47 protein-coding genes and 1 pseudogene (1 of these 48 running past the window's edge) are annotated in these 57671 nt (G+C 71.8%); 21 read left to right on the forward strand and 27 right to left on the reverse strand.

Annotation, left to right across the window (positions count from 1 at the left end; translation table 11 throughout):
- The 8 genes and pseudogenes from ACFTWP_RS22155 to dnaA all read right to left on the reverse strand — a co-directional run.
- Positions 1-293 (reverse strand): annotated as a pseudogene (locus tag ACFTWP_RS22155) (hypothetical protein); the annotation flags it as partial.
- A gap of 213 nt (positions 294-506) precedes the next feature.
- Positions 507-3053, reverse strand: a complete 2547-nt coding sequence (gene gyrA / locus ACFTWP_RS22160) for a DNA gyrase subunit A (RefSeq protein WP_380266472.1) — start codon at positions 3051-3053, stop codon at positions 507-509.
- Between the two features lie 119 nt (positions 3054-3172).
- The gene (gene gyrB, locus ACFTWP_RS22165; protein ID WP_380266378.1) at positions 3173-5197 is read right to left on the reverse strand and encodes a DNA topoisomerase (ATP-hydrolyzing) subunit B; all 2025 of its coding nucleotides are present in this window, start codon (positions 5195-5197) and stop codon (positions 3173-3175) included.
- A gap of 280 nt (positions 5198-5477) precedes the next feature.
- Positions 5478-6008, reverse strand: coding sequence for a DUF721 domain-containing protein (locus tag ACFTWP_RS22170; RefSeq protein ID WP_380266473.1), 531 nt, complete (start codon positions 6006-6008; stop codon positions 5478-5480).
- A gap of 116 nt (positions 6009-6124) precedes the next feature.
- Positions 6125-7258, reverse strand: coding sequence for a DNA replication/repair protein RecF (gene recF / locus ACFTWP_RS22175; RefSeq protein WP_380266379.1), 1134 nt, complete (start codon positions 7256-7258; stop codon positions 6125-6127).
- 103 nt (positions 7259-7361) lie between these two features.
- Entirely contained in the window at positions 7362-8237 is an 876-nt protein-coding gene (gene gnd, locus ACFTWP_RS22180; protein WP_380266380.1) for a phosphogluconate dehydrogenase (NAD(+)-dependent, decarboxylating), read from the reverse strand.
- A gap of 216 nt (positions 8238-8453) precedes the next feature.
- Entirely contained in the window at positions 8454-9584 is a 1131-nt protein-coding gene (gene dnaN, locus ACFTWP_RS22185; protein WP_073929216.1) for a DNA polymerase III subunit beta, read from the reverse strand.
- Positions 9585-10682: 1098 nt separating this feature from the next.
- A complete protein-coding gene (gene dnaA / locus ACFTWP_RS22190; protein WP_380266381.1) occupies positions 10683-12683 on the reverse strand; it encodes a chromosomal replication initiator protein DnaA in 2001 nt (666 codons plus the stop codon).
- Positions 12684-13119: 436 nt separating this feature from the next.
- Here dnaA and rpmH point away from each other — a divergent pair, with 436 nt between their 5' ends.
- The 9 genes from rpmH to ACFTWP_RS22235 all read left to right on the forward strand — a co-directional run bounded on the left by rpmH (position 13120) and on the right by ACFTWP_RS22235 (position 20067).
- Positions 13120-13257, forward strand: coding sequence for a 50S ribosomal protein L34 (gene rpmH, locus ACFTWP_RS22195; RefSeq protein ID WP_035799375.1), 138 nt, complete (start codon positions 13120-13122; stop codon positions 13255-13257).
- A gap of 18 nt (positions 13258-13275) precedes the next feature.
- Positions 13276-13704, forward strand: a complete 429-nt coding sequence (gene rnpA / locus ACFTWP_RS22200) for a ribonuclease P protein component (RefSeq protein WP_380266382.1) — start codon at positions 13276-13278, stop codon at positions 13702-13704.
- On the forward strand, positions 13701-14069 hold the full coding sequence (yidD, locus tag ACFTWP_RS22205) for a membrane protein insertion efficiency factor YidD (protein WP_380266383.1): 369 nt from the start codon (positions 13701-13703) through the stop codon (positions 14067-14069). The genes rnpA and yidD overlap by 4 nt, the downstream gene beginning before the upstream one ends.
- A gap of 36 nt (positions 14070-14105) precedes the next feature.
- Positions 14106-15230 (forward strand): membrane protein insertase YidC, encoded by a 1125-nt coding sequence (yidC, locus tag ACFTWP_RS22210; protein ID WP_380266474.1) that lies wholly within the window; start codon positions 14106-14108, stop codon positions 15228-15230.
- 67 nt (positions 15231-15297) lie between these two features.
- Positions 15298-15831, forward strand: a complete 534-nt coding sequence (locus tag ACFTWP_RS22215) for a protein jag (RefSeq protein ID WP_380266384.1) — start codon at positions 15298-15300, stop codon at positions 15829-15831.
- Positions 15832-16004: 173 nt separating this feature from the next.
- The gene (gene rsmG, locus ACFTWP_RS22220; RefSeq protein WP_380266385.1) at positions 16005-16796 is read left to right on the forward strand and encodes a 16S rRNA (guanine(527)-N(7))-methyltransferase RsmG; all 792 of its coding nucleotides are present in this window, start codon (positions 16005-16007) and stop codon (positions 16794-16796) included.
- A gap of 348 nt (positions 16797-17144) precedes the next feature.
- Positions 17145-18191: a ParA family protein gene (locus tag ACFTWP_RS22225; RefSeq protein WP_380266475.1), complete on the forward strand. Its 1047-nt coding sequence runs from the start codon at positions 17145-17147 to the stop codon at positions 18189-18191.
- On the forward strand, positions 18188-19309 hold the full coding sequence (locus ACFTWP_RS22230) for a ParB/RepB/Spo0J family partition protein (RefSeq protein ID WP_380266386.1): 1122 nt from the start codon (positions 18188-18190) through the stop codon (positions 19307-19309). The genes ACFTWP_RS22225 and ACFTWP_RS22230 overlap by 4 nt, the downstream gene beginning before the upstream one ends.
- Before the next feature lie 140 nt (positions 19310-19449).
- The gene (locus tag ACFTWP_RS22235) at positions 19450-20067 is read left to right on the forward strand and encodes a GNAT family N-acetyltransferase (protein WP_380266387.1); all 618 of its coding nucleotides are present in this window, start codon (positions 19450-19452) and stop codon (positions 20065-20067) included.
- A gap of 103 nt (positions 20068-20170) precedes the next feature.
- Here ACFTWP_RS22235 and trxA read toward each other — a convergent pair whose 3' ends face one another.
- From trxA to ACFTWP_RS22270, 7 genes are all read right to left on the reverse strand, one after another.
- Positions 20171-20497 carry a thioredoxin gene (gene trxA / locus ACFTWP_RS22240; RefSeq protein WP_073929206.1) on the reverse strand — a complete coding sequence of 109 codons (327 nt, stop codon included), beginning with the start codon at positions 20495-20497 and terminating at the stop codon, positions 20171-20173.
- 194 nt (positions 20498-20691) lie between these two features.
- Entirely contained in the window at positions 20692-21657 is a 966-nt protein-coding gene (gene trxB, locus ACFTWP_RS22245; RefSeq protein ID WP_380266388.1) for a thioredoxin-disulfide reductase, read from the reverse strand.
- Between the two features lie 238 nt (positions 21658-21895).
- On the reverse strand, positions 21896-22834 hold the full coding sequence (locus ACFTWP_RS22250) for a hypothetical protein (protein WP_380266389.1): 939 nt from the start codon (positions 22832-22834) through the stop codon (positions 21896-21898).
- Positions 22831-23583 (reverse strand): RNA polymerase sigma factor SigM, encoded by a 753-nt coding sequence (gene sigM, locus ACFTWP_RS22255; RefSeq protein WP_380266390.1) that lies wholly within the window; start codon positions 23581-23583, stop codon positions 22831-22833. Before sigM ends, ACFTWP_RS22250 begins: the two co-directional genes overlap by 4 nt.
- A 109-nt stretch (positions 23584-23692) precedes the next feature.
- On the reverse strand, positions 23693-25630 hold the full coding sequence (locus ACFTWP_RS22260) for a protein kinase family protein (protein ID WP_380266391.1): 1938 nt from the start codon (positions 25628-25630) through the stop codon (positions 23693-23695).
- Between the two features lie 286 nt (positions 25631-25916).
- Positions 25917-28526 (reverse strand): murein biosynthesis integral membrane protein MurJ, encoded by a 2610-nt coding sequence (gene murJ, locus ACFTWP_RS22265; RefSeq protein ID WP_380266392.1) that lies wholly within the window; start codon positions 28524-28526, stop codon positions 25917-25919.
- 47 nt (positions 28527-28573) lie between these two features.
- Positions 28574-31057: a DUF6049 family protein gene (locus tag ACFTWP_RS22270; RefSeq protein ID WP_380266393.1), complete on the reverse strand. Its 2484-nt coding sequence runs from the start codon at positions 31055-31057 to the stop codon at positions 28574-28576.
- Positions 31058-31386: 329 nt separating this feature from the next.
- On the opposite strand from ACFTWP_RS22270, the gene ACFTWP_RS22275 reads away from it, so the two are divergent.
- Positions 31387-32808, forward strand: a complete 1422-nt coding sequence (locus tag ACFTWP_RS22275; protein ID WP_380266477.1) for a CCA tRNA nucleotidyltransferase — start codon at positions 31387-31389, stop codon at positions 32806-32808.
- A gap of 120 nt (positions 32809-32928) precedes the next feature.
- On the opposite strand, the gene ACFTWP_RS22280 is transcribed toward ACFTWP_RS22275, so the two are convergent.
- The 4 genes from ACFTWP_RS22280 to ACFTWP_RS22295 form a co-directional block, all read right to left on the reverse strand.
- A complete protein-coding gene (locus ACFTWP_RS22280; protein ID WP_380266394.1) occupies positions 32929-33915 on the reverse strand; it encodes a hypothetical protein in 987 nt (328 codons plus the stop codon).
- Between the two features lie 89 nt (positions 33916-34004).
- Positions 34005-35351: an MFS transporter gene (locus ACFTWP_RS22285; RefSeq protein ID WP_380266395.1), complete on the reverse strand. Its 1347-nt coding sequence runs from the start codon at positions 35349-35351 to the stop codon at positions 34005-34007.
- 235 nt (positions 35352-35586) lie between these two features.
- The gene (locus tag ACFTWP_RS22290) at positions 35587-36669 is read right to left on the reverse strand and encodes an inositol-3-phosphate synthase (protein WP_329496464.1); all 1083 of its coding nucleotides are present in this window, start codon (positions 36667-36669) and stop codon (positions 35587-35589) included.
- A gap of 137 nt (positions 36670-36806) precedes the next feature.
- Positions 36807-37499 (reverse strand): helix-turn-helix transcriptional regulator, encoded by a 693-nt coding sequence (locus tag ACFTWP_RS22295; RefSeq protein WP_380266396.1) that lies wholly within the window; start codon positions 37497-37499, stop codon positions 36807-36809.
- A 332-nt stretch (positions 37500-37831) separates the two neighbouring features.
- On the opposite strand from ACFTWP_RS22295, the gene ACFTWP_RS22300 reads away from it, so the two are divergent.
- On the forward strand, positions 37832-40456 hold the full coding sequence (locus ACFTWP_RS22300) for a transglycosylase domain-containing protein (protein WP_380266397.1): 2625 nt from the start codon (positions 37832-37834) through the stop codon (positions 40454-40456).
- 222 nt (positions 40457-40678) lie between these two features.
- The gene (locus ACFTWP_RS22305) at positions 40679-42310 is read left to right on the forward strand and encodes a glycosyltransferase family 87 protein (RefSeq protein WP_380266398.1); all 1632 of its coding nucleotides are present in this window, start codon (positions 40679-40681) and stop codon (positions 42308-42310) included.
- Between the two features lie 91 nt (positions 42311-42401).
- Here ACFTWP_RS22305 and ACFTWP_RS22310 read toward each other — a convergent pair whose 3' ends face one another.
- From ACFTWP_RS22310 to ACFTWP_RS22320, 3 genes are all read right to left on the reverse strand, one after another.
- On the reverse strand, positions 42402-43436 hold the full coding sequence (locus ACFTWP_RS22310; protein ID WP_380266399.1) for an alanine racemase: 1035 nt from the start codon (positions 43434-43436) through the stop codon (positions 42402-42404).
- Between the two features lie 57 nt (positions 43437-43493).
- Positions 43494-44612 (reverse strand): lipid II:glycine glycyltransferase FemX, encoded by a 1119-nt coding sequence (locus ACFTWP_RS22315; protein WP_380266400.1) that lies wholly within the window; start codon positions 44610-44612, stop codon positions 43494-43496.
- Between the two features lie 194 nt (positions 44613-44806).
- The gene (locus ACFTWP_RS22320; protein ID WP_380266401.1) at positions 44807-45103 is read right to left on the reverse strand and encodes a hypothetical protein; all 297 of its coding nucleotides are present in this window, start codon (positions 45101-45103) and stop codon (positions 44807-44809) included.
- Between the two features lie 312 nt (positions 45104-45415).
- Between ACFTWP_RS22320 and rpsF the strand changes: the two genes are divergently transcribed.
- From rpsF to rplI, 4 genes are all read left to right on the forward strand, one after another.
- Complete coding sequence (gene rpsF / locus ACFTWP_RS22325; RefSeq protein WP_380266402.1) at positions 45416-45706, forward strand: 30S ribosomal protein S6; 291 nt, start codon at positions 45416-45418, stop codon at positions 45704-45706.
- Between the two features lie 105 nt (positions 45707-45811).
- A complete protein-coding gene (locus ACFTWP_RS22330) occupies positions 45812-46426 on the forward strand; it encodes a single-stranded DNA-binding protein (protein ID WP_380266403.1) in 615 nt (204 codons plus the stop codon).
- 77 nt (positions 46427-46503) lie between these two features.
- Positions 46504-46740 (forward strand): 30S ribosomal protein S18, encoded by a 237-nt coding sequence (gene rpsR / locus ACFTWP_RS22335; protein WP_030304537.1) that lies wholly within the window; start codon positions 46504-46506, stop codon positions 46738-46740.
- A 17-nt stretch (positions 46741-46757) separates the two neighbouring features.
- The gene (gene rplI, locus ACFTWP_RS22340; protein ID WP_073929191.1) at positions 46758-47204 is read left to right on the forward strand and encodes a 50S ribosomal protein L9; all 447 of its coding nucleotides are present in this window, start codon (positions 46758-46760) and stop codon (positions 47202-47204) included.
- A 141-nt stretch (positions 47205-47345) separates the two neighbouring features.
- Here rplI and ACFTWP_RS22345 read toward each other — a convergent pair whose 3' ends face one another.
- Complete coding sequence (locus tag ACFTWP_RS22345) at positions 47346-48746, reverse strand: MATE family efflux transporter (protein WP_380266404.1); 1401 nt, start codon at positions 48744-48746, stop codon at positions 47346-47348.
- A 587-nt stretch (positions 48747-49333) separates the two neighbouring features.
- Here ACFTWP_RS22345 and dnaB point away from each other — a divergent pair.
- Both dnaB and ACFTWP_RS22355 read left to right on the forward strand, forming a co-directional pair.
- A complete protein-coding gene (gene dnaB / locus ACFTWP_RS22350) occupies positions 49334-50806 on the forward strand; it encodes a replicative DNA helicase (protein ID WP_380266478.1) in 1473 nt (490 codons plus the stop codon).
- A gap of 125 nt (positions 50807-50931) precedes the next feature.
- Entirely contained in the window at positions 50932-51744 is an 813-nt protein-coding gene (locus tag ACFTWP_RS22355) for a tetratricopeptide repeat protein (protein ID WP_380266405.1), read from the forward strand.
- Positions 51745-51983: 239 nt separating this feature from the next.
- On the opposite strand, the gene ACFTWP_RS22360 is transcribed toward ACFTWP_RS22355, so the two are convergent.
- Positions 51984-52901: a LysR family transcriptional regulator gene (locus ACFTWP_RS22360; protein ID WP_380266406.1), complete on the reverse strand. Its 918-nt coding sequence runs from the start codon at positions 52899-52901 to the stop codon at positions 51984-51986.
- 92 nt (positions 52902-52993) lie between these two features.
- On the opposite strand from ACFTWP_RS22360, the gene ACFTWP_RS22365 reads away from it, so the two are divergent.
- Positions 52994-53731, forward strand: a complete 738-nt coding sequence (locus ACFTWP_RS22365) for an SDR family oxidoreductase (protein ID WP_380266407.1) — start codon at positions 52994-52996, stop codon at positions 53729-53731.
- A gap of 99 nt (positions 53732-53830) precedes the next feature.
- Here the strand turns inward: ACFTWP_RS22365 and ACFTWP_RS22370 are convergent, their stop codons facing one another.
- Both ACFTWP_RS22370 and manA read right to left on the reverse strand, forming a co-directional pair.
- Complete coding sequence (locus ACFTWP_RS22370; RefSeq protein ID WP_380266409.1) at positions 53831-54394, reverse strand: dihydrofolate reductase family protein; 564 nt, start codon at positions 54392-54394, stop codon at positions 53831-53833.
- 174 nt (positions 54395-54568) lie between these two features.
- Positions 54569-55768 (reverse strand): mannose-6-phosphate isomerase, class I, encoded by a 1200-nt coding sequence (gene manA / locus ACFTWP_RS22375; protein WP_380266410.1) that lies wholly within the window; start codon positions 55766-55768, stop codon positions 54569-54571.
- A 316-nt stretch (positions 55769-56084) separates the two neighbouring features.
- Between manA and ACFTWP_RS22380 the strand changes: the two genes are divergently transcribed.
- On the forward strand, positions 56085-56864 hold the full coding sequence (locus ACFTWP_RS22380) for a polyprenol monophosphomannose synthase (RefSeq protein WP_380266411.1): 780 nt from the start codon (positions 56085-56087) through the stop codon (positions 56862-56864).
- Between the two features lie 90 nt (positions 56865-56954).
- On the opposite strand, the gene ACFTWP_RS22385 is transcribed toward ACFTWP_RS22380, so the two are convergent.
- On the reverse strand, positions 56955-57338 hold the full coding sequence (locus ACFTWP_RS22385; protein WP_380266412.1) for a winged helix-turn-helix transcriptional regulator: 384 nt from the start codon (positions 57336-57338) through the stop codon (positions 56955-56957).
- A gap of 104 nt (positions 57339-57442) precedes the next feature.
- Here ACFTWP_RS22385 and ACFTWP_RS22390 point away from each other — a divergent pair, with 104 nt between their 5' ends.
- On the forward strand, positions 57443-57671 hold the start of the coding sequence (locus ACFTWP_RS22390; RefSeq protein ID WP_380266413.1) for an FMN-dependent NADH-azoreductase. It continues 407 nt past the right edge of the window; only the first 229 of its 636 coding nucleotides appear in the window; it begins with the start codon at positions 57443-57445; its stop codon lies off the right edge, out of view.

Genomic DNA, 57671 nt, shown 5'->3' on the forward strand with positions numbered 1-57671 from the left:
GCGCCGCCCGCCGGGGCGGCCGGACCGGGCGCGCCGCCCGCCGCCGCCGGGGCACCCGCGTTCACCCGCGTGCCGCGGGCCGGCGTCGGCTGGCCCTTGGCGTAGGTGGTCGGCTGCGAGAACCCGCTGCCGCCGCCGGCCGGCGCCGGCGCGGCCGGCGGGGCCGCCGGCGGTGGCGGCGTGCCGTAGCCACCGGCCGCACCCGGCTGACCGCCCGAACCGACCGGGGGCATCAGCGAGGTGGACGCAGCCGGGTGCTCGGCCGGAGTCTGCGGAACACCGCCGTACGGCATGCCGCCCTGTGCTGCGCCCGGACGGCCGCCTGCGGCGCCTCCCGCAGCACCCGTGGCTCCACTCACCCTGGTCCTCCCGCACTCACCGCCGGGCCGGCGGTTCCCGGCCCGGTTCGTCACTCGTCATCCAGCGCCCGGCGGGATTGCCCGGTACTGGTCGGCGTCCGCACCGCCGCGCGCTGGGCGCGGCGGTGCGAACGCCGTGGCAGGGGGTCAGGCCTGGGCTTCCTCGCCGGTGGCCGTCTCCGTGCCCTCCACAGCCTCGGTGGCGTCCGTCTCGGCCGTACCGGCCTCGTCCTCCGCCGCCTCCTCGTCCTCCGCCTCCGCGTTGCGGGCCATGCCCACCACCGCGTCGCGCTTTCCGAGGTTGATCAGTTGGACGCCCATCGTGTCACGTCCGGTTTCACGTACTCCCGAAACCCTTGTGCGGATTACACCACCCGAGAGGGTGATCGCCATGATCTCGTCCGTGGAGTCGACCACCAGCGCGCCCACCAGGGAGCCGCGGCCCTCGACGATCTTGGCAGCCTTGGTGCCGTAGCCGCCGCGCCCCTGGACACGGTACTCGTCCACGCCCGTCCGCTTGGCATAGCCACCGTCCGTCGCGGTGAACACGTAGGTGCCCTCCCGGACGACGTTCATCGACAGCAGCTCGTCGTCCTCGCGGAAGGACATGCCCTTCACGCCGGAGGTGGCCCGGCTCATCGGGCGCAGCGCCTCGTCGGTGGCGGTGAAGCGGATGGACTGGGCCTTGCGCGACACCAGCAGCAGGTCGTCGTCGGCGGAGACCAGCTCCGCCCCGATCAGCTCGTCGTCCCGGCCGCTCTCGTCCGTCCGCAGGTTGATCGCGATCAGACCGCCGGAGCGCGGGGAGTCGTAGTCCTTCAGGGGGGTCTTCTTGACCAGGCCCGCCCGGGTGGCCAGCACCAGGTACGGCTTGTCCTCGTAGGTGCGCACCGCCATCACCTGGGTGATGTGCTCGTCCGGCTGGAAGGCCAGCAGGTTGGCGACGTGCTGGCCGCGGGCGTCGCGCCCGGCGTCCGGCAGCTCGTAGCCCTTGGCGCGGTAGACCCGGCCCTTGTTGGTGAAGAAGAGGATCCAGTTGTGCGTGGTGGTGACGAAGAAGTGGTCGACGAGGTCGTCCTGCTTCAGCTGCGCGCCGCGCACGCCCTTGCCGCCGCGCTTCTGCGAGCGGTAGAGGTCGCTGCGGGTGCGCTTGACGTAGCCGCCACGGGTGATCGTGACGACGATGTCCTCCTCGGCGATCAGGTCCTCGACGGACATGTCGCCGTCGAAGGGGATCAGTGTGGAGCGCCGCTCGTCGCCGTACTTCTCGACGATCGCGGTCAGCTCCTCGGAGATGATCTCGCGCTGGCGCGGCGGCGAGGCGAGGATCGCGTTGTACTCGTCGATCTTGCGCTGGAGCTCGTCGTGCTCCTCCATGATCCGGCGGCGCTCCAGGGCGGCCAGCCGGCGCAGCTGCATCTCCAGGATCGCGTTGGCCTGGAGCTCGTCGATCGACAGCAGGCCCATCAGGCCGGTGCGGGCGGCGTCGGCGCTGTCCGAGGCCCGGATCAGCGCGATGACCTCGTCGATCAGGTCGAGCGCCTTGAGCAGCGCGCGCAGGATGTGCGCCCGCTCCTCGGCCTTGCGCAGCCGGAAGGTGGTGCGCCGGACGATGACCTCGACCTGGTGGCTCACCCAGTGCCGGATGAAGGCGTCGAGCGAGAGCGTGCGCGGCACGCCGTCGACCAGGGCCAGCATGTTGGCGCCGAAGTTGGTCTGCAGGTCGGTGTGCTTGTACAGGTTGTTCAGCACGACCTTGGCGACGGCGTCGCGCTTGAGCACGACCACCAGGCGCTGGCCGGTGCGCGAGGACGACTCGTCGCGGACGTCGGCGATGCCGGCGACCTTGCCGTCCTTCACCAGGTCGGCGATCTTCAGCGCGAGGTTGTCCGGGTTGACCTGGTACGGCAGCTCGGTGATCACCAGGCACTGGCGGCCCTGGATCTCCTCGACCTCCACCACCGCGCGCATGGTGATCGAGCCGCGGCCGGTGCGGTACGCGTCCTCGATGCCGCGGCGGCCGACGATCAGCGCACCGGTCGGGAAGTCCGGGGCCTTGATCCGCTCGATCAGGGCCTCCAGCAGCTCCTCGTTGGAGGCCTCCGGGTGCTCCAGCGCCCAGAGCGCGCCGGAGGCGACCTCGCGCAGGTTGTGCGGCGGGATGTTGGTGGCCATGCCGACCGCGATGCCGGTGGCGCCGTTGATCAGCAGGTTGGGGATGCGGGCCGGCAGGACGGTGGGCTCCTGCGAGCGGCCGTCGTAGTTGGCGGCGAAGTCGACGGTCTCCTCGTCGATGTCGCGCATCATCTCCATGGCCAGCGGCATCATCTTGCACTCGGTGTAGCGCATGGCCGCCGCCGGGTCGTTGCCCGGGGAGCCGAAGTTGCCGTTGCCGTCCACCAGCGGCATCCGCAGCGACCACGGCTGGGCCAGCCGGACCACCGTGTCGTAGATCGAGGTGTCGCCGTGCGGGTGGTAGTTGCCCATGACGTCGCCGACGACGCGGGCGCACTTGTAGTAGCCCTTCTCGGGGCGGTACCCGCCGTCGTACATCGCGTAGAGGACGCGGCGGTGCACCGGCTTGAGGCCGTCGCGGACCTCGGGCAGCGCCCGGCTGACGATCACGCTCATCGCGTAGTCGAGGTAGGAGCGCTGCATCTCGGTCTCGAGCTCGATCGGCTCGACCCGGGACACGAAGACGTCGGTGGCGGTGGTGCTGTCCGGCTGCTCGCCGTCGGGACGGTTGTCGTCGACCACTGGTGGTCAGTTTCCTTTCACGCGTGACTGGTACGTGGGGGCGGGCGCGGGGCCCGTCACACGTCCAGGAAGCGGACGTCCTTGGCGTTGCGCTGGATGAAGGAGCGGCGGGCCTCGACGTCCTCGCCCATCAGGACGGAGAACAGGTCGTCGGCGCGGGCCGCGTCCTCCAGGGTGATCCGCTGCAGCAGCCGGTGCGCCTGGTCCATGGTCGTGATCCGCAGCTCCTCGGCGTTCATCTCGCCGAGACCCTTGAAGCGCTGGATCGCGTCGTCCTTGGGCAGCCGGCGGCCGGCCGCGGTGCCGGCGGCGATCACCGAGTCCTTCTCGCGGTCCGAGTAGACGTAGTCGAAGTCGTCCCGACCCCACTTGATCTTGTACAGCGGGGGCATCGCCAGGTAGACGTAGCCGGCCTCGACCAGCGGCCGCATGAAGCGGAACAGCAGGGTCAGCAGCAGGGTGCGGATGTGCTGCCCGTCGACGTCGGCGTCCGCCATCAGGACGATCTTGTGATAGCGGAGCTTGGACTCGTCGTAGTCCTCCTGGATGCCGCAGCCGAAGGCCGAGATCAGCGCCTGGACCTCGGTGTTCTGCAGCACCTTGTCAATCCGGGCCTTCTCGACGTTAAGGATCTTGCCGCGGATCGGGAGGATCGCCTGGGTGCGCGGGTCGCGGCCCTGCTTGGCGGAGCCGCCGGCGGAGTCACCCTCGACGATGAAGATCTCGCACTCGGCCGGGTCCTTGGACTGGCAGTCGCTCAGCTTGCCCGGCAGCGAGGCGCTCTCCAGCAGCCCCTTGCGACGGGTCAGGTCGCGCGCCTTGCGCGCGGCCACGCGGGCGGTGGCGGCCTGGATCGACTTGCGGATGATGTCGCCGGCCTCGACCGGGTGACGGTCCAGCCAGTCGTTCAGCTGCTCGTGCACCACCTTCTGGACGAAGGTCTTCGCCTCGGTGTTGCCCAGCTTGTCCTTGGTCTGGCCCTCGAACTGCGGCTCGCCGAGCTTGACCGAGATGATCGCGGTCAGACCCTCGCGGATGTCCTCGCCGGAGAGGTTGTCGTCCTTCTCCCGGAGCAGCTTCTTGTCCCGCGCGTAGCGGTTGACCAGGCCGGTCAGCGCCGCACGGAAGCCCTCCTCGTGCGTGCCGCCGCCGTGCGTGTGGATGGTGTTCGCGAAGCTGTAGACGCCCTCGGTGTACGAGGTGTTCCACTGCATCGCGACCTCCACCGAGATCGCCTTGTCCTTGTCCTCCGACTCGAAGTCGATCACGGAGGGGTGGATCACCTCGCCCTTGCGGGAGTTGAGGTGCGTCACGAAGTCGGCGATGCCGCCGTCGTACTTGTACGTGACGGAGAGCGGCTTGCCCTCCTCGTCCAGGTGCTCCGCGCGCTCGTCCGTCAGCGAGATGGCCAGGCCCTTGTTCAGGAAGGCCATCTCCTGGAAGCGCCGCGACAGCGTCTCGAAGGAGTAGACGGTGGTCTCGAAGATGTCCGGGTCGGCCCAGAAGGTGACGCTGGTGCCGGTCCGGTCGGTCGGCTCGTGCTTGGCCAGCGGGGCGGTCGGCTCGCCCAGCTTGTACTCCTGCGTCCAGCGGTGGCCGTCGGTGTGGATCTCCACCGCGAGGCGGGTGGAGAGCGCGTTGACGACCGAGACGCCCACGCCGTGCAGACCGCCGGAGACCGCGTAGCCGCCGCCGCCGAACTTGCCGCCCGCGTGCAGGACCGTCAGCACGACCTCGACGGCCGGCTTCCCCTGGCTCGCGACCATGCCCACCGGGATGCCGCGGCCGTTGTCGACCACCCGCACCGCGCCGTCGGCCAGGATCGTGACGTCGATGGTGTCCGCGTGCCCGGCCATGGCCTCGTCGACGGAGTTGTCCACGACCTCCTGGACCAGGTGGTGCAGGCCGCGCTCGCCGGTCGAGCCGATGTACATGCCGGGGCGCTTGCGGACGGCGTCGAGACCCTCCAACACCTGGATGGCGTCGGCGTCGTAGGCCTTTCCGGTCGTCGGGTCGATGGATTCTTGGTTCTGGCTGGGGTTGCCGGAATCGGCCACGAAGCGCCCTCTCTGGCACAGCACGGGCCGCATCCCCTCCCACTGGACGGGAGGGCGTGCGACCACGGCGGTTCGACTCGGTTGCTACAAGCAACAGTGTTTGGCTTTCAGTCTACCGGTACGACTGACAGAGATGGGCGTTTGGCAGCCCCTGAGGGCAGATATGCCGCCCGAAATCCCCTCTGGACATGTCCCGATACTCGCCCCGGGGGCCCAGAGCGCTCAAAAGGGCCGTCAGCGGTTCCGGAGGGCGCCGATCCGCGAGCCGATCCGGCCGCCCCCGGCGGGAGCGGCCGAGGCCGCCTCACCCCCAGGTGTCGCCGGGGCCCTTGCTGCCGGGTGCGCGCAGCCGTCCGTAGCCCCTGACCGGCGCCGCCGGCCCCAGGACCTTGATCACCTTCACCGTGCCGTGGCCCAGCTCGTGGTTCAGCCTGGCCACCAGCTGGCGCGCCAGCAGGCGCAGCTGGGTCGCCCACGCGGTCGAGTCGCACTGCACGGTCAGGACGGCAGTCGCCTCCTCGTAGTGCTTGGGCTCGCAGTGCGCCGAGATGTTCGGCCCGACGATCTGCGGCCAGCGCCCCATCACCCCGCCCACCGCCGCCGGCGCCTCCCAGCCCCGCTCGGTGATCAGCCGGTTCAGCGCCGCCCCCAGCGGCACCGGGTCGCGGCCGTCGGCCCGGGCCCCGCTGCGCAGGCCGTGCCGCTTGGCCTCGCGCTTCTCCCGGACCTGCTCGCCGCGCTTGCGGGCCTGCTCCTTCGCGGCCCGCAGCGCCACGCGCGCCAGGTCCACGCCCGAGGGCTCGGGGGACAGCTGCGCCGGATCACTCACGACGATCTCCTTCCCCAGGCTGTGGACAGGCCGTCCAGCTTACGAGGTACGGGGGACATCCGGGCCATGACGCGGAACACAGGCCGCCGCCCGTTCGGGACCCGGTCAGGGGTCGGGCCCGGTCAGGGGTCGAGGCGCCGCACCGCACCGTCGGCCACCGCGTACCGCGCGCCGGCCAGCGCCTTGGGCACGTCGTCGGCGACCGCCGCCGTCACCAGCACCTGTTCACCGCCCGCGACCAGTTCCGCCAGCCGGTCCCGCCGCCGGGCGTCCAGCTCCGCGAAGACGTCGTCCAGGATCAGCACCGGCTCACCGCCGTCCGCCCGCAGCAGCTCGTACGAGGCCAGGCGCAGCGCCAGCGCGAACGACCAGGACTCGCCGTGGCTCGCGTACCCCTTGGCCGGCAGCGGGCCCAGCCGCAGCAGCAGCTCGTCGCGGTGCGGCCCGACCAGGGTCAGGCCGCGCTCGATCTCCTGCTTGCGGGCCGCCACCATCGCCGCCAGCAGCTGTTCCTCGGCCTGCTCGCGGCTGGCCGGCAGCTCGCCCTCGAAGGAGCTGCGGTACTCCAGCACGGTCTCCCCGCCACCGGGGGCCAGCTGGTCGTACGCCTGCCGTACCAGCGGCTGCAGCGCGGCCACCAGCTGCAGCCGGAAGGCGGTCAACTCGGCGCCGGCGCGGGCCAGGTGACCGTCCCAGACCTCCAGGGTGGAGAGGTCGGCGGCCTTGCCGCCGCCGGCCCGCCGGGCCATCGCCGCGGTCTTCAGCAGGGCGTTGCGCTGCTTCAGCACCCGTTCGTAGTCCTGGCGGACGCCGGCCAGCCGGGGGGCGCGGGCGGTCAGCAGCTCGTCCAGGAAGCGCCGCCGCTCCCCCGGGTCGCCCTTGACCAGCGAGAGGTCCTCCGGGGCGAACAGCACGGTGCGCAGCAGGCCGAGCACGTCCCGCGGGCGGACGTTGTCCGAGCGGTTGATCCGGGCCCGGTTGGCCTTGCCCGGGGTGATCTCCAGTTCGACCAGGGTGCTGCGGGTGCCCGCGGTGATCGAGGTCCGGACCACGGCCCGCTCGGCGCCGAGCCGGATCAGCGGGGCGTCGGTGGCCACCCGGTGGCTGCCGAGGGTGGCCACGTAGCCGATGGCCTCGACCAGGTTGGTCTTGCCCTGGCCGTTGGGGCCGACGAACGCCGTCACCCCGGGGTCGAGGGGGACCTCCGCGCGGGGGTAGGAGCGGAAGTCGGCGAGCGACAGGTGCGCTACGTGCATGGCTGTGGACTGCGCTCGCCTTCTGGTCCCGCTGGTGGTCCCGCTGACAAAGGGGCCGGGTGCGGACCGCGCGGCGGGCGCCGCGCGGTCCACACCCTGTGGACTACTTGTTCTCGACCGCGTGGCCGCCGAACTGGTTGCGCAGCGCGGCGATCATCTTCATCTGCGGGGAGTCGTCCTGGCGGGACGCGAAGCGGGCGAACAGCGAGGCCGTGATGGCCGGCAGCGGCACCGCGTGGTCGATGGCGGCCTCGACCGTCCAGCGGCCCTCGCCCGAGTCGGCGGCCCAGCCCTTGAGCTTGGCCAGGTGCTCGTCGTCGTCCAGCGCGCGGACGGCCAGGTCGAGCAGCCAGGAGCGGATGACCGTGCCCTCCTGCCAGCTGCGGAAGACCTCGCGCACGTCGGTGACCTCGGGGGCCGCCTCCAGCAGCTCCCAGCCCTCGGCGAAGGCCTGCATCATGGCGTACTCGATGCCGTTGTGGACCATCTTGGCGAAGTGGCCGGCGCCCACCGCGCCCGCGTGCACCGCGCCGAACTCGCCCTCGGGCTTGAGGGCGTCGAAGACCGGCTGGGCCTTGGCCACGTGCTCGGCGTCGCCGCCGTACATCAGGGCGTAGCCGTTCTCCAGGCCCCAGACGCCGCCGGAGACGCCGCAGTCGACGAAGCCGATGCCCTTGGCGGACAGCGCCTCGGCGTGCTTGACGTCGTCGGTCCAGCGGGAGTTGCCGCCGTCGACGACCACGTCACCGGGGGAGAGCAGCTCGGCGAGCTCGTCGACGGTGGCCTGGGTGGCGGCGCCGGCCGGGACCATCACCCACACCACGCGCGGGCCCTGGAGCTTGTTGACGAGCTCCTGCAGGCTGTCGACGTCGGAGACGTCCGGGTTGCGGTCGTAGCCGATGACGGTGTGGCCGGCGCGGCGGATCCGCTCGCGCATGTTGCCGCCCATCTTGCCGAGACCGATGAGGCCGAGCTCCATGACCAAGTCCTTACCTGTGGTGACGTGCCTGACGGCGGCGCCGTTGCCGCATTGCCTGAGCCTACGCCGGAAGGGGTCGCACCCTCGGCGGGCGAGCCGCCGACACAACGGGCGCGGCCTCCGCCGGTCGTCCTGACCGGCGGAGGCCGTCCACAGGTCGTGCACAGCCTGTGGGTACAGCTGAGGGTTTAGCCCCGGCCGGAGCCGGGAGCCGGATCAGCCGGAGAGGCGGACCGGCATGATCAGGTACTGGTAGGCCTCGTCCGCCTCGGCGTCGACCGCGGGCTTGCCGCTGAGCAGCGCCGGCTTCGTCGAGGTGGTGAAGCTGAGCTGGGCGTACGCGGAGTCGATGGCCTTGAGGCCCTCCTCCAGGTAGCCGGGGTTGAAGGCGATCGAGATGTCGTCGCCCTCCAGGTCGGCGTCGATCCGCTCGGTGGCCTGGGCGTCGTCGCCGGAGCCGGCCTCCAGCGTGAGCACGCCCTGCTCGAAGTTGAGCCGGACGGGCGTGTTGCGCTCGGCGACCAGGGAGACGCGCTTGAGCGCCTCCAGGAAGGGCTGGGTCTGGATCGCGGCGACCGCGTTGAACTCGGTCGGGAAGAGGCTGCGGAACTTCGGGAACTCGCCCTCCAGCAGGCGGGTGGTCGTCCGGCGACCGGCGCCCTCGAAGCCGATCAGGCCCTCGCCCGCGCCGCCCGAGGCCAGCGCGATGGAGACGGTGTCGCCGCTGCCCAGGGACTTGGCGATGTCCTGCAGGGTCTTGGCCGGGACCAGCGCGACCGCGGAGATGTCCGCCTGCTCCGGCTTCCACATCAGCTCGCGGACCGCGAAGCGGTAGCGGTCGGTGGCCGCCAGGGTGATCCGGTCGCCCTCGATCTCGACCCGCACACCGGTGAGCACCGGGAGGGTGTCGTCACGGCCGGCGGCCACCGCGGCCTGGCTGACCGCCGAGGCGAACACGTCGCCCGGGACGGTGCCGGTGGCGGTGGGCATCTGCGGCAGCGCCGGGTACTCGTCCACCGGCAGGGTCGGCAGGGTGAAGCGCGAACTGCCGCAGACCACGCTGACCCGCTGGCCGTCGGTGGAGATCTCCACAGGCCTGTTGGGGAGGTTGCGCGAGATGTCGTTGAGCAGCCGGCCGGAGACCAGGACGGTGCCGGCCTCCTCGACGTCCGCCTCCAGCTCGACCCGGGCCGAGACCTCGTAGTCGAACCCGGACAGCGCCAGGCTGCCCTCCTGCGCCGTCAGCAGCAGGCCGGCCAGCACCGGCACCGGCGGCCGCGCCGGGAGGCTGCGAGCAGCCCAGGCCACCGCCTCCGCGAGGACGTCACGCTCCACCCGGAACTTCACCGGTAACCGCCTCCTGGATCGAGCTCTCGCTCGCAGTCTCTGATCGTCTTGGTCTGTCTTGATCGTCCGGTGGCACCTGCCCGCCGAGCTCTGCCACTCCGCGTCCGGTTGCCGAAGGACAGTCTGACGTACTCCACCGACAGACGGGGCAGACGGGCGGAAGCAACCCGAACAGGTGTCGGAGCTCGACTGTCCACAGATTTCGGCCCACCCCCTGTTAACCGAGTCTCAGGGGTCTATAGGTGTAGTGGTAGTAGTAGGGCCTGTGGATACCGTGGATAACCTTGTTTTCGCAGGTCAGGCCACGTTTTTTGTCCACAGAGCCTGTGGACGCCGCCGGTGGATAACCAGGGCCCGCTGTGGACAGCGGAGCGTTACCCACAGGGCACGCTGAGTATCCACAGGTTATCCCCAGGTCTGTCCCCAGATCATGGCCGGGTTATCCACGGGCCCCGGTCAACATTACGTGACGCCTTTCACACCTGGGCATGAACGCCGGGTCAATGTTGTCGAACTGTGGATGCGGCTGTGGAGAACCTGGGGATAACCGGCCTCCGCCTGGGGACAAGCGGTGGACAACCCGGACGGCCCAGTGACGGGCCGGCAGATTTCCACAGGCTGTGGATAACGGTTGTGCACAAGTCCACAGGCACCTGACCTGCGCTGAAGAGAGTAGCGTCGCCACCCCTGTGGAGGAATTCTGGATAACTTCCGGCTCCCCAGCCTGTGGACGGGGAGAAAGCACCCGTCCCTGTGGACAACGGCCCTGGGGGTCCGACCCGTTCGAATACCTGGTCAGATGTTCGGCAGGGCCCCCGGCCTGTCGTTCCGTCCGTTGCGGTGATCCTGCCCCGGTTCCGCGGGGCCTACACACCCCGGATCCGATGGAAGAGCCCCGCGCGACACCGTGGCCGGGAGTGCCCGGACCGCCGGCCGAAGGCGTCCGGGCGGGCCGGCGGGGCGCTGCGACGGCGAACGGCACGACGGCCGGGACTGCGGGCCGTGGGACGCGGCGTGTGCCGCCCCCGGACATGCCGAAGGGGCGCCGGGACACCCTGCCCCGACACCCCTGGAGATGCCCCAACCGCCCTCGCGCGGCTAGCTCTTGATGCGGTTCGTCAGCTCGGTGACCTGGTTGTAGATGGAGCGCCGCTCGGCCATCAGCGAGCGGATCTTGCGGTCCGCGTGCATCACCGTGGTGTGGTCGCGCCCGCCGAACTGGGCGCCGATCTTCGGCAGCGAGAGGTCGGTCAGCTCGCGACAGAGGTACATCGCGATCTGACGCGCCGTCACCAGGACGCGGCTGCGCGAGGATCCGCAGAGGTCGTCGACGCCCAGGCCGAAGTACGCGGCGGTCTGCTGCATGATGACCTGCGCGGTGATCTCCGGACCGGCGTCCTCGTCGCCGCCGGGGATCAGGTCCTTGAGGACGATCCCCGCCAACTCCAGGTCCACCGGCGCCCGGTTGAGGTTGGCGAAGGCGGTGACCCGGATCAGCGCGCCCTCCAACTCCCGGATGTTGCGGGTGATCCGCGAGGCGATGAACTCCAACACGTCCGCAGGGGCGTTCAGTTGCTCCTGGATCGCCTTCTTGCGCAGGATCGCGATCCGGGTCTCCAGCTCGGGCGGGGTGACGTCGGTGATCAGCCCCCACTCGAAGCGGTTGCGGAGCCGGTCCTCCAGCGTGATCAGCTGCTTGGGCGGCCGGTCGGAGGAGAGCACGATCTGCTTGTTGGCGTTGTGCAGGGTGTTGAAGGTGTGGAAGAACTCCTCCTGGGTGGACTCCTTGCTCGCCAGGAACTGGACGTCGTCCACCAGCAGGATGTCCATGTCCCGGTAACGCTTGCGGAACGCGTCCGCCTTGCCGTCCCGGATCGAGTTGATGAACTCGTTGGTGAACTCCTCGGAGCTCACGTACCGCACCCGGGTACCGGGGAAGAGGCTGCGCGAGTAGTGCCCGATGGCGTGCAGCAGGTGGGTCTTGCCGAGCCCGGACTCGCCGTAGATGAACAGCGGGTTGTAGGCCTTGGCCGGAGCCTCGGCGACCGCCACCGCCGCCGCGTGGGCGAAGCGGTTGCTCGCGCCGATGACGAAGGTGTCGAAGAGGTACTTGGGATTCAGCCGGGCGGCCGGCTCGTCCTTGCGGGAGCCGCCGGCCGGGGGAGCACCGGGCGGTGCGGGCACACCGGGGCTCGGTGTGCGGTCCGGCAGTCCCGGGCGGGCGGACCGCTCCGCGGCCTCCGCCGGCGGGCGCGGGGCGACCGAGGGCCGGGACCTGACGTCGGGCGGCAGCGCGCCGCCGGGGGCGTCCTGGGGCGGCCGGGCGCCGGCGCGGCGGACCGGCCGACCCTCGCCCGGCGCGGGGCTGTACGCCCCGCCGAAGAGGTCCCCCTGGCCGTCGCCCTGGGCACCCGGGTGCTCCTGCGGCGTGCGGTAGCCCTGGCGCGGCGGCTGGTCCTGGTCCTGGTAGCCCCCCTGGGGGTCCCAGGACGGCTCGGGCGCGTCCGTCGGCGGCCACGGCTGCTGCGGCTGCGGAGGGCCGTAGGGGGCCGGGCGCTGCTCGTAGCCGGCCGTGTCGTAGCGGCCGCGCTCGTAGCCCTGGTCGTAGGAGCGGTCGTACGGACGCCCGTACTCCTCGCCGGCCGGCGGGTAGGGCTCGGGCCGGGGGGAGCGGTAGTCCGCGTCCTCGCGGTACGGCGGCTGGGCGGGCTGCTGGTCGGCCCACTCGCCCGGCCGCCCCTGGGCGTCGGCCGGGCTCTGCTGCGGCTGGCCGTGGGGCTGCGGCTGCGGTTCGGCGGGCGCCTGCGGGGCGGGGGCCGCGGCCGGCGGCACCGCGTTGGCGTCCACCATCACGGCGATCCGCACCGGGCGGCCGAACTCACGGGTCAGCGCGTCGCTCAGCTGCGGCAGCAGCCGGCCCTCCAGCACCTGCTTGGCGAACTCGTTGGGCGCCGCGAGCAGGGCGGTGTCGTGCATCATCCACATCGGCTGGGTCCGGCGCACCCACTGCTTGTCCTTGTCACCGACGTCCGGGTCGTTGACCAGCCGCTCGACGACCCTCGCCCAGACCGGGACGAGATCGCTGTTGACTTCAGCCACTGGTGCACGCTTTCTCGGTTCCCCGCGGCTCCAGCAGGGGTTGATGGATCTAGAGACTGTGGATCGGAGAAGGATCGAAGAACAAACCAGACAAGTCCTGCAACGGTAGTCAGCGGGCAGACCTGATTCAAGTCGTTGTCCACAGGCTGTGGGCGACGGGGGCCCTTGGGGCACGGGCGTGTCATCACCCGGTTTGACCCTCGGACCCGCTGCCGCGTACCGTAACCAGGTCGAGTTGTCGATGGCCGCTGCCGCATGTCCGCGGGTCCACCCGCTTCACATAAGGCGCGCAGCACGGGCGCCGTGGATTTGTCCAGAACCCCAGCAGACCTGGGAGGACGGACCGGATTTCCTATTCCAAGGGGAGATCACGCGGACGCACGGTGACGGCCAAGCGACCCCCCGTCATCCTACGATTCACCTCAGGAGCCCCCGAGTGAGCAAGCGCACCTTCCAGCCGAACAACCGTCGTCGCGCGAAGACCCACGGCTTCCGGCTGCGGATGCGTACCCGCGCCGGCCGCGCCATCCTGGCGACCCGCCGCGCCAAGGGCCGTACCAACATCTCCGCCTGATCCGCGCCAGAGTCTGTTGTGCTGCCCTCCGAGAACCGGCTGCGGCGGCGCCAGGACTTCGCGACCGCAGTGAAACGCGGTCGCCGGGCCGGCCGGCCCCTCCTGGTCGTCCATCTCAGCAGAGACGGTGACCCCGGGGGGCAGGCCGACCGGACCAGCGACTTCCGCCCGCACGTCGCCGAGGGGACTCCTTCGGCGCGTGCGGGTTTCGTCGTGAGCAAGGCCGTGGGTTCCGCGGTCGTGCGCAACCTGGTGAAGCGTCGCCTGCGTCACCTGGTCCGTGATCGTCTGTCCAGGCTGCCCGCCGGTAGCCTGATAGTGGTGCGCGCGCTGCCCCAGGCGGGGTCCGCCTCGTACCACGATCTTGAGCACGACCTGGACGCGGCCCTCAAGCGGCTGCTCCGGGCGGAGCCGACCGCCACCGTGCCGACGGGAGCAGGGCGATGAAGTACCTGCTGATGGGTCTGATCCGGGTCTACCAGTGGACCATCAGCCCGCTGCTCGGTCCGGTCTGCCGCTACTACCCCTCGTGCTCCCACTACGGCTTCGAAGCCGTCCGGGTGCACGGGGCGATCAAGGGCGGCGGCCTCACCGTCTGGCGAATCCTTCGCTGCAATCCGTGGACGCCCGGCGGGGTGGACCACGTGCCGGCACGCAAGCACCCGGTGTGGCACCGCCGGCTGCGTGACCTGTTGACGTCCCGTGGCAGGGCCGACGCCGGACCACCGGTGAACGCGCCCTCCGCCGGTCCGGAGCCCGAGGGCCCGGCGACCATTGGCCCGGCGGCCGACCCCAATGTCCAAGGAGCCTGACCGGTGACCTTCTCCTTCCTCAACCCGCTGTACACAATGGTGTCCTGGATCATCGTCCAGTTCCATTCGCTGTACAGCCACGTCTTCGACCCGGACGGTGGCTGGGCCTGGGGTCTCGCCATCGCCTCGATGGTGATCGTCATCCGGATCTGCCTGATCCCGCTCTTCGTGAAGCAGATCAAGGCCACCCGGGCCATGCAGGCGATCCAGCCGAAGATGAAGGCCATCCAGGAGCGCTACAAGAACGACAAGCAGCGCCAGTCCGAAGAGATGATGAAGCTGTATAAGGAGGCGGGCACCAACCCGTTCTCCAGCTGCCTTCCCATCCTCGTGCAGGCGCCGTTCTTCACCGCGCTCTACGGCGTGCTGGCCTCGGTGGCCAAGAACAAGCCGATCGGCGTCATCAACGGCGCCCTGCTGGTCAGCGCCGGCAAGGCGCACATCTTCGGCGCCCCGCTTTCCGCCACCTTCCTGAGCAGCAACGAGGTCAGCGTCAAGATCGTCACCGCGGTGATGATCATCCTGATGTCGGCCTCGCAGTTCATCACCCAGCGCCAGCTGATGACCAAGAACATGGACCTCACGGTCAAGACGCCGTTCATGCAGCAGCAGAAGATGCTGATGTACGTCTTCCCGATCATGTTCGCCGTGATGGGCATCAACTTCCCCGTCGGTGTCCTCGTCTACTGGCTGACCACCAACGTGTGGTCGATGGGCCAGCAGCTGATCGTCATCCGCAACAACCCGACGCCGGGCAGCAAGGCCTGGGACGAGCGCCAGGACCGGCTCAAGAAGGCCGGCCGGCTGAACCCGGACGGCACCGTCATCAAGGGCAGGTTCTTCGGTCTGCTGCCGGCGCCCGCCAACAAGCAGGCCTCCGCCGAGGCGGTCGTCGAGGAGTCGGTGCAGGTCCGTCGCCAGCAGCCGCGCAAGCTGACCAAGGCCCAGCGCCAGCACGGGACCGCGGGCCAGCCGCAGTCGGCCTCGCTGACCAAGGAGGACGCGCCGCCGGCCGCCGCCGAGCCCGAGGACGCCGTGCCCGCGGAGTCCGGGACGGCCGTCAAGAGCCCCGCCAAGCAGGCCGCCGCCAAGCCGGGCGCGCGCCAGCAGCCGAAGCGCGGCGGGCAGCAGGGCGGACAGCGGCCGAAGAAGAAGTCCTGACCGGACCTCTCGCCGAACTTCTCTCCCGGCCCGCCAAACCGGGCCCCACTTCCGAAGGAGTCCATCAGTGACGGAAGGCACCACCACCTCCGCTGTCGAAGCCGAGGCCGAGGGCAGCGCCGACGACAGCCTCATCGCGCGCCTGGAGCAGGAGGGCGAGATCGCGGCCGACTACCTGGAGGGTCTGCTCGACATCGCCGACCTCGACGGTGACATCGACATGGACGTCGAGGGTGACCGTGCCCTGGTGTCCATCGTCGGTGAGGGCAACGACCGCGCGCTGCAGCGCCTGGTCGGCCAGGACGGCGAGGTGCTGGAGGCACTGCAGGAGCTGACCCGGTTGGCCGTCCACCGGGAGACCGGCGAGCGCAGCCGTCTCATGCTGGACATCGCCGGTTTCCGGGCCCGGAAGCGGTCCGAGCTGGCGGCCCTGGGCGCCCAGGCGGCCGAGCAGGTCAAGAGCACGGGCGAGCTGGTCAAGCTGCGGCCGATGACGCCGTTCGAGCGCAAGGTCGTGCATGACGCGGTCGCCGCGGCCGGACTGCGCAGCGAGTCCGAGGGCGAGGAGCCGCAGCGGTTCGTGGTCGTGCTGCCGGGCTGAAGCCGGTGACATCGCTGGCCGCCGGCCACGATGAGTGTCGACCCCGTCCGCCGTGTGCGGGCGGGGTCGACGTCCCTTTGCGGAGCGCACCGTTTGGCGAGAGATGTTTCACGTGAAACGGTGCTGGAGTGCGGTCGGTGGGTTCGGTGGATTCGGTGAGCGGAGAGGCTGAGATGGACACGGAGAGTGGGGCTCCCGGTGGCGAGGCGGCCGCCGGGAGCGAGGTGGGCCCGGGCGAGGCTCCGGCGTCGGCACGGGAGATCTTCGGAGACCGCTTCGAGTCCGCGGTCCGCTACACCGAGCTGCTGGCCACGGCCGGGGTCCAGCGCGGCCTGATCGGCCCGCGCGAGGTGCCCAGGCTCTGGGACCGCCACGTGCTGAACTGCGCCGTGCTGGCCGAGCTGCTGCCGGCCGGCTCCTCGCTCTGCGACGTCGGCTCGGGGGCCGGGCTGCCCGGGATCCCGGTCGCGCTCGCCCGGCCGGACGTCTCGGTCACCCTGCTGGAGCCGCTGCTGCGCCGGACGACCTTCCTGGAGGAGGTGGTCCGCGAGCTCGGCCTGGAGAACGTCACGGTGCTCCGGGGGCGGGCCGAGGAGATGGTCGGAAAGCTCGCGGTGGACGTCGTGACGGCCCGCGCCGTGGCGCCGCTGGACCGGCTGGCCGGCTGGGGGATGCCGCTGCTGCGTCCGCACGGCCAGATGCTCGCGCTCAAGGGCGACAGCGCCGAGCAGGAGCTCGCCGAGACCCGGGCCGGACTGACCAGGCTCGGGGCGGTCGAGTGGTCGGTGATCTCGGTGGGCGAGGGCACCCTGGAGACCTCGACCCGGGTCATCCAGGTCAAGGCGGGGGAGAGCCCCGGCGGGGTGAAGGCCGCCAACCGGCGGGCCAAGGCCGCCCGGGCCGGCCGGAGCGTCGCCGGCAAGGGTGCGGAGCGCGGGCGCGGCGCGGGGCGCCGGCGGCGCTGATCCGCGGACGGACGGACGGGCGGGTGGCCTTCGGGCCGCCCGCCCGTTGTCGTTTCCGCTTTCGCCGGCCCTGTTGTGCCCGGCCGGTGAGCGCGGGCCGCCAGGTCCGACCGGCTGTGCCGGGGTGGCGGGGGTGCGCGCGGGTCCGTTTCCGGGGCCCGGAGGTCGGGAGCGGCGGCCGGTCGGCTGTCGTGCCGGTCGCCCCGGGGGGATCACCGCCGTTCGGTGTCCGGCGGGTGGCCATCCGGGTGACGCGGCCCCACCGGAGTGTCGCAGCGTCAGATTTCCGACATAGCGGGCATGGTGTTTCACGTGAAACGTCGCTCCCTGCTTTCTGGAAGTTTCGACCTGCGGCTTCCCCGCGGGCTCGGTCGTAGCCGGGCGGCGACTGTTGCCGCTCCGGTTTCACGTGAAACACTGACCCCCATGCAGGACTCGGAGACCATCGACCAGATCGATGACACGCCCATCGCCCGGGCCGCCCAGGCCGCGGTCCAGGCCATCGGGCGCGCCGGCGAGGGGCTACCCAGGCCGGCCGCCACCCGCGTGATCGTGGTGGCCAACCAGAAGGGCGGGGTGGGGAAGACCACCAGCACCGTCAACCTGGCCGCTTCCCTCGCCATGCACGGACTGCGCGTCCTGGTGGTGGACCTCGACCCGCAGGGCAACGCCTCGACGGCCCTCGGGATCGACCATCACGCCGAGGTGCCGTCGATCTACGACGTCCTGGTCGAGGGCAAGCCCCTCGCCGACGTCGTCCAGCCCGTGGTCGACGTCGAGGGGCTGTTCTGTGTGCCCGCGACCATCGACCTGGCCGGCGCCGAGATCGAGCTGGTCTCGCTGGTGGCCCGCGAGGGTCGGCTGCAGCGTGCCATCGCCGCCTACGAGCAGCCGCTCGACTACATCCTGATCGACTGCCCGCCCTCGCTCGGCCTGCTGACGGTCAACGCCCTGGTGGCCGGCCAGGAGGTGCTGATCCCGATCCAGTGCGAGTACTACGCGCTGGAGGGCCTCGGCCAGCTGCTGCGCAACGTCGAGCTGGTCCGCGCCCACCTCAACCCCGCGCTGCACGTCTCCACCATCCTGCTCACCATGTACGACGCCCGGACGCGGCTCGCGGCCCAGGTGGCGGAGGAGGTCAGGACGCACTTCCAGCAGGAGGTGCTGCAGACCGCCATCCCGCGCTCGGTCCGGATCTCGGAGGCGCCGAGCTACGGGCAGACGGTGCTCACGTACGATCCGGGTTCCACCGGTGCACTGTCGTACCTGGAGGCCGCCCGTGAGCTGGCGCTCCGGGCCTCGACCACCGGGTCCGGCACGGTCGGGCAGCAGCGTGGCGCGGCCCATGCCGCCCACCAGATGGTTCAGCACAGCACGACGGAGGACAATCGGTGAGTGCTCGCAGGGGCTTGGGACGAGGGCTCGGGGCACTGATCCCGGCCACGACGCCGGTGGCGGCCGGCGCGGTGGCGTCGCCCCGGGCGGCGGAGCCCGCGCCGGGGGAGGTGCTCACCGAGAGCGCCCCGGTACGCGGCGCGGCGCCGCTGCTGCCGACCGGCCGGGGCACGGTGGCGGCCAGGGCCGCCGCCGAGAGCGCCCGCGAGACGACGGTCGGGCAGCCGGCCGCATCGCCGGCCGAACCGGGCACGGAGGCGGAGCTGACCCCGGTGGCCGGCGCCCGCTTCGCCGAGCTGCCGCTGGACTCGATCACCCCGAACCCCCGGCAGCCCCGCGAGGTCTTCGACGAGGACAAGCTGGCCGAGCTGGTCGCCTCCATCAAGGAGGTGGGCCTGCTGCAGCCGGTGGTGGTGCGCCAGGTCGGTGTCGAGCGGTACGAGCTCATCATGGGCGAGCGGCGCTGGCGGGCCTCCCGCGAGGCCGGCCTGGAGCAGATCCCGGCGATCGTCCGGGCCACCGAGGACGACAAGCTGCTGCTGGACGCCCTGCTGGAGAACCTGCACCGGGCGGAGCTCAACCCGCTGGAGGAGGGCGCCGCGTACGACCAGCTGCTGCGGGACTTCTCCTGCACGCACGACGAGCTGGCGGACCGGATCGGGCGCTCGCGTTCGCACGTCTCCAACACCCTGCGGCTGCTGAAGCTGTCCCCGGCCGTCCAGCGCCGGGTCGCCGCCGGGGTGCTCACGGCCGGCCACGCCCGGGCCCTGCTCGCCGTCGCGGACGGCGAGCGGCAGGACCAGCTGGCGAAGCGGATCATCGCGGAGGGCCTCTCGGTGCGGACCACCGAGGAGATCGTCGCGCTGATGGGTTCGGAGGAGAAGCCGCAGCGCCCGAACGGCGCCAAGGCGGGCAAGCTGCTGTCGCCGGCGTTCAACGACCTGGCCGGCCGGCTCTCCGACCGGTTCGAGACCCGGGTCAAGGTCGAGGTCTCGCAGCGCGGGGGGCGGCTCGGCAAGGGCAAGGTCGTCCTGGAGTTCGCCTCGGTCGAGGACCTCAACCGCATCCTGGACAGTCTGGCGCCGGGGGAGGACGGGCTGCGGCTGTCGCAGACCTGATCGGCGAGCTCGACCGATGGGTGCATGCCTCACGGGAACCGTGGTCACCGAACCGCGTTTCACGTGAAACATGCACCCATCGGCATGTGGGGCCTGAGCTTCTGGGGGATGCTCGAAGTGAGGACGAGGAGGTGCGGGGCATGGGACGCCGGATCGCCCCGCTGACGCTGGACAATCTCGGTGATCTGCCGACGACCTGCCGCTCGTGCGTGTTCTGGGAGCTGGACCCGGTCACCGCGCGCGAGGCGGTGGAGGCGGGGAAGCCGGAGCTGGAGAAGGAGGGGTGGATCTCCGCCGTACTGCTGGAGTGGGGCTCCTGCGGTCGGATCGTCTACGTGGACGACGTCCCGGCCGGGTTCGTGACCTACGCACCGCCGGCGTACGTACCGCGCTCGCTGGCCTTCCCGACCAGTCCGGTGGCGCCGGACGCGGTACTGCTGATGATCAGTCGGGTGCTACCCGGCTACCAGCGGCAGGGCCTCGGCCGGGTGCTGGTGCAGACCGTGGTGAAGGACCTGATGGCGCGAGGGGTCCGGGCCGTCGAGGCCTTCGGCGCCGTCGGTCCGGACCGCCCGAGCTGCGTGCTGCCGGCGGAGCACCTGCTCGCGGTGGGGTTCAAGACGGTGCGCCCGCACCACCGCTATCCACGGCTGCGCCTGGAGGCCCGTACCGCGCTCTCCTGGAAGGGCGACATGGAGGTGGCGCTGGAACGCCTGCTGGGCGGCGGACGCAAGGAGCCGGCGCTGCGGCCGTTCTGAGGGCCCCGTGGGCACTCCCGGCCGGAGGAACGACTGAGGCGGAGAACGGCTGAGGCGGGCCTCCCGGTGGGGAGGCCCGCCTCAGCCGGATGACCGGGGGAGCCTAGATGAACTCGGCCAGCTCGCGCAGCAGCGCGGCCTTCGGGCGGGCACCGGTGATGGACTTCACCGGCTGGCCGTCCTTGTAGACGATCATGGTCGGGATCGAGATCACGTTGTACGCCGCGGCCGTCTGCTGGTTGGCGTCGACGTCGAGCTTGGCGATGGTCAGCTTGTCGCCGTGCTCGCCGGCGATCTCCTCCAGGATGGGGGCGATCTGACGGCACGGGCCGCACCAGGTGGCCCAGAAGTCCACCAGGACGGGCTTGTCGCTCTTGAGGACGTCGGCCTCGAAGGACGCGTCGGTCACGATGTTGGTGGCGCCGGCCACGGTAGCTCCTAAGGGTCACGGACGAAGTGTTGCCGCCAGGACAACAACGGCGGGTGCCGTTATGTTTCTGCCCCGGGCGGAGGGACGGGCGGGGTGGGCCTGAAGTGAGGCCCGTTCCACGTGAGATGTGTTTCACGTGAAACGGCGCAGTGGTGCCGCGCACCCCGCCCGGTGGATCGGGTGGTCGGGGGTGGTCAGACCGCGACGGTGGCGGCCTGGGCCTCCAGGTCGGCCAGCGAGGCCAGGTAGCGCTCGGCGTCCAGGGCCGCGGCGCAACCGGTGCCGGCGGCGGTGATCGCCTGGCGGTAGGTGTGGTCGACGACGTCACCGGCGCCGAAGACGCCGGGGATGTTGGTGCGGGTCGAGGGGGCCTCGACCTTGAGGTAGCCCTCGGCGTCGAGGTCGAGCTGTCCGGTGAACAGCTCGGTCCGCGGGTCGTGGCCGATCGCGATGAACAGGCCGGTGACGGCCAGCTCGCGCTTCTCGCCGGTGGTGGTGTCCCGCAGGGTGAGGCCGGTCAGCTTCGGGTCGCCGTGGATCTCCTCGACGGCGCTGTCCCAGGCGAAGCTGATCTTCGGGTCCGCGAAGGCCCGCTCCTGCATCGCCTTGGAGGCGCGCAGGCTGTCCCGGCGGTGGACGACGGTGACGCTGCGGGCGAAGCGGGAGAGGAAGGTCGCCTCCTCCAGCGCGGTGTCGCCGCCGCCGACCACGGCGATGTCCTGGTCGCGGAAGAAGAACCCGTCACAGGTGGCGCACCAGGAGACCCCGCGGCCGGAGAGCGCGTCCTCGCGCGGCAGGCCGAGCTTGCGGTGCTGCGAGCCGGTGGTGACGATCACCGCGCGGGCGCGGTGGACGTTGCCCTCGGAGTCGGTGACGGTCTTGACGTCGCCGGTGAGGTCGACCGAGACGATGTCGTCGGGGACGAGCTCGGCGCCGAAGCGCTCGGCCTGCGCCCGCATGTTGTCCATCAGCTCGGGGCCCATGATGCCGTCCCGGAACCCGGGGAAGTTCTCCACCTCGGTGGTGTTCATCAGGGCGCCACCCGCGGTGACGGCGCCCTCGAAGACCAGCGGCTTGAGCGAGGCTCGGGCGGTGTACAGCGCGGAGGTGTACCCGGCCGGGCCGGAACCGATGATGATCACATTACGGACGTCGCTCACTGCATCTCCTGGTTCGCATCGCGACCCGCGCTTGTGCGGGGAGGGCGGTCCTGCTCCGCCGCCCGGGACAACGACTGACCAGTGTCCCGCATTCCCAGCGGAATCCCTACCAGCTGCCCGCAGTGTGGGCCGCGAGTACGCCGCCCGGACGAGGAGGCGGGTGGACGGTCGCCCGGGGCTGCGGCGACGCTCCGAGGGGGCGGGTGCCGGTCGGGCGGTCGGCGGGCCGACGGGCGGCTCAGCGGGCGGCGACGGTGCGGTGCAGCAGGACGGACTCCCGGCCGTCGGCGCAGCCCGTACCGACCAGGTAGACGTCGAGCTGGTCGGGGTGGCCGGGCACGGCGTACACGAGGAGGTCCGCGGGGACTCCGGCGAAGGTGCCGTGGTCGGTGGCGAGCAGCGGCGCGGTGGAGGCGGGCGCGCACGGGCCGGCCGTCCGGGTGGTGAGCTCCTCGCCCTCGGCGGGGCGGGCGACGGCGGACGTGCCGACGAGTTCACGCGCCTGTGCGGCGAGGGTGTCCTCGCGGTACTCGTTGCGGGCGCTCCCGATCGCGGGCTGCTCCTTGGGCGCCTGCGTGCCGGGGCGGACGGGGGCGACCGCGGAGGGCGAGGAGGGCGCGGAGGCCGCTGCCGCGCCGGCGGCGGTGTCGGTGGCCTGGTCGGGCGCCGGGGTGCGCAGCAGCAGCGCCCCGAGGGTGACCGCGGCGAGGGCGAAGGCGGTGGCCAGCAGAGCGCGGCGGCGCCCGCGCCGCCGGGGGCGGCCCGGTCCGGTCGGCGGGGTGGCCGAGACGGGGCGGGAGGGCGGCTCCGGACGGGAGGACGGGTCGGGGCCGGCGGCCGGTCGGGGGCTGCCCGGTGCGCCGGCGCCGGACGCGGGCACGGGCTGGCTGCGGGGCACGGACGTGGTCCGGGCCCGGGCGGCGGCCTCCGCCGCCAGGGCGGCGTCGATCCGCCCGGCGACGTCCTCGGGCATCGGCGGGGCGGGTTCGGTGCCGAGCAGCTCGCTCACTTCGGCGAGGGCGGCCAGCGTCTCGCGGCAGTCGGGGCAGCCGTCGAGGTGCTCGCGCAGGGTCGCCGCCGCCTCGGGGCCCTCGACGAGGTCCTCGGCGAAGTCGGCGAGGTCGTCGATCGAGGGGTGCGGCCCGGCCGGGTGCGGGGCGGAGGTGGGGTGCGTCATCGCGCGGTCGCATCTCCTTCCAGGATCGGCTCGCCGTCGGTGCTCGTCCCTGTGACGGCTCGGGGGCCGGACGGGTTCCCGGCGGGTGCGGATCCGCCGGCTGTTTCACGTGAAACAACGCCGCCGTGCGCAGCCGCGGAGCCGTCTGCAGCGGCGGAGCCGTCGGCGGCCGGGCCGCCCTCGCGCAGGTGCCGTACCAGCGGGAGCAGCCGGGCGCGGCCGCGGGCGCAGCGGCTCTTCACCGTGCCGACCGGCACGCCGAGCAGGTCGGCGGCCTCCGCGACGGGGTAGCCCTGCATGTCGACGAGGACGAGGGCGGCCCGCTGTTCGGCCGGCAGGGCGTCCAGCGCGGCCGTCAGCTCGCGCCGGACCTCGTCCCGGACCACCTGGTGGTCGGCCGCCTCGGAGCTGCCCAGCAGGGCGTCCAGGCGCTTCGGGTCCTCGTCCAGCGGGCCGGTGCGGCGGGTCGCGCTGCGGCGGGCCCGGTCGAGGCAGGCGTTGACCACGATCCGGTGCAGCCAGGTGGTGACGGCCGAGCGGCCCTGGAAGGTGTGGGCGGAGCGGAACGCCGAGACGAGGGCGTCCTGGAGGGCGTCGGCGGCCTCCTCGCGGTCTCCGAGGGTGCGCAGCGCGACGGCCCAGAGCCGGTCCCGGTGGCGCCGTACCAGCACTCCGAAGGCGTCCGGGTCGCCGGCGACGTGCCGGCTCAGCAGCGCCGCGTCGCTGTCCTCGGCGTCCACCGTCCGCACCCCCTCCGTCCTTCGTCGTGACCCGTCGTGCCGGTAGCCGCTGCCGGGCCCGTCGGTCCGTCCGCCGGGCGGCAGGACGCGAGCAGGCCCCCGGTCAGCCGGTCGACCGTCAGCCGGTGACCTTGATCTCGGACACCTGGCCGTGCCAGACGCCCCCATCCTTGGGGAGGTCGGTCATCCAGATCAAGAGGTAGCGGGTCGTCAGCGGGGCCTCGGGCTTGAGGTCGGCCTGGGCGCCGGTGCTCTGGGCGACGACGCGGTAGTCACCGGGCCGGCCGGGGGCGGTCGCGGACTGGTTGGTCGGGACGCGCAGCTCGACCTTGGTGCTGCCGACGAACTGGACGTTGACCGACCCGACCTGCTGGGGCGAGCCGAGGTCCACCAGGAGGCCGGTGCCCTCCTTGATCATCTGCAGCGGGTTCTTGTAGTCGAGCGTCGTCCAGGTCGTGTCGGGGTTGCCGTCGTGGGTGAGCGGCAGCCTCGGGACGCTCTCGGGGGAGTCGCCGAGCGGGTTGAACGACTTCACGTCGGCGATCTCGACGGGGGTGCCGGCGGGCGGGCCGGGGACCGGCGTGCCGACTTGCGGGTGCGCCGTCTCGGGCAGGGTGACCGCGGCGTCGGGGTGTCCGGGGGTGCGGCCGGAGTCGCGGAGCTGACCGACCAGCTGCCAGGAGGAGAACCCGACGGCGGCCAGGGCGACCGTCCAGGCGGTGGCCTTGAGCACCCGGCGCAGCCGGCGCCGGCGCGGTCGCTGCGGGTACGGCAGCGGGCCGTGGAACGTCGGGCCGTGCCCGGTCGGCGGCGCGGCGGCCGGCGGGGAGGACTGCGCGGGCGGGTTGCGCCGGGGCGGGGTGAAGGCGGGCAGCTCGGTCTCGGGCTGGCGGATGCGGGGCATCAGCGCGATCGCCCTGGCCAGCTCCTCGGGCGTGGAGATGGAGTTCGGGTGGTGCGGCGGCTCGCACAGGGTGCGGGCGGCGAGCTCCGCGAGGCCCTTGTGAACGCCGGCCCGGACCTGGTCCGGGGGCACCTGGCCGAGGCCCTTCGGCAGCCCCTGGAGGTCGTAGCGGTCCTCCGGGAAGGGCCAGCGGTGGGTCAGGGCCGCGTACAGCAGGACGCCGATGGCGCGGGTGTCGGTGAGCTCGGAGTCGGCGCTGTCGTCGACCGGCAGCCCGCGCAGGGCGGCGTCGACGGCGATGCCGTTGATCCGGTACTGCCCGCCCTCGGTCCGCAGCACGCAGCGTGGGGTGAGCCGCAGGTGCGCCTGGCCGCGCCGGTGGGCGGTGGCGATGGCATCGGTGACCTGGCGGACCATCTGGTAGGCGTCGTACGGCTCCAGCGGGCCGTCGGCGAGCAGCTTGGCGAGGTCGGAGGCGTCCGGGAGCCACTCCCGTACGACGTAGACCAGCTCGCCCTCCTGGACGGCGTCGAGGACCTGGACGAAGCGCGGGTCGCCGAGCAGGGCGGCGGACTTCGCGGCGGCCAGCACGGCCCGGGAGCGCTGGTGTCCGGCCGCCATCAGGTGGACGCCGACCGCGCGGCGCAGCTTCTCGTCGACCGCGCGCCAGCTGCTGAAGGTCTCGGTCTGGGAGATGCACTCCTCCAGCCGGTAGCGGCCGCCGATGACGTCGCCGCTGTGCCGCAGCGGGGCGGGCAGGGTGACCGGGAGGGCGCCCGTCCCGCCGGCCTCCGGGTCGCCGGGAGCCGCCTTGGGAGCAGCCTCGGGGGCATCGGAGCCGTCGGCCTCGGGTTCGGCCCTGCCCGCCGTCCTGCCGGCGGCCTTGGCGCCGGCCTTCGTCCCGGACGTGCCCGCGGCCCTGTCGCGGGCCGCTGCGGCCGCCGCGAGGGCGGCGCCTGCGGCCAGTTCGACGGCGATCTCGTCGGCCGAGAGCGGGGCGGTGGTCTCGGAGACCTCCTCCTCGCCCTGCGGGCCGGCCGGGGCGTCGCCCGCGAGGTCGTCGATCGCCATGGCCAGCGCAGCCTCGTCCGCCGCCCCGTCCGCGTCCGACGTGTCGACGACCGCCTTGGTGCCATCAGCCACCGTGGTCATGCCTCCCCTTGTGTCGCCCCGGTCGTGTCGCCCCGGACCCGAGAAAGTCGCTGGATCGCCCCGGCCCGGAGGCCGGAAGCGGTCCGGGTCAATTGTGCCCACTGTTCCCCCCCGCGTACGACCGCTGAGAGGGGCAAGCGGTTGCGCGGGGTGGAGAGATCTGGTGCAGATCGGCCGCTGGGCCGGGTCCGGCGCTCCGGGGTGTCACCCGATCGCCGAATCCGGCCCAGCGGCCGCCGCCACCCGAGGTGGCGCATTCCCCGCGTCCGTGCGGTTGACGGTGCGGTCAGCGGCCCAGGCGGCCGCGGACCATCCCGAGCATGGAGTTGAGCTCCTCGATCTTGAGCCGCTTCGCGACCACCGCGAACACCGCCAGCTGCAGCGCGCCGGCCACCAGGACGGTCAGTACGCTGCCCAGCCAGCCGCCCATCACCGAGCCGATCAGCAGGCTGACCCCGATGCCGACGGCGGCGGCCGGGACGCAGGCCGCGGCGAGCCGGCTGTAGGTGCGGCCGATCCGCTTGGTGTCCAGCCCGCCGATCTTGCGCTTGAGCTTGGGGATGGCCACCGCCACACCGACCGCGTAGGCGGCGCCGTAGCCGAAGGCCATGCCGGTCACCACCCACTGCGAGGGCAGCACCAGGTAGCAGACCACCGAGAAGCCGGCCTGGCAGCCGGCCACCCAGACGGTGTTGGAGAAGGGGGTGCGGGTGTCCTCGTAGGCGTAGAAGCCGCGCAGCATGACGTACTGCATCGAGTACGGGATCAGGCCGAGGGCGAACGCCGAGAGCATCAGGCCGATGTTGGTGGCGCTCTCCAGGGCCTGCTCCTGGCCGCCGACGGCGTAGATCGAGCGGGCGATGGCGGGGCCGAGCGAGAGGAACAGGAAGGCCCCGGGGATGATCGCCACCGCGGTGGTTCGCAGGCCGTAGGAGAGGTCGTCGCGGACGGTGCCGGCGTCCTCGTCGGCCGCGGCGCGGGAGAGCCTGGGCAGCACCGCGCTCATGATCGAGACGGCGATCACCGCGTGCGGCAGCTGCCAGATCAGCAGGGCGTTGGAGAACGCCGACAGGCCCGCGCCGTTGTCGCCCGCGTCGATGCCGGCCGCGACGGCGATCTGGGTGATCACCAGGTAGCCCGCCTGGTTGGCGAGGACGAAGAAGAAGGTCCACTTCGCCAGTCGGGCGGCCTTGCCGAGGCCGTGCCCGCGCCAGTCGAAGCGCGGCCGGTAGCCGAAGCCGGCGGCCCGCAGGTAGGGGATCATCGCCAGCGCCTGGACGGCCAGGCCGAGCAGGGTGCCCAGGCCCAGCAGCCGGACGCCCTCGGGGGAGATGGTCGCCGGGTTGACCCCGGTGTCGCTGAAGCCCCCGTAGACCCAGATGTAGGCGCCGAAGGTGAAGATCACCACGATGTTGTTGAGGACCGGGGTCCACATCATCGCGCCGAACCGCCCGCGCGCGTTGAGGATCTGCCCCATCACCACGTGGATGCCCATGAAGAAGATCGTCGGCAGGCAGTAGCGCGCCAGCGCCACCGTGGTGTCGGCACTGGCCTGGTCGGTGGTCAGCGCGTGCGCGATCAGCTGGACCAGGATCGGGGCGCCGAGCACGGCCACGAAGGAGACCCCGGCCAGGCCGACGATCACCAGGGTGAGCAGCCGGTTGGCGTAGGCGGCGCCGCCGTCGTCGTCGTGCTTCATGCTGCGGACCAGCTGCGGTACGAAGACGGCGTTCAGCGCGCCGCCGCCGATCAGGATGTAGAGCAGCGTCGGGAGGGTGTTGGCGGCGTTGTACGAGTCGCCCATCCGGACCGCGCCGATGGCGGCGACGATGACCATGGTGCGGACGAAGCCGGTGCCCCGCGAGACCAGGGTGCCGGCCGCCATGATGGCGCTGGAGTTCAGCAGTCCGGCGACCTTGCCGCCGCCTCCACCGCCGCCGGTCGGTCGGGGCGCCTGCTGCTGCTCCCGCTCCTCCTCGACGATCTCGTCCAGCGGCTCCACGGCGGGCGGCAGCTGGACCGCCGCCACCTGCATGGTGGCCTCCTGCTCGGAGAGCGGCGGGTCGAACTCGATCGGCGGGACGAACTGGCCGCCCTGGCCGGGGTGCTGGCCGGGGTGCTGCGGGGGGCCGGCCGCGAACGGCGGCGCCGGGTAGCCGTGCCCGGCGACCGGGCCGCTGGGGGCCGCGACCGGTCCGGCGTCCACCGGGCCGGCGCCGGGCCGGTACGGGCCCGTCTGGTACGGCCCGGGCTGGGCGGGCTGCTGGCCGGGGTGCTGGGCCGGCTGCTGGACGGGCTGCTGCAGCGGCTGCTGGGCGGCCTGCGGAGCCGGCTGGGGTTCGGGCTGCCGGGGGCCGCCGCCGAACAGGGCGTCCACCCCGACGTACTCGGTGGTCTCGGAGTTCCACGGCGACTCGGCCCGGGCGGGCTCCTGCCACTGCCCCCACCGGGCGCCCGGCCCGGCGCCCGGACTCCCGGCAGCCGGCGGGGCTTCGGGGACGACGGCGGCCGGGGCGTGCCCGCCGTGCTGCGGCGCGTCGGGGTTCGCGGGGCCGCCCGCGGCCTCGGCCCGGGGGGCGTCCGCACGCCAGGTGGCCGGCGTGTCCCAGCCCGGCTGCACCGGCGGGACGGGCGGCGCCGGCGCCGGAACGGGCGTCGGGTAGCCGCCGGCCTGCGGCGGGAGCTGCGGCGGCACGTCGTAGGCCGGCGGCGGGCCGTCCTCCCGGCCGTCCTGGACGCCGTACGGGTCCTGCTCGGACTGGTACCCGGCGTAGGCGTCGGCCGCGTACGGGTCCTGAGCGTAGGTGTCGGCCACGTACCAGTCGCCGCCAGGCGTCTCGGCCGGCTGGGGGCCGCCGGCCTGGCTCTGTGCTCGCTCCTCGCGGGGCCCGCTCATGCCACCTCTTCGCTGTTCGGGGGAGGGCGCCCTGGGGTCGGGCGGTATCAAGGACCAACCTTCTCATCACCGGTGGCTCGATCCCGGCCATCGGCGCCGGTGCCGCGCAGTGTCTGCACCGGCGCCCGGTCGGCGTCCCGGCCGTGGTCGGGGTCGGCGGGGCCGGGGCCGGGAACCCGGTCGGTGGCGTCGTCGCCGCCCGCGTCCTCGGGCCGTTCGGCCGCCGCGTCGCCCGGACCCTCGTCCGGCCCGTCGCCCGCCGCCCGGTCCAGGGCCTGCTTCTTGCGCTGCCGGTAGATCCGCAGGGCGGCCAGCAGGATCAGCAGCAGCCCGGCACCGATCACGTACAGGACGCCGTCGGTCACCGAGGTCACCATGACGTTGAAGGTCACCGGGTCGCCGTACGGCTGCGGGTTGGGCCCGGTGGTCCAGAGCTGGGCGGTCATGGTGGCCTGGCCGTTGTTGTGCGCCTCGGCCGGGAACTGCATCGTGACGCTGCGCGAGGCGCCCAGCACGATGTCCGCCGGGTCCCCCACCTTGAGGCGGTTGGGCTGGCTGGAGGTCAGGACCAGTTTGAGGTTGGTGACCGTCTGGGTGAGGTCGTTGCGCACGCTGACCTGGAGGACGCCGGTGTCGCCGGCGAAGGTGATGACGCCCTTCTTGGGCACCCGCACCGCCTCGGACAGCTCCGTCAGGTAGTGCCGCACGCCCTCCCGGTAGGTGTCGCCGGCCGGGGCCTGGGTGCGCCACTCGGTGGACACCGAGCGGATCATCGCGGCGCTGAACGGCCCGCGCACCCGCTGCGGCAGGGTGAGCACGCGCATCAGCAGGTCCAGCCTGCTCTGGATGCCCATCGTCTCGGTCAGCGCGCTGGCCGACAGCTCCGAGGCCCGGGCCTCCGAGGGGTACTCGGTCGCCGGCGGCACCGCGCCGTTGGCCTTGGGGTCGGCGGCGGCCTGGACGACGGTGTCCAGCGTCACCGGGGTGGTCCACTGGCCGCCGTTGGCGCCCTGCAGGGCGGTCGCGAGGGCCTTGGCGGTGTTCACGGTGAGGCCGCGCGGGGGCATCACCAGCAGCCCGCGCTGGTTGTGCGGCTCCTGGCGGGTGATCACGAAGGTCTCGGCCAGGTAGCGCTGCACGGCCTCGCTCTGCGACTGCGGGGTGTTCAGGTCGCTCTGGAACAGCGCGGAGACGGTGTGGTCCGCCACCACGGCGGTCTGCCCGTTGCCGATCGGCCGGGTCGCGCCGGGGGTGTACTTGAGGGCGTCCGCCTCGGGCAGGCTGGCGCCGTTCACCAGCAGCAGGTTGTCCCCGCCGCGCTGCGCCGTGGCGGCGATCTGCTGGTCGAGGTACCCCTGGTAGGGCCAGGCCACGTCGCCCCGGACGTCCACCGAGAGCCGGCCCTCCGCCGTCACTTGGCCCGCGGTACCGGCCTTCAGCAGGGCGGTGTCGATGCCGCCGAGGTCCGCGCCGTTGTGCGCGATGGAGGCGATGTCCGGGTCGGCGTACGGCAGCGAGACCACCTCGTTGCCGGGCTTGGCCACCGCGGTGCGCAGCTTGTCCAGCCAGGCGGTGGCGGCGGCGGTGCCGGTGCCCTGGGTGGTGTTCTCGTCCTTCGCGGACTGGCCCGCGGTGTTGGGCTTCTGCACCTTGTACGGCTTGGTCATCGCGTACGCGGTGTCCAGCAGGTCCGGGTCGACCACCCAGGTGAGGCCGGGCAGGCCGGCGCCGATGTCGACCAGCTCGTACAGCCGACCGCCCGGGGCGAAGTCGGCGGCCAGGCTGTCGTCCCGCAGGACGGCGATGCTCTGGTCGTTGTCGGAGAGGGTCTGGGCGACCAGCTCGGGGGTGTGGGTGATCGGCCAGAGCGTCGCGACCTGGGTGGGCTGGGCGTCGGTGGGCGTCGGGTTGTAGGCGAGGAAGGTCCTGGCGATGCCCAGCGGACGGTTGCGCTGGTTGTCGCCGGTGGAGCCCCAGACGTCCACCGCGAGCTCGTAGGCGCCCTCCCGGTCCAGGCCGAGGTCGGCCGCCGCGACCTGCAGGGTGAAGGGCTGGCTCTGGCCGGGGCCGAGCTCGTTCAGCGCCGCCTGCGGGCTGTCCAGGTCCACCCCGTCCACGCCGGCCGGGTCGTTGCGCCCGGCCACCGCGGCCAGGTCGCTGCGGGTGTTGAGCGGCTTGTGGTTGAGCGGGGCGCGGACCGCGGCGTGCGGCGACTTCAGCGGCGACCGTCCGCCGTTGGTGACCTGGCCGGTGATCGTCACGGCGCCGCCGGGGCTGACCACGGCGGGGGTGACCCCGTCGATCGTCACGACCACCGGGTACTCGCCGGACACCGTCGGGGCCAGCGCCGGGCGGGCGCCGTCGGCCGGTGCGGCCAGCGCCTGCGGCGCGGCGCCGAGGAGCACGGCGCAGGCGGCCGTGAGGGCGGCCAGGCGCCTGGCCACCCGGCCCGCACCGGCCCGCCCGTCACGACCGGTACGTCCGTGGTGTCGGTGCGTCTCCAGGCCCGAGTGCCGTGCCGGCTCGCTCACGCGCTTCGCCCTCGCCGTTCTCGATCGCTGATCTTCGGATGACCAGATGAATGGCCGAGCGATCCGGTTCTCCGCCGTCCGCACAGCCTTGGTGGCACCGCGGCGCGGCCGTCACGCTGACGCGGCCGAGACTCGCTCCCACCGGCATGGTAACGACGATCCCCGGCCCCCAGTGTTGGGGGTCGCCGGGTGAGCACCGCGGACGGGGGCTCCGCCGGAACAACCCGCGGGCGCCGGACCTGCCAGGACCCGTACGCTTGTGAGCCGTGTCCACTGCCAATGACCCCAGCACCCATTCTTCCAGCACCGCCACCGCCGCCGTCCCGGGCCTGAGCGAGGCGCAGACCCTGGGACTCCAGGAACTGCTGAGGGTCTCACCAGTCGCCGACGAGGTCGCCCGGCGCTTCCAGGCCGCAGGCCACCGGCTGGCGCTGGTCGGCGGCTCGGTCCGCGACGCGCTGCTCGGCCGGCTCGGCAACGACCTCGACTTCACCACCGACGCCCGCCCGCAGCAGGTGCTCAAGCTGGTCAAGGGCTGGGCGGACGCCGTCTGGGACGTCGGCATCGCCTTCGGCACCGTCGGCGCCCGCAAGGACACGCCCGAGGGCTCCTTCCTGATCGAGATCACCACCTACCGCTCCGAGGCCTACGACCGCACCTCGCGCAAGCCCGAGGTGACCTACGGCGCGAGCATCGAGGAGGACCTGGTCCGCCGCGACTTCACGGTCAACGCGATGGCCGTCGACCTGCCCGGGCGCGGCTTCGTGGACCCGCACCACGGCCTGGACGACCTGGAGCGGCGGGTGCTGCGCACGCCCGCGACGCCGGAGGAGTCCTTCTCGGACGACCCGCTGCGGATGATGCGCGCCGCCCGCTTCGCCGCCCAGCTCGACTTCACGCCGGCGCCCGAGGTCGTCGCGGCGATGACCGCGATGGCCGAGCGGATCACCATCGTCTCCGCCGAGCGGGTCCAGGCCGAGCTGAACAAGCTGCTGCTCGCCGACCACCCGGTCAAGGGCCTGCGGCTGCTGGTCGACACCGGCCTCGCCGACCACGTGCTGCCCGAGCTGCCGGCCCTGCGCCTGGAGAGCGACGAGCACCACCGCCACAAGGACGTCTACGAGCACTCGCTCACCGTGCTGGAGCAGGCCGTCGCACTGGAGCAGGAGGGTCCCGACCTGGTGCTGCGCCTCGCCGCGCTGCTGCACGACATCGGCAAGCCCCGCACCCGGCGCTTCGAGCCCGACGGCCGGGTCTCCTTCCACCACCACGAGATGGTGGGCGCCAAGATGACCCGCAAGCGGATGCGCGATCTCAAGTACTCCAAGGAGCTCATCGAGGACGTCTCCAAGCTGGTCGAGCTCCACCTGCGCTTCCACGGCTACGGCGGCGGCGAGTGGACCGACTCCGCGGTGCGCCGCTACGTCACCGACGCCGGTCCGCTGCTGGAGCGCCTGCACAAGCTGACCCGCTCGGACTGCACCACCCGCAACCGCAAGAAGGCCGCCGCGCTCTCCCGCACCTACGACGGGCTGGAGGAGCGGATCTCCGAGCTCAAGGAGCGCGAGGAGCTGGACGCCGTGCGCCCGGCGCTGGACGGCAACGAGATCATGGAGCTGCTCGGGCTGGCGCCCGGCCCGCAGGTCGGCAAGGCGTACCGGCACATGCTGGAACTGCGCCTGGAGCACGGTCCGATGGAGCACGAGGAGGCCGTCGCGGCGCTGCGCGCCTGGTGGGCCGAGCAGGGCTGACGGCCCGGGCCGGTCGGTACGGCCCGGCGTGGCCCGGTGCGAACCGGGCGGGACGGAAACGGCGGAGGGGAGCCCGGTCACCGGGCTCCCCTCCGCCGCGTCACACGGCCGGCGCCGCCGTCAGTTGACGTCCGCCAGGCAGAGCACGAACTTGGTGATGCCGTTGTCCTGGTAGTACGAGCTGTTCGCGTCCGGGTACTTGGCGCAGGCCGTGTCCCCGTCCGTGGTGCCGAGCACCTTCGCGATCACCTTGTACTTCGCCCGGGAGTCCGTGCAGGGCAGCATGGTGATGTCCGGGTTGGAGTCGTGCGTCGCGTTGGTGCTGGTCTCGTGGTCGTTGCGCAGGCAGTCGCCGGCCTTCGCGCGGTCCACGTCGCTGGGCACCGGCTGGCCGGCCGCCGTCGAGGCCGCGGCCGAGGGCTTGGCGGAGGGCTTGGCGCTGGTGCCCGGCGTGGCCGGGGCGCTGGCCGCGGGCGAGGCGCCGGGGGTGGCGCCGTTCAGCGGGCCGAGGCAGAGCACGTAGGTCTTGCGACTGCTGCGGCGGCCGCTCTTGCCCCACACCGAGGCGGTCGACTCCGGGTTCGCCTCGCACTTGGAGGTGTCCGTGGTGCCGGTGTACTTGGCGATGACCTTGTACTGGGCCTTGGCGTCGGTGCACTTGACGATGTCGACGTCGGTGACGCCGCTGGTCTTCACGCAGTCGCCGACCGAGGCGCTGCTGACGCTCGGGCCCACCACGAAGTAGCCGACGATCAGCACGATGACGCCGACCACGGCAGCGATGATCTTGAAGGCGAGCTTGCCGCCGCCCCGACGTGGCGGCTGCGGGACGACCTGGCCCCAGCCGGGCTGGCCGCCCGGGGGTATCTGCCCGCCACCGGGCGGGGGGAAGCCGGGCTGGCCGTACGGCGGGGGCGGCGGGCCGGGCTGCGGCGGCACCGGGCCACCGGGGTAGCCGTAACCGGGGGCCGGCGGGGGCGGCGGGCCGAAGCCGGGAGCCGCGGGCGGCGGGCCGTACCCGGGGGCCGGCGGCTGCCCGTACGGCTGCGGGGCCTGAGGAGGGTAGCCGTACTGGGGCTGGCCGTAAGGATTTTGTGGTGTGCTCATATGAGTCCCCCGTGACTGAGTGCTGCTGCCGGCGCGGCATGTGCTGACGTACCTTAGCGAGTTGCCGGTGCGTCAGTGACGCCCAGGGGTCACCGGGCGTCACCGGCCGCGGGGTCGACCGCGTCGGGTGCGGCGCGCCGGGCGGCCCGGGCGTAGAGGACCGCGGCGCACCCGTACACCAGCGCGACGCCCACCACCACCGCCGCCGAACGGCCCGAGAGCGGCAGGACCAGCGCCGTCACCGTCGCCGCGGCGACGAAGGCCACGTTGAACAGCACGTCGTAGATGGCGAACACCCGCCCGCGGAAGTCGTCCTCGACCGACTCCTGGACCACGGTGTCCGCGCAGATCTTGGTGCCCTGGGTGACCACCCCGAGCAGCAGCGCCGCGATCAGGCCGGGGACCAGCGAGAAGGCCAGCCCGAGCGCGGGCACGAACACCACGGGCGCGGCCAGACAGAGCGTCATCCAGCCGGCGAGTCCGAGCCGGCGGGTGCACCAGGGGCTGATCACGGCCGCGAGGAAGAACCCGAGCGCGGAGAGGCCCACGGCCTTCCCGAGCGTGGCCAGGCCGGCGGCGCTGTCCGCGGAGTCGTTGAAGGTGTAGCGGGACAGCATCACCACGACCACGATCAGCACGCCGTAGCAGAACCGGGCGGCCGTGACGGCGGCCATCGCGTGGAGGGCGGGTCGGCAGTCGCGGACCAGGTGGGTCACCCCGGCGCCGAGATCCCGCGCGGCCTCGCCGAGCGCCTGCCGCAGCGCGGGGCGGTCCGGGTGGCGGGTCGGGCCGAGCAGGTCCGGGGCCATCCGCCGGGCGGCCAGGGCGGCCGAGAGGTAGAGCAGGGCGGCGACGGTGACCAGTGCGGCGTCCGCCCGCGCGCCCGGTGGCAGCACCTGGTGCAGCAGGAACCCGAGCGTGCCGCCGATGGCGGCGGCGACCGTGCCGAGGGTGGGGGAGAGGGCGTTCGCGGTGACCAGCTGGTCCTGCCCCACCACCCGGGGGAGCGCCGCCGAGAGGCCGGCCAGGATGAACCGGTTGAGTGCGGTGACCAGCAGCGCGGCGGCGAAGAAGAGCCAGTCCGGTGCGTGGACCAGCAGCAGCCCGCCGGTGACCAGCCCGAGGCCGAAGCGGGCCAGGTTGCCGAGGTAGAGCACCTGCCGGCGCCGCCAGCGGTCCAGCAGCACGCCGGCGAAGGGGCCGATCACCGAGAACGGGAGCAGCATCACGGCCAGTACCGAGGCGATGTCGGCCGGCGAGGACTGCTTCTCGGGGGAGAACACCACGTAGGCGGCCAGGGAGACCTGGAAGACACCGTCGGAGAGCTGCGACAGCACCCGGGCGGTCAGCAGCCGGCGGAAGTCCCGTTGCCGCAGCAGCCCGGCGAGGGTGGCACGGTTGGGTGCCCTGGTGCTGCCGTTCGCTGTGATGGCCACCCGCCAAGGGTGCCACGGCCGCGGGCGTTGTTTCACGTGAAACAACGCCCGGAGACACGGCCGTGGGGGCCCCGGCAGTGCCGGGACCCCCACGGGAGCCCACAGGTCGTCAGTTCGACCCGGGTGGTGCGGACGCCCAGCGCCCGAACCGAGCTGCGCTCAGCGCCCAGCCCGACCAATCGCGAACCGAGCTACGCTCAGCGCCCAGCCCGACCAATCGCGAACCGAGCTACGCTCAGCGCTCGACCTCACCGCGGATGAACTTCTCCACGTTGTCGCGGGCCTCGTCGTCGAAGTACTGCACCGGCGGGGACTTCATGAAGTACGAGGACGCCGACAGGATTGGGCCGCCGATGCCGCGGTCCTTGGCGATCTTCGCGGCGCGGACGGCGTCGATGATGACACCGGCCGAGTTCGGGGAGTCCCAGACCTCGAGCTTGTACTCGAGGTTCAGCGGGACGTCGCCGAAGGCGCGACCCTCAAGGCGGACGTAGGCCCACTTGCGGTCGTCGAGCCACGCGACGTAGTCGGACGGGCCGATGTGGACGTTCTTGGCGCCCAGCTCGCGGTCACGGACCTGCGAGGTGACGGCCTGCGTCTTGGAGATCTTCTTGGACTCCAGGCGCTCACGCTCGAGCATGTTCTTGAAGTCCATGTTGCCGCCGACGTTCAGCTGCATGGTGCGCTCCAGCAGGACACCGCGGTCCTCGAAGAGCTTCGCCATCACGCGGTGCGTGATGGTGGCGCCGACCTGCGACTTGATGTCGTCACCGACGATCGGCACGCCGGCCTCGGTGAACTTGTCCGCCCACTCCTTGGTGCCGGCGATGAACACCGGGAGGGCGTTGACGAAGCCGACCTTGGCGTCGATGGCGCACTGGGCGTAGAACTTGGCGGCCTTCTCCGAGCCCACCGGCAGGTAGCAGACCAGGACGTCGACCTGGCGGTCCTTGAGGACCTGGACGACGTCGACCGGCTCCTCGTCGGACTGCTCGATGGTCTCCAGGTAGTACTTGCCCAGGCCGTCGAGGGTGTGACCACGCTGCACGGTGACGCCGGTCGGCGGCACGTCGCAGATCTTGATGGTGTTGTTCTCGCTGGCGCCGATGGCGTCGGCCAGGTCGAAACCGACCTTCTTGGCGTCGACGTCGAACGCGGCGACGAACTCGACGTCACGGACGTGGTACTCGCCGAACTGCACGTGCATCAGCCCGGGGACCTTGCCGGCCGGGTCGGCGTCCTTGTAGTACTCGACACCCTGCACCAGCGACGCGGCGCAGTTGCCGACGCCCACGATGGCTACGCGAACCGAACCCATTCCGGTTGCTCCCTCTGATCTCATGAGGCCCGCCGGAACCGGCGGCTCTCGTCCTGCTGCTTCTGCAATGACTGAATGACTGTCTGACGGGCGCACGAGGCGCCCACTCCTACCGCGCCGCGCGGGGCGGCGAGGTGTCAGCGCTCCTGAGCGGAGCGCCCCGGGCGGTCGTACGGTGGCTCGGTCCGGTCGGTTGTCCCGACCTCCTGGCCACGGCCGTCCGAAGTCTTGTCGGTGCTCGCCGGGGCGGGTGAGGGCCCGCCCCGAACCGTCCGGTTGGCACGCTCGGTCTCGATCAGCTCGTTGAGCCAGCGGACCTCTCGCTCCACCGACTCCAGCCCGTGTCTCTGCAGTTCGAGCGTGTAGTCGTCGAACCGCTCGCGGGTGCGGGCGATGGAACTGCGCATCCGCTCCAGCCGTTCCTCCAGCCGGCTGCGGCGTCCTTCCAGGACGCGCATCCGCACGGCCCGGTCGGTCTGGCCGAAGAAGGCGAAGTGGACGCCGAAGTGCTCGTCCTCCCAGGCGTCGGGGCCCGAGTCGGCCAGCAGCTCCTCGAAGCGCTCCTTGCCCTCGGGGGAGAGCCGGTAGACGATCTTCGATCGCTTGCCGTTGAGCGCGGTGGCCGGGACGTACTCGGCATCCGGGTTGTCCTCGACGAGGAAGCCCTGGGCCACCAGGCTCTTCAGGCAGGGGTAGAGCGTGCCGTAGGAGAAGGCGCGGAACGATCCGAGCAGGACGTTGAGCCGCTTGCGCAGCTCGTACCCGTGCATCGGGGCGTCGTGGAGCAGGCCGAGCACGGCGAACTCCAGTACTCCCGACCGCCTGCTCATGCCGGCCGCCTCCTTCCCCACTGGTCTGTCGTATGTCGCGCCGATGTATCGACTCGATATATCGAGAACAGTAAACCGGGGTCCCCGAACGGGCAAGGGGGGCGCGCGTGGTTGTGATCACAGGAAGGCGGTCAAGGGCCGCAAGGCAACGGGCCTGTAATGATCTGCCGTCGTTATGGGGCGATTGGTGACTGATGCCCGAATAGCAACGGTTCGTAGGTGCGTACGCTGTCGCGTGTGCACGAGGACCACCTCCGGGGTTAGGGCGGTTACGGGCATCGGACGTGAACCCTGCCTTCAGGCTCGACGGCCTGACGAGGAGTTGCTGGAAGATGAGCGAACGACGGCGACGGTCGGACCACCCGGGCGGCGGTGACCAGCGCCCCGGCGGCGGCCGCCCCAACGCCCACGGCAGTCCGCCCGCGGGCGCGCCCGCGGGCGGTGCGGTGCCCGGCGGTGACGAACTCCGTTCGGACGGCCTCGGCCGCCGGCGCCCGGGCGGCGCGAGGGACACCGCGCAGCAGCCCCGGATGACCCGCGCCGAGCTGCGCAAGGCCGGCCAGAAGGGCGGCAAGCGCGGCGCCGCCGAACCGCCGGCCGGCCGGGGCGGAGCCCAGGGCCCGGGCAAGCCCGGCAAGAAACGGTTCATCGACTACCCGCGCTTCGGCAAGACCGGCGTGCGCCGCTGGGTGCCGTCCTGGCGGTTGTGGCTCTCGGGCTTCCTGCTGTTCTTCGGAGGCGGCGTGGCCGCGGTCGGTGTCGCCTACGCGAACACGACCGTCCCGGACATCCACGACCTGGTCAAGGAACAGAACAACATCTACTACTGGGCCGACGGCTCGGAGATGACCCGCAAGGGCGAGACCAACCGGCAGATCGTCGAGCTCAGCGACATAAGCGTCAACGTCCAGAACGCCGTCATCGCGGCCGAGAACGAGACGTTCAGGACCGACCCGGGCATCGACCCCAAGGGCATATTGCGCGCCCTGTACAACATGGCCAAGGGCGGCCAGACCCAGGGCGCCTCGACCATCACCCAGCAGTACGTCAAGAACGCCTACCTGAGCCAGGAGCAGACCCTGGACCGGAAGGTGAAGGAGTTCTTCATCACGCTGAAGATCAATCAGCAGATGGAGAAGAACGACATCCTGAAGGGCTACCTGAACACCAGCTGGTTCGGCCGCAGTTCGACCGGCATCCAGGCGGCGGCCCAGTCGTACTACGGGGTGAACGCCAAGGACGTCGACATCTGCCAGAGCGCGATGCTGGCGAACCTGCTCAAGGGCGCCGCCGTCCAGGACCCCTCGCTCAGCCCGGCCAACCACGCCCGCGCCGAGAGCCGGTGGAAGGCCATCCTCGACCTGATGGTCAAGACCAAGGCGATCACCGCCGAGGACCGCGCGAAGTGCACCGTCTTCCCCGACCCGATCCCGCGCAAGCCGGCCGCCAACATGAACGGCGAGGTCAGCTACCTCGTCGACACGGCCAACAAGTTCATCATGGCCAAGGACAAGACGATCACCCAGCAGCAGATCGACAAGGGTGGTTTCAAGGTCTACACGACCTTCGAGAAGGACAAGGTCGACGCCCTCAAGAAGGCCGTCGACGACGTCCAGGCCGAGACGCTGAACGTCACCAAGCGGCCGGAGCTCGACAAGTTCGTCCAGGTCGGCGCGGCCTCGGTCCGGCCCGGTGACGGTGCCATCGTGGCCATCTACGGCGGCCCCGGCGTGGAGAACAACCACTACGACAACAACGCGGACGCCAAGGGCATCCCGGTCGGCTCGACCTTCAAGCCCTTCGTGCTGGCCACCGCCATGCAGAACGGCGTGCTCACCGAGACCGACAAGCAGGGCAAGCCGGCGCGGATCAACGCCGACAGCCGCTACCTCTCCGACGACATGAGCGAGATCCGCAAGCCGGACGGCTCCCTGGTGATCGGCGACGACGGCAAGCCGTACCGGCAGAAGAACGAGGACTCCGCCAAGCGCGGGTACATCTCGCTGCGGCAGGCCATGCAGTGGTCGTACAACGTCCCGTTCGTCCAGCTCAACCAGGATGTCGGCGGTCAGAACGTCGCCGACATGGCGGAGAAGCTCGGGCTGAAGAAGGAGACCTTCACCGACCCGAAGACCCCCACCTTCGCCCTCGGCACCTCCACCCCCAGCTCGATCCGGATGGCCTCGGCCTACGCCACCTTCGCCGCCAGCGGCAAGGAGGCCGACCCCTACTCGGTGACCAAGGTCGAGTACAGCGGCAAGGAGAAGCCCGGCTTCGCCAAGCCCGAGCTCAAGCAGGTGCTGGACGCGGCCGTGGCCGACAACATCACCGACGTGCTGGTCAACGTGGCCAAGAACGGTACGGGTAGCAAGAGCAACGCGCTCGGCCGCCCGGTCGCCGGCAAGACCGGCACCACCGACCAGAACAAGTCGGCCTGGTGGGTCGGCTACACGCCGCAGCTCTCCACCGCCGTCTCGATGTGGCGCGAGGACCCGAGCAACCCGGGGCTGAAGACCCTCAACGGCACCGGTGGCAAGGACTCCAACCACGGTGGTGACACCCCCACCGACATCTTCACCCGCTACATGAAGGCCGCGCTGGCCAACGAGAAGAAGGTCAACTTCCCGACCCCCGAGCCGGTCGGCAGCCAGATCGACTCCTCGGGCGCGCCCAGCACCGCCTCCCCGACCGCCTCGCCGACGGCCACCGAGACGGCGCCCCCGGCGACCGAGGCACCGGTCGTGCCGGCGCCGCAGCCCACCGCGGTCGTGCCCACCTGCGTGCCCGGGGTGGACTGCCCGGACAGCTCGCCCAGCCCGACCGCGACCAGGACCCGACCGACGCCGGGCCAGAGCTGCATCCCGCTGCTCACCTGCACCTCGCCGAGTCCGAGCGCGTCCACGGCGGACCCGACCAAGCCCGGGAAGCCGACCGCCAGCGGCGCCCCGGTGCCGTGACGGACGGGCCCGGCGGCCGGTGACCCACGGGGGTCGCCGGCCGCCGGGCCCGAACACGCCAGACCCCACGGTGGCGGCCCTCCCAGGAGGGCCGCCACCGTCGTGTTCCGGGGGGCGGCGGACCCCACCCCGCCGGCCGGCGGGCGCCTTTTCCCCGACCGGCGGGCGCCGTCGGCGGGGGCCTCCTCGTCCACCCGCCGATGGTGCGGCAGGATGTCCGGCATGACGTCGAGCGCGCGTGACGATTCCACCGGGCCGGACCGGCCCGACGAGGCCCCCGGAGCAGGCGCCCACGCCCCGGTCGCGGTGGCCGAGGGGCCCGCGGGCCGGCCCGCCCCGCAGCCGGACACGGTCGTCGTGCCGGCCGACGAGGACCCGGTCGCGGCGGCCGGCAGCGAGGTGATCGGCGGCCCGCCCGGCCGGCGGGCCCTGCTCGGCGTCTCCTGGTGGATCCCGGCGCGCTTCCTGGCGCTCGCGGTCATCCTGACCTCGGTCCTCGGAATGATGCAGAAGCTGCCCTGCTACGACGGCGGCTGGTTCCAGGCCGGCTCGCCTCAGTACGTCCACGCCTGCTACAGCGACATCCCGCACCTGTTCACCGGCCGGGGCTTCGCCGACGGACTGCACCCGTACGTCGACAAGATCCCGCAGGGTTCGCCGGACATGCAGTACCTCGAATACCCGGTGCTCACCGGCCTGTTCATGCAGGTCGCGGCCTGGCTCACGCCGGGCGGCGGCACCGGCCAGCAGCAGGAGCAGTGGTTCTGGGCGATCAACGCGGGCCTGCTGATGGCCTGCGCCGTGATCGCGGTGGTGGCCGTCTCGCGCACCCACCGCCGCCGCCCCTGGGACGCCCTGCTGTTCGCACTGGCGCCCTGCCTGGCGCTCAACTCCACCGTGAACTGGGACCTGTTGGCGGTCGCCCTGGCCGCCGTCGCGATGGCCTGCTGGTCCAGCTCCAAGACGGTCTGGGCCGGCGTGTTCATCGGCCTGGCCACCGCCGCCAAGCTCTACCCGGTGCTGCTGCTCGGACCGCTGCTGGTGCTCTGCTGGCGGGCCGGCCGGTGGCGGGCCTTCGGGCAGGCGCTGGGCGGCGCGGTGGTGGCCTGGCTGCTCGTCAACGTGCCGGTCATGCTGGCGAACTTCGACGGCTGGGCGACGTTCTACACCTTCAGCAAGCACCGCAAGGAGGACTTCGGCTCCTTCTGGGTGATCCTGATGCAGAACCGCGGCGTGGGGCTGGAGAACCTCGACACCTACATCGCCCTGCTGCTCGTGCTGTGCTCCCTGGCGATCGGCTGGCTGGCGCTGTCGGCCCCCCGCCGCCCGCGCTTCGCGCAGCTGGGCTTCCTGATCGTCGCCGCGTTCATCCTGACCAACAAGGTGTACTCGCCGCAGTACGTGCTCTGGCTGATCCCGCTCGCGGTGCTGGCCCGGCCGCGCTGGCGGGACTTCCTGATCTGGCAGGCCTGCGAGGTGCTCTACACCCTGGGCATCTGGTCCCACCTGGGGTTCGTCACGGGTGGCAAGCAGCACGGCCTCGGCGACTCCTGGTACCACTTCGCGGTCGTCCTGCACCTGCTCGGCACGCTCTACCTGTGCGCCGTGATCGTCCGCGACATCCTGCTGCCGGACCGCGACCCGGTCCGCTGGGACGGCAGCGACGACCCCTCCGGCGGGGTGCTGGACGGCGCCCCGGACCACTTCGTGGTCGGTACGGCCCGCCGGCTCCGGGAGGAGGCGACCTACGCGGCCTACGCCCCGGCCGGCGCCGAGGGCTGGCTGAGCGCCGCGGACTCCCTCCCCGCCGGAGAGGACGTCCCGGGCCTGCCCCGGCCGTCGGCCGAGCACTGACCGGGGGCCTACCGCCCTCGACGCCAACGGGCCGGCGGCCGCACCCTCGGGTGCGGCCGCCGGCCCGTTCGCGTGCCGTGCTGCGCGGTGGTCAGCGGTCGACCACCCGGTCGAAGTGGGTGGTGGTGTGCCGCACCTGGAGCCCGAGTTCGTCCCCGATGGCCGGCGGCCGGGTCTCGGAGCCCAGGAACAGCAGCGACACCTGCATGTGCGGCGGCTCGGCGAACCACAGCTGCTTGCCGTCCCAGTTGTACGGCGAGCGGGTCTTGTTGACCGTCGCCAGGCCGGCCCGGGCGATGCCCTTGGCCCGGGACGAGACGCCCTGGACGTACTTCGGTGCCTCCAGCCCGATGCCGTGCGCGGTGCCGCCGGTGACCACCACCAGGTGACCGTCCGAGGGCGCCGGGTGCTGGCGGTAGCCGTACCGGTCGCCCTTGACCACCGGGGTCACGTCGAGGACCGTGCCGCGGACCTCCAGGGCGCCGCCGTCGCCGAGCCAGAGCCGGGTGCCGATCCGGGCCCGGAACACCGTCGCGGGGTAGCGCTCGGCGAGCCGGGCCATGCCCGCCGCGCCGAGGTGGCTGACGAACACGGTGCGGGTCGGCAGGCCGGCCGCGCCGGCGGCGTCCACCCAGTGCGCGACCTCGTCCACCGGGTCGGAGCCGTCCGGCCGGTCCATCGGCAGGTGCAGGGCCAGGCCCTCGAAGGAGACGCTGTCCACCATCTCGGCGACCGCGGCCAGCTCACCCGCGGCGATGCCGTGCCGCCGCATGCTGGTCATGCACTCCACGACCACCCGCGCGCCCGGCACCGCCCGCAGCGCCGCGGTGCTCGCCACCGTGCGGATGACCCGGGCGTGCGGCAGCGGCAGCACCTCCTCGCCGATCCGGTACGGCGTCAGCACCAGCAGCTCGCCGCCGTACCAGGTGGCCGCCTCGGCCGCCTCGTAGGCGGTGCCGACGGCCAGGATGCCGGTGCCCAGCCGGGTCGCCTCCTCGGCGAGCCGCTGGTTGCCCAGGCCGTAGCCGTTGCCCTTGGCCACGGGCACCAGGCCGGGGAACTCGGCCAGCACGGACTGCTGGTGAGCACGCCAGCGGGCGGTGTCGAGGTAGAGCGACAGCGTCATCGGGTCATCTCCCGGAGGGAATGCGGACGAGGAAGGGGGACAGGGGCCGAGCGGGGCTCAGCGCCGCGACATGTAGATGTCGAGGGCCTTGTGCAGCAGCTTGTTGAGCGGGAAGTCCCACTCGCCGAGGTACTCGGCGGCCTGGCCGCCGGTGCCCACCTTGAACTGGATGAGCCCGAACAGGTGGTCGTTCTCGTCCAGGGTGTCACTGATGCCGCGCAGGTCGTACACGCCGCCGCCGAGGGCGTAGGAGTCGCGCATCATCCGCCACTGGACGGCGTTCGACGGCTTGACCTCGCGCTTGTGGTTCGCCGAGGCGCCGTAGGAGTACCAGACGTGCTCGCCGACCACGAGCATGGTGGTCGCGGCCAGCGGCTCGCCCTCGTGGTAGGCGATGTAGAGCCGCATCCGGTTCGGGTCCTCGGCCGTCAGGGCCTTCCACATCCGCTGGAAGTAGGCGAGCGGACGCGGCGTGAAGCGGTCGCGCTCGGCCGTCACCAGGTAGAGCTGGTGGAAGACCGCCAGGTCGTCGTAGCCGCCCTGGACGACCTCGACGCCGCTCTTCTCGGCCTTCTTGATGTTGCGGCGCCAGAGCTGGTTGAAGCCCTTCTGGATGTCGTCCAGCGAGCGGTTGGCCAGCGGCACCTGGAACACGTAGCGCGGCTGCACGTCACCGAAGCCGGCGCCGCCGTCCTCGCCCTGCAGCCAGCCGGCCTTGCGCAGCCGGTCGGCGACCTCGAAGGCGCGGGCCTCGTACCAGTCGGCCTCGACGTCGCGCAGTCGCTTGGCCTGCTTGGCGGCGATCGCCTCCTTGATGGTCGGCGCGTCCCAGCGCCGGATCACCACCGGCGGGCCCATCTTGACCGAGAAGGCGCCCTGCGCCTTGAGGTGCGCCAGCATCGGCTCCAGCCAGCGGTCCAGGTCGCGGTCGAACCAGTCGATCACCGGGCCCTCGGGCAGGTACGCCAGGTAACGCTTGATCTTCGGGAGCTGGCGGTAGAGCACCAGGCCGGCTCCGACGATCTCTCCCGACTGGTCGATCCAGCCGATCGACTCCGAGCGCCACTCGGCCTTCACGTCGCCCCAGGACGGCACCTGCATGTGGCTGGCCGAGGCGCGGGTCCTGATGAAGGCGAGGTGCTCTTCGCGGGTGATCGTCCTCAGGCGCAGACTCATGCTGGGTGCTCCTTGTTGGTCGGGCTTTGCTGCCCAGGGGGTCTGGCAGTGACCCTATCGTCCGGATCCCGGACCGGAGCGGGCGCGGGCAGTGCGACGCCCCCGTCCGGTCACCTCTCCTCGGATAGGTACGAGACGGGGGCGCCTGCGGTTCCGCACGGGGCGGCTCCGGCGGGCGCGTCAACGCGCGGGGCTCACCAGATTCCGCCGTGGGCGATGCCCAGGTAGAAGCCCCAGGCGGACATGCCCGTCGCGATGACCAGCACGAACCGTTCGGCCGTGGTGACCGAGATGAACTGGCCCCACATCCCCGTGATCACGCCGAAGAGGCCGGCCAACGAGCTCAGCAGATGGAGGTTGTAGAAGAACGAGGTCGTGAAGGCCAGCACCCCGAGCAGGGCGGTGACGCCCACCAGGGTGTTCTCGCGGGGGTGCCGGTGGCCGTCGGTGTTGAGGGTCAGTGCGGGGAACCGGTTCGTGGACAGTGCCATGGATCCCACCTCCTGGGGAGGAGACGAACGAGCGGCGGTCGCGTCCGTCGCGGCCGTTCCGTCCAGATTGCGGCGGTTGGGGCATGGATCACAACCCCTATGCGTTTTGTTCGGCCGACCGGGTGCGGGTAGGCTGTGCGGTCTGCACTGGTGTAGTTGTGCCCCCTCGTGCCCTCTTGCGGGAACGGCGGGCCCATTGTCGGACCCGGCCACTACGGTGAGCCGAGTCGTCACTGCTCCGGTGCCGACGCTGCACAACCCTCCTGCCACGGAGAGACCGTGGCCGTTGAGTCCAAAGGAGGTGGGTTACTTATGCGTCACTACGAGCTGATGGTCATCCTCGACCCGTCGGTCGAGGAGCGCGCTGTCTCCCCCCTGATCGAGAACTTCCTCAACGTCGTCCGCACCGGTGGCGGCAACGTGGAGAAGGTCGACACCTGGGGTCGTCGCCGTCTGGCCTACGAGATCAACAAGCAGTCCGAGGGCATCTACTCGGTCATCGACCTCAAGGCCACGCCTGAGGTCGTCAAGGAGCTCGACCGCCAGCTCAGCCTGAGCGAGTCGGTTCTCCGGACCAAGGTCCTGCGCCCGGACACCCACTGAGCCACCTCTGACGCCCCCGGGCGCCAGGTGACTCGCGTCGCCTGTTTCACGTGAAACAACGCGACGAGCATTGAACGCGGACTCCATCGAGAGGTCACCACCACCATGGCAGGCGAGACCGTCATCACCCTCGTCGGCAATCTCGTCGACGATCCTGAGCTGCGCTTCACCCCGTCGGGTGCGGCGGTCGCGAAGTTCCGCATCGCGTCCACCCCCCGCACCTTCGACCGCCAGACGAACGAGTGGAAGGACGGCGAGAGCCTCTTCCTCACGTGCAACGTCTGGCGTCAGCCGGCGGAGAACGTGGCCGAGTCGCTGCAGCGCGGCATGCGCGTCATCGTGCAGGGCCGACTGCGCCAGCGGTCTTACGAGACCAAGGAAGGCGAGAAGCGGACGGTCTTCGAGGTCGAGGTCGACGAGGTGGGCCCGAGCCTGCGCTCGGCGACCGCCAAGGTCACCCGGGCCAACCGGTCCGGTGCCCCCGGCGGCTCCGGCGGTCCTGGTGGTGGTGGCGGCTTCGGCGGCGGCGGCCAGCAGGGCGGCGGGTACGGCGGTGGCGGACAGCAGGGCGGCGGTGGCTGGGGTGGAAACTCCGGCGGCGGCCAGTCCGGTCCGTCCGACGACCCGTGGGCGTCCAGCGCTCCCTCTGGTGGCAACCAGGGTGGCGGCAGCTGGGGTGCCCCGTCCGGTGGCGGCTTCTCGGAAGAGCCCCCGTTCTAAAGCTGACAGATTTCGTGCGGCCCGGATCCCCGCGCTGACCCGCGGGTCCGGACCGTGAAACCCAAATGGAGCACACGATGGCGAAGCCGCCTGCTCGCAAGCCTAAGAAGAAGGTTTGCGTCTTCTGCAAGGACAAGGTCAACTACGTTGACTACAAGGACACGAACTTGCTCCGCAAGTTCATCTCCGACCGCGGGAAGATCCGCGCCCGCCGGGTCACCGGCAACTGCACCCAGCACCAGCGCGACGTCGCCACGGCCGTGAAGAACAGCCGTGAGATGGCGCTGCTGCCCTACACCAGCACCGCGCGCTAAGAGAGGGTGACCGAATAATGAAGATCATCCTCACTCACGAGGTGCCGGGTCTCGGTGGCGCCGGCGAGGTCGTCGAGGTCAAGGACGGCTACGCCCGCAACTACCTGGTCCCGCGTGGCTACGCCATCCGCTGGACCAAGGGCGGCCAGAAGGACGTCGACGCCATCCGTCGCGCCCGCAAGGTGCACGCCATCCAGACGCTCGAGGCCGCCAACGAGGTCAAGGGCAAGCTGGAGGGCCTCCAGGTCAAGCTGGCCGTTCGCTCCGGCGACGCCGGCCGCCTGTTCGGCTCGGTGACCCAGGCCGACGTCGTGGAGGCCGTCAAGGCCGCCGGCGGCCCGGTCGTGGACAAGCGCGCCGTCGCGATCGCCTCGCCGATCAAGACCGTGGGCACCCACAAGGTCTCGGTCAAGCTGCACGCCGACGTCCAGGCCAACCTCGACGTCGCCGTCGTCTCCGCCTGAGTCCCGTAGCAGTGGCCTGAGGGCCGGGTTCCGCAAGGAGCCCGGCCCTCGGTCGTTCCTGCCCGGCCCCCTCGGGGCGACCCGGTCGGGGCCGGTCCGCCGGCGCGGTGTCGGTGTCGGGTGGCGGCGGTGCGGATCGGGTCAGGCCCGGACGGCGCCGGTCACCAGCCACCTGCCGGTCCGCACCCGGCCGCACAGGAACGCGCCGCGGACCAGCATGAACACGTTCATCGCCCACCAGAGGCCGGTCACGCCGAGCCCCAGGGCGGGCACCGCGAGGGCCGCCGGGACGAAGGCGATCAGGGTGCCGAGCATCGCCCAGGCCAGGTAGCCGCTGTCGCCGGCGCCCATCAGCACGCCGTCCAGCACGAACACCACCCCGGCGACCGGCTGGCTCAGCGCCACCAGCAGCAGGACGCCGTACAGCTGCTGCTGGACGGACGGGTCCGGGGTGAACAGCGGGACGTACAGCGGCCTGGCGAGGACCAGCAGCAGGCCGAGCAGGACGCCGCAGCCCACGCCCCACTGGACCATCCGCCGGGTCGCGGCCCGGGTGCCGGGGACGTCCCCGGCACCGAGGTAGCGCCCCACGATGGCCTGGCCGGCGATCGCGATGGCGTCCAGGGCGAAGGCCAGGAAGTTCCAGAGGCTCATGGCGATCTGGTGGGCGGCGATCCCCTCGTCGCCGAGCCGGGCCGCCACCGCGGTGGCGATCATCAGGACGGCGCGGAGGCTGAGCGTGCGGACCATCAGCGGGCCGCCGGCCCGTGCGCAGGCGCGGATCCCGGACGGGTCCGGCCGCAGGCCCGCGCCCTCCCGGCGGGCGCCGCGGACGACCACGACCAGGTACACGGCGGCCATCCCGGTCTGGGCCAGCACGGTGCCCCAGGCCGAGCCGGCCACGCCGAGGCCGGCGCCGTAGACCAGGGCGACGTTCAGGCCGAGGTTCGCGGTGAAGCCGCCGACGGCCACCACCAGCGGGGTCCGGGTGTCCTGCAGGCCGCGCAGCACCCCGGTGGCGGCCATCACCATCAGCATCGCGGGCAGGCCGAGCGAGCTGATCCGCAGGTACGTCACGGCGTGCGGCGCGGCGGTGGGGGAGGCGCCCAGGACGGACACCGCCCAGGGGGCGAGCAGCAGCGCCAGGGCGGTCACCCCGAGCGAGAGCAGCAGGGCGAGCCAGATGCCGTCCAGGCCCTGCTGGACGGCGGCCCGGCGGTCGCCCGCGCCGATCCTGCGGGCAACCGCGGCGGTCGTCGCGTAGGCGAGGAACACGAACACGCCGGCGATGGTGCTGAGGGCTGCGGAGGCGACACCGACGCCCGCCAGCTGCGGCGTGCCCAGGTGGCCGACGATCGCGGAGTCGGCCATCAGGAACAGCGGCTCGGCGACCAGGGCGCCGAAGGCCGGCACGGCGAGGGCGAGGATCTCGCGGTCGTGCCGGCGCGGGGCGTCCCGGGGCCGGTCGTCCCGGCGCGGCGGGTCCGGGCGCCCGTCGTCTCGGCGGCGGTCCAGCCGGCTGCGGTCTGCGGGGCGCGTCATGGCGATCAGGGTACTCATCCACAGGTAAGAGCTGCAACGTGATATCGGCCATTACCGAGGGTCTGGGCGCAGGGTATCCACAGGGCCGGGGGACGTGCGGGCCCCCGGGTGTGTGAACTATTTCTCATGCACAGCCGGTGGAAGAGGTAATCGCAGGTCAGCAGGTTGACGGTGGATAGATGGTGTGGTTATCCACAGTGCTGTCCACAGGGGTGTCCACAGGTTTGGCGCAGTTCTCCACAGGGTGGGGCCGGTCATCCACACGGCCTGTGGATAACCATCTTGGCTGAAGGGCGTCCGGCCCCTTAGCGTGGGTCGCTCGCCCGACACTCCAGCCACTGCCCGCCGTCCGATTTGTCGGCACGGTGGCGTAGAAAGAGGAGCGCACCACCGCTCCACCGAGTCACCGGCAAGGCCTGCTCCAACTCGCACCAATCGCTGATCGGGGAACACGCGTGACCGGCCCCCAGTACGACGACCACGACGCTCCGCCGCCCCCGGAGGACGACTGGCAGCCGTCCGACGACGCCTTCCCGGCGGGCCCGTCCTTCGCCGACGGCCCGTTCCCGGACGGGCCGGGCGACCGGCTGCCGGTCTCGCGCAGCCGCGCGGGCGGCGGCGGGCAGGGCGGTCAGGGCGGCGGAGGCGGCGGCAAGGGGCGCGAGGGCGGCTTCCAGCGCGGTGGCGGCAAGCAGCGGCGGGACGAGGACACCGAGCGCTCCGGCCCCGTCGACGGGTTCGAGCGGGTGCCCCCGCAGGACCTCGCGGCCGAGCAGTCCGTCCTCGGCGGCATGCTGCTCTCCAAGGACGCCATCGCCGACGTGGTCGAGGTGCTCAAGCCGCTCGACTACTACCGCCCGGCCCACGAGCTGATCCACAGCGCCATCCTCGACCTCTACGCGCGCGGCGAGCCGGCCGACCCGATCACCGTCGCCAGCGAGCTGACCAAGCGCGGGGAGCTCGCGCGGGTCGGCGGCCCGGGCTACCTGCACACCCTGGTCAACTCCGTCCCGACCGCGGCCAACGCCGAGTACTACGCCGAGATCGTCCACGAGCGGGCCGTCCTGCGCCGCCTGGTGGAGGCCGGCACCAGGATCGCCGGCATGGGGTACGCGGCCGAGGGCGACGTGGACGAGATCGTCAACGCCGCGCAGGCCGAGATCTACGCCGTCACCGAGCAGCGCACCAGCGAGGACTACGCCCCGCTCGCCGACATCATGGAGGGGGCCCTCGACGAGATCGAGGCGATCGGCTCCCGCCAGGGCCAGATGTCCGGCGTCCCCACCGGCTTCGCCGACCTCGACGCGCTCACCAACGGCCTCCACCCGGGCCAGATGATCGTCATCGCGGCCCGCCCCGCGATGGGCAAGAGCACCCTGGCCCTGGACTTCTCCCGGGCCTGCTCGATCACCAACGGCCTGCCGAGCGTGATCTTCTCGCTCGAAATGGGCCGCAACGAGATCGCCATGCGCCTGCTCTCCGCCGAGGCGCGGGTCGCCCTGCACCACATGCGCTCCGGCAACATGACGGACGACGACTGGACCCGCGTCGCCCGCCGGATGCCCGACGTCACCAACGCGCCGCTCTACATCGACGACTCGCCGAACCTGTCGATGATGGAGATCCGCGCCAAGTGCCGCCGGCTGAAGCAGCGCCAGGACCTGAAGCTGGTCGTCATCGACTACCTCCAGCTGATGCAGTCCGGCGGCTCCCGCCGGGCCGAGAGCCGCCAGCAGGAGGTCTCCGACATGTCGCGAAACCTCAAGCTGCTGGCCAAGGAGCTCGAAGTCCCGGTCATCGCGCTCTCCCAGCTGAACCGTGGGCCCGAGCAGCGTACGGACAAGAAGCCGATGGTCTCCGACCTGCGTGAGTCGGGCTCGATCGAGCAGGACGCCGACATGGTCATCCTGCTCCACCGCGAGGACGCGTACGAGAAGGAGTCCCCCCGCGCCGGCGAGGCCGACCTGATCGTCGCCAAGCACCGTAACGGCCCGACCGCCACCATCACCGTGGCCTTCCAGGGCCACTACTCGCGCTTCGTGGACATGACGCGGGAGTAGCGGCGGCGTTGTAGGTTCTCAAATCCCGTGTCATTTTCTCAGTCGCAATGTCATCTGACTGGCCGATCAGACAGGGGATTGAGAATGGTCCGCACCGTGCCCAGCAGTTCCGGGGAGTGAGACCTTTGCCAGGTGCGAGCGGGTTCGGCCCCGTCAGCGACATAGTCAGCGACGGGGAGCAGGTACTTCGGTCCGCGCTGCGCGGCGATCCCGCTGCCCGGGCCGAAGTGGCGCGACTCCGAGCCGCGCTGACAGAGCTGGCTGAGGAAGGAAACGCGAAGGCCCGGAGCCTGCTGGGAGGGATCGCACTGGAGCATGACCGGGAGCCGGCCGCCGCCTTCCATCACTTCTCGCTCGCTGCCGACCAGGAAGACCCGGCGGGTCGGCGCGGGCTCGGGCACCTCTACGCCAAGGGCGTTGGGGTGGAGCAGGACCTGGAGGCTGCGGAGCGTCTGTTCCGGCTGGCGGCTGAAGGCGGAGACGCCTACGCGAAGCACAACCTGGCCGTGATCCACCTGGACGGCGACTCGACGAAGGAACGGATGAGTCCCCAGGAGGTCATGTCGCTTCTGAAGGAGGCGGCCGGCCAGGGCATTCATCAGGCGAGTGCTGCGCTCGGGGACTGGTACGCGGGCTTGGACCGCGAGTCCGATGCGTTCAGTTGGTACATGAAGGCCGCGATCGCCGGTCACGGCCCAGCCATGTTCGCCGTCGCGGTGCGCTTCCGGGACGGACTCGGCGCGGCACGCAACGAGGTACAGGCCGTGCGCTGGTTCCTGAAGATGCTCACGGTCGGCAACGGCGACGGAATCCACGAAGCGATCCGGACGGCACGCTCCATGAGCGACGCGGACATTCGCAGAGCAGGGCGCATGGCCGGAGACCAGTCCGCCGCTGAGACGTTGATCCGAACGGTCCGACCCAACAGCGCCGACTGAATCACCGGGCGACGAGGAACTGACACGGATCTGAGACTGAGCTCGCCTGACACGGCGTGAGACAGCCCGAAGACGTACAGGCCAGGAGCTTGGCGGATGACATCGCGGCTGAGAACCTACAGCGAATGCGGCGTTCCGGATTCCGCGTCATGTCCTCAGCCGCAGTCCCACGCCGACGTCATGGCGCGGGTGGGCGGCTTGCCTCGAACGTGCCCTGTCGCACCGGAGCTGACGAATCCTCACCGGATCCCGTCCGTGTCGGCGGATCCCCACTGCTTCGCGTGCTCACCCGGCCACAGGCGTGCGGCCGTGCCGACCAGGCCGGCCAGGGCGAGGGAGCGGCTGTGCGCGGGCCAGGCGATGTGGGTCACGACGGACGGTGCGTCGGTCAGGGGAACGGCCGCGTGCTCGGCCCACAGCCAGGAGCGGGCGGAGTCGGGGGCGACCGCCACGGTGCGTCCGAGGGCGATCAGCTGGGCCAGTTGCGTCTGGTTGTGGATCTCGGGGCCAGGGCCGGGTGCGTAGGTGCCGCGGGTGGGCCAGCGGGCGAGCGGCAGACCGGGGACGTCCCTGACCTCGGCCAGGGACAGGGTCGCGCGGGCGGCGAGGGGGTGCCCGGCAGGCAGGACGGCGACCTGCCCCTCGGCCACCAGTGCCTCGCTGTCGAACCCGGCGAGGGAGTTCCACGGCGTGTGCATGAGTGCGACATCGGCGCGTCCGTCGCGCAGCAGCTCCTCCTGCTCGCGAATGCCGCACGGCACCACCTCGATCTCGGCACTGGCGGGCTCGGCCGCGTAGGCGTCGAGAAGCCTCCGCAGCAGTTCGTGGGACGCGGCGGCCTTCACCGCGAGGACCAGCCGACCGCGGGGGCCGCCAGGACTGTCGGCACCCCCGGCGCGCCGGGTGCGGCGGACGGCGGCAGCGGCCGCGTCCAGAGCCGCCCGGCCCTCCTGCAACAGCACCTCCCCGGCACCGGTCAGGCGGACTCCACGGCGGTTGCGCTCCAACAGGCAGACCCCCAGGCGCCGTTCGAGCTGCTGGATCGCCCGCGACAGCGGCGGCTGGGCCATGCCGAGGCGTTCGGCGGCGTGCCCGAAGTGCAACTCCTCGGCCACAGCCACGAAGTACCTCAACTCGCGGGTCTCCAGGGTGTTCACGGCCGCAGCATACGCGGTGATACCCGCCGGGTATGACAGGGCACCGTACCGGTGTTGGCCGCACCACCCGCCCACGGGCCAACATCATCTGCATGAGCGAAACGAAGATCGCGCTGGTGACCGGCGCGAACAAGGGAATCGGCTACGAGATCGCGGCCGGACTGGGCGGCCTCGGCTACCGCGTCGGTGTGGGAGCCCGCGACGCGACCCGGCGCGCAACCGCCGTCGGCAAACTGCGCGCCGCCGGCGTGGACGCGTTCGAGGTGCCACTGGACGTGACCGACGACCGCAGCGTCGCCGCCGCCGCGGAACTGGTCGAACGACTGGCCGGACGCCTGGACGCCCTGGTCAACAACGCCGGCATCCCGGGCGAGATGGGCCCGGGATGGCTGCAGGAGCCGACCACGCTCGACCTGGAGGTGGTCCGCACCGTCGTGGACACCAACGTCCTGGGCGTCGTCCGGGTGACCAATGCGATGCTGCCACTGCTGCGGCGCTCCGCCTCCCCGCGCATCGTCAACGTCTCCAGCAGCGTCGGCTCCCTGACCCGACAGGCGGACCCGGACATCGAGATCGGCCCCGTCATGGCGGCCTACGCACCGTCGAAGTCCTTCCTCAACGCCCTCACCCTGCAGTACGCCCGACAGTTCGCCGGCACCGACATCCTCATCAACGCCGCCTGCCCGGGCCTGGTGGCGACCGACTTCACCGGCTTCCACGGACCCCGCACCCCCGCAGAGGGCGCAGCCACCCCGATCCGGCTCGCCACCCTCCCCGACGGCGGCCCGACCGGTTCGTTCTTCGAGGACGACGGCGTCGTCCCCTGGTGACCACGAACCCGGTTTCCCGGTCGGGCGGTTCGGGCGGTGGTCCGGGCCACCGGGGGGTGTCACCCGCGGGGCACACGGCCCGTGCCCCCGGACGGGCGCTCAGCGCCTCGTCTCGTACCTGGTCAGGATCACGCCGCTGGGAAACGTCCGCGTCTCCACCAGGTTCAGGTTCACCCAGCTGTCCAGCGCGGTGAAGAACGGTGTGCCGCCGCCCACCAGGACCGGCGCGGTGGCCAGCACGTACTCGTCGATCAGCCCGGCCCGCATGGCCGCCGCGGCGAGCGTCGCGCCGCCGATGTCCATCGGGCCGCCGTCCTCGGCCTTGAGCCGGGTGATCTCGGCGACCGCGTCGCCGGTGACCAGGCGGGTGTTCCAGTCGACCTCGTCGATCGTCGAGGAGAACACCACCTTCGACATGTCCCGCCAGCGGCGCGCGAACTCGCTCTCCGCCGGGGTGGCGTCGGGCTGCTGGTCGCCGGTCGGCCAGTGGGAGCTCATCGTCTGCCACAGCTTGCGCCCGTACAGCGACAGGTCGGTGGCCTGCAACTGGTCGGACCAGAACTGGAACAGCTCGTCGCTCGGCACGCTCCAACCGATGTCGTCGCCGGGCGCGGCGATGTAGCCGTCCAGGGACAGGTTCATGCCGTAGATCAGTTTCCGCATGCGACCAGCCTTGCGCGAGTCGGTCTCACGCGTACGGACCGGCGCGCCGGGGGAAACCCGTCGGTGCGCGCTCCGAGCTCGCCATGTCGTCTGCGGCGAGGCCCCACTTCGCCGTGGGGCCTCGGGTCGCAAGCGGCATCCGGCCTCCGGGACGGGGGGTGGCGGCGGCTGGGCTCAGAGCGTGACGGTGGCCCGGAAGAGGGTGGCGCCCGGGCCGGCGAGGGCGGTGTGGGCGCCGGTCGCCGGGAGGAAGGCGGACTCGCCGCGGGCGAGGTCCAGGGTCTGGCCGTCGGCGGCGGTCAGCCGGGCGGTGCCTGCGGTGCAGAGCAGGATCTGCGGGGCGCGGCCGTCGATCCGGCGGGGCTCGTCGCCCAGCCGGAAGCGGGAGAGCCGGAACTCGTCGATCGGTACGGGGTAGAGCTCCTCGCCGGGCGTGCCCGGCACCGGGACGGGCCGCAGCACGTCCGGGTCGGAGGGGGTGAAGCCGACCACCTTCAGCAGTTCGGGGACGTCGATGTGCTTGGGCGTGAGGCCGGCCCGCAGCACGTTGTCCGAGTTGGCCATCAACTCCACCGCGGTGCCGTACAGGTAGCCGTGCGGGACTCCGGCGCCGAGGTAGAGGGCCTCGCCCGGCTGGAGCCGGACGTGGTTGAGCAGCATCCCGGCGAGCAGGCCGATGTCGCCGGGGAAGGTCCGGGCGATCAGCGCGTACGGCGCGTACGGGCCCTGCGGATCACCGGCGGCGGCCTTGTCCACGGCGTCGGCGGTCGCACGGACGATCGGGGCCGCGGTGTCCCCGTCCATGGACAGCACGGTCGCGAGGGCCTCGCGCAGGGCGTCGGAGGCGGGCTCGCGGCGCAGCAGGTCGATCAGCGGGGTGAGCGCGGGCACGTCGAGGGCGGCCATCAGGCGGGCCGCGTCGGCGGGCCGGCGGAACCCGCAGAGGCCGTCGAACTCGTCGAGCGCGCAGATGAGTTCGGGCTTGTGGTTGGCGTCGCGGTAGTTCCGGTGCGGAGCGTCCGCGGGGATGCCGAGAGCCTCTTCGGCGGCGAAGCCGGTGCGGGCCTGCTCCAGGGTGGGGTGCGCCTGGATGGACAGCGGGATGCCCGCGGCGAGGACCTTGAACAGGAAGGGCAGCCCGGTGCCGAACCGTGCGACCGTGGCGGCGCCGAGTTCGCCCTGCGGATCGGCGGCGATCAGTTCGTCCAGCGCGCGCGGGCCGTCGCCGCGGTCGGCGCGGGAGGGTGCGCCGGGGTGGGCGCCCATCCAGAGCTCGGCCTGCGGACCGCCGGTGGGCTGCTGCCCGAGCAGTTCGGGGATCGCGGTGACCGAACCCCAGGCGTACGGGCGGACGGTGTTGACGAGCCGGTCCATGTGCGCGGTCCTACTCCTTCGGCACTGGCGGGGGCGCCGGATCGCCGGGCGGGGGCCCTGCGGGCGCGGTCAATCCTGGCCGAGGCCGGGAGACGACCCTAGCCGACTGATCGTACGGCTTGGCAATCCGTTCGAGCGGTCGGCCGTCCGGCTGCGGACCGTCGTCGCCAACCGCGTGAAAAACGGCCGTCCGGGTGCGGTATAGGATGCCGGTTCCCAAGACTTTCTGTCTCCGCGGGCCGTCCGACAGGTCCCGCATCCCTGTGATGCGGGTACGGGCGGCGCTTCCCGCCCCCATCGTTCGAGAGGCTTGCACGTGACCGAGACCCAGCAGAGTTTTGCCGATCTCGGCAGGGTGCTGGTGATCATCCCGACGTACAACGAGGCTGAGAACGTCGAGCTGATCGTCGGCCGGGTGCGGGCCGCCGTGCCCGAGGTCCACGTGCTGGTGGCGGACGACAACAGCCCGGACGGCACCGGTGACATCGCCGACAAGCTGGCCGCCGAGGACCCGCAGGTGCAGGTGCTGCACCGCAAGGGCAAGGAGGGGCTCGGCGCCGCGTACCTGGCGGGGTTCCGCTGGGGCATCGAGCACGGCTACGACGTGCTGGTCGAGATGGACGCCGACGGCTCCCACCGCCCCGAGGAGCTGGACCGGCTGCTGACCGCGCTGCGCGGCGCCGACCTGGTGCTGGGTTCGCGCTGGGTGCCGGGCGGCCGGGTCGTGAACTGGCCCAAGTCGCGACTGCTGCTCTCCCGCGGCGGCTCGACCTACTCGCGCCTGATGCTGGGCGTGCCGATCCGCGACGTGACCGGCGGCTACCGGGCGTTCCGCAAGGAGACGCTGCTGGGGCTGGGCATGGACGAGGTCGCCTCGGCCGGGTACTGCTTCCAGGTGGACCTCGCCTGGCGCACGGTGAAGGCCGGTTTCAAGGTCGCCGAGGTGCCGATCACCTTCGTCGAGCGGGAGCTCGGCGCGTCGAAGATGAGCCGGAGCATCGTCCTGGAGGCCCTGTGGCGGGTCACCTCCTGGGGCGTCGCCGACCGCTTCGAGCGGATCACCGGCAGGAAGAGCGCCGGCAGCAGCGCCAAGTAGCCTCGCCGCCGCACCCCGAGAACAGCGCAGCACCCGGACCTCCTGGTCCGGGTGCTGTTGCGTTCTCGGGCGTCGTGCGGTGCGCTCCCGTCAGCACTCCGGCGTGCAGGAGCGCTCCAGGGCCTCCGGGGGCAGGTGCACCTCGGCCCAGTGGGCCAGCTCGCCCAGGGCGGGGCCGAGTGCGGCGCCGGCCTCGGTGAGGCGGTAGCTGACGCGCAGTGGCGGGCCCTCGTCGACCTGGCGCAGGACGAGCCCGGCGTCGGCGAGCTCGGTGAGGCGGTCGGAGAGCATCCGCTCGCTGATGCCGGGCACGGCGCGGCGTACTTCGGAGAAGTAGCTGGGCCCGTGCTTGTCCAGCACCGCGACGACCAGCCCGCTCCAGCGCTTGCCGAGCAGCGCGAAGGCCCGGGTGATGGCGAGGCCCACGCCTGCGCAGGGCTCGGCCGTGCTCGTCGGTACCTCCTGCGTGGCCATGACTACAGGGTACCGGCCGTCCGCTAGTGACTATAGAAAAGTAAGCTGCTACGTTATTAGCAGCTCCCCACTAAAGCTCAGCTCCTAATCAATTCGAGGTCACCATGCCCACGCTCCTGCACATCGACTCCTCCGCCCTCCTCGACGGCTCCGTCTCCCGCGAGGTCTCCGCCGCCTTCCGCGACGCCTGGCTGGAGCAGCACCCCGGCGGCACCGTGATCCACCGCGACCTCGCCGCGGAGCCCCTCCCGCACCTGGACGGCGCCGCGATCACCGCCCCCTTCGTCCCGGCCGAGCACCGCAGCCCCGAGCAGGAGGCGGCGCTCGCGCTGC

The sequence above is a fragment of the Kitasatospora sp. NPDC057015 genome (assembly GCF_042673745.1).
Classification (GTDB): Bacteria; Actinomycetota; Actinomycetes; order Streptomycetales; family Streptomycetaceae; genus Kitasatospora.

Bases quoted from the DNA above. Each gene is read 5' to 3' on its own strand.
- recF (WP_380266379.1), bottom strand. From the start codon at position 7,258: ATGCACGTAGCGCACCTGTCGCTCGCCGACTTCCGCTCCTACCCCCGC.
- gnd (WP_380266380.1), bottom strand. From the start codon at position 8,237: ATGGAGCTCGGCCTCATCGGTCTCGGCAAGATGGGCGGCAACATGCGC.
- yidD (WP_380266383.1), top strand. From the start codon at position 13,701: ATGAAGTACCTGCTGATGGGTCTGATCCGGGTCTACCAGTGGACCATC.
- yidC (WP_380266474.1), top strand. From the start codon at position 14,106: ATGGTGTCCTGGATCATCGTCCAGTTCCATTCGCTGTACAGCCACGTC.
- rsmG (WP_380266385.1), top strand. From the start codon at position 16,005: ATGGACACGGAGAGTGGGGCTCCCGGTGGCGAGGCGGCCGCCGGGAGC.
- ACFTWP_RS22235 (WP_380266387.1), top strand. From the start codon at position 19,450: ATGGGACGCCGGATCGCCCCGCTGACGCTGGACAATCTCGGTGATCTG.
- ACFTWP_RS22250 (WP_380266389.1), bottom strand. From the start codon at position 22,834: ATGACGCACCCCACCTCCGCCCCGCACCCGGCCGGGCCGCACCCCTCG.
- ACFTWP_RS22260 (WP_380266391.1), bottom strand. From the start codon at position 25,630: ATGACCACGGTGGCTGATGGCACCAAGGCGGTCGTCGACACGTCGGAC.
- murJ (WP_380266392.1), bottom strand. From the start codon at position 28,526: ATGAGCGGGCCCCGCGAGGAGCGAGCACAGAGCCAGGCCGGCGGCCCC.
- ACFTWP_RS22280 (WP_380266394.1), bottom strand. From the start codon at position 33,915: ATGAGCACACCACAAAATCCTTACGGCCAGCCCCAGTACGGCTACCCT.
- ACFTWP_RS22290 (WP_329496464.1), bottom strand. From the start codon at position 36,669: ATGGGTTCGGTTCGCGTAGCCATCGTGGGCGTCGGCAACTGCGCCGCG.
- ACFTWP_RS22295 (WP_380266396.1), bottom strand. From the start codon at position 37,499: ATGAGCAGGCGGTCGGGAGTACTGGAGTTCGCCGTGCTCGGCCTGCTC.
- ACFTWP_RS22300 (WP_380266397.1), top strand. From the start codon at position 37,832: ATGAGCGAACGACGGCGACGGTCGGACCACCCGGGCGGCGGTGACCAG.
- ACFTWP_RS22305 (WP_380266398.1), top strand. From the start codon at position 40,679: ATGACGTCGAGCGCGCGTGACGATTCCACCGGGCCGGACCGGCCCGAC.
- ACFTWP_RS22310 (WP_380266399.1), bottom strand. From the start codon at position 43,436: ATGACGCTGTCGCTCTACCTCGACACCGCCCGCTGGCGTGCTCACCAG.
- ACFTWP_RS22315 (WP_380266400.1), bottom strand. From the start codon at position 44,612: ATGAGTCTGCGCCTGAGGACGATCACCCGCGAAGAGCACCTCGCCTTC.
- ACFTWP_RS22320 (WP_380266401.1), bottom strand. From the start codon at position 45,103: ATGGCACTGTCCACGAACCGGTTCCCCGCACTGACCCTCAACACCGAC.
- rpsF (WP_380266402.1), top strand. From the start codon at position 45,416: ATGCGTCACTACGAGCTGATGGTCATCCTCGACCCGTCGGTCGAGGAG.
- ACFTWP_RS22330 (WP_380266403.1), top strand. From the start codon at position 45,812: ATGGCAGGCGAGACCGTCATCACCCTCGTCGGCAATCTCGTCGACGAT.
- rpsR (WP_030304537.1), top strand. From the start codon at position 46,504: ATGGCGAAGCCGCCTGCTCGCAAGCCTAAGAAGAAGGTTTGCGTCTTC.
- rplI (WP_073929191.1), top strand. From the start codon at position 46,758: ATGAAGATCATCCTCACTCACGAGGTGCCGGGTCTCGGTGGCGCCGGC.
- ACFTWP_RS22345 (WP_380266404.1), bottom strand. From the start codon at position 48,746: ATGACGCGCCCCGCAGACCGCAGCCGGCTGGACCGCCGCCGAGACGAC.
- ACFTWP_RS22365 (WP_380266407.1), top strand. From the start codon at position 52,994: ATGAGCGAAACGAAGATCGCGCTGGTGACCGGCGCGAACAAGGGAATC.
- ACFTWP_RS22370 (WP_380266409.1), bottom strand. From the start codon at position 54,394: ATGCGGAAACTGATCTACGGCATGAACCTGTCCCTGGACGGCTACATC.
- manA (WP_380266410.1), bottom strand. From the start codon at position 55,768: ATGGACCGGCTCGTCAACACCGTCCGCCCGTACGCCTGGGGTTCGGTC.
- ACFTWP_RS22385 (WP_380266412.1), bottom strand. From the start codon at position 57,338: ATGGCCACGCAGGAGGTACCGACGAGCACGGCCGAGCCCTGCGCAGGC.